Below are 54,568 nucleotides of genomic sequence, written 5' to 3'. Positions count from 1 at the left end.
TGCCGGCCGACGCCGCGCTCGCCGCCGGCCTGCCGCGCGACGTCGAGGAGGCGCTGCGGGCGCACGTCCGTGCGGGCCGGTCCCGGGCGGAGCAGCGCACGGCCGCGGCCGGGACCGCTCGGCGCCGGCTCGACGCGGCCACCCGGCTCGTCGAGGCCCTCGAGGCCGAGCGCGAGGCCGTGGCCGGTGCGGTCGAGCGGGCGACCGGCGACCTCGAGCGGGCCCGGGCCGAGACCAGCGGCGAGCAGCAGGAGCTCGACCGGCTCACCCGCACCCTCGCCGAGGCGCTCGCCGCCGACGACGGGGCCACCGACGACGGGGCGGGCGGCAGGCTCGACTCCCGCCTCGACCGGGCGGCCGCCGCCGCGCGCGAGGGGGAGCGCACCGCCACGGCGCTCCTGCGGTCGACCCGCGAGCTCGTGCAGGCGAGACAGGAGGCCGAGCAGCAGGCGGAGCGCACCCGGGCGGCGGCGCTCGAGGCGGGCTTCGCCGACCCGGCGGCCGCGCTCGCCGCCGCGCGCACCCCGGCCGCCCTCGCCGAGGCGCGTCGACGGGTCGCGGCCCACGACGAGGAGCGCTCCGCGGTGGCCGGCCGACTCGAGGCGGTCGAGGCGGGCCTCACCGGGCTGCCGCCGGACCTGCCCCGCGACGTCGACGGTGCCGAGGTGCACCTCGCGGACACCGAGCACCTGCTCGCGGACGCGGTCGAGGCGCACCGAGGGGCCGCCCGCGACCTCGTGCTGGCCGAGCGGTCGCTGGAGGGCCTCGCGCGGGCCGTGCCCCGGCTCGTCGCGCACGAGCGGGCGCTCGACCCGCTGCGGGAGGCGGCCCGTGACGCCCGCGCGCTCGCGGACCTGTGCGCGGGCGACAACGACCGCGGCATCCCGCTGTCGACGTACGTCCTCGCCGCACACCTCGAGCAGGTCGTCTCCGCCGCCAACGGCCGGCTGGAGCGCATGAGCGAGGGCCGCTACACGCTCGTGCACGTCGACGAGGGTGAGGACCGCCGTCGACGCGCCGGTCTCGGGCTCGCCGTGCTCGACGCGTGGACCGGTGCGCAGCGCCCGGCGGGCACGCTGTCCGGCGGCGAGACGTTCCTCGCGAGCCTCGCGCTCGCGCTCGGCCTCGCCGACGTCGTGACCGCGGAGGCCGGCGGCACCCGCATCGACGCCCTCTTCGTCGACGAGGGCTTCGGCACGCTGGACCCCGAGGCGCTCGACCGGGCGATGGACGTGCTCGACGGGCTGCAGGAGCACGGTCGGGTCGTCGGTCTCGTCAGCCACGTCGAGGAGCTGCGGCGTCGCGTCCCCCGCCAGCTGCACGTCCGGCGCGAGCGGCACGGCTCGACCGTCGTGGTCGACCTCGCCGGGGAGACCGCGCCCCCCGCCGTCGGGGCCGGGTGAGCCGAGACGGGCCGGACGGCGGGTACGTCTGACAGACGGTAGTGAGGTTTGCGACTATGCGTCACCATGCAGGCCGCCGTCGTCGATGCCTTCACCGACCACGCGTTCGCGGGCAACCCCGCGGCGGTCGTCTGGCTGCCGGAGGGCAGCCGCTCGCCGTCCCCGGAGTGGATGCAGGCCGTCGCCTCGGAGTTCGCCCTGTCGGAGACGGCCTTCGTCAGCCCGCTCGGCCCCGACCAGTACCGGCTGCGCTGGTTCACGCCGTCGGTCGAGGTGGAGCTGTGCGGGCACGCGACCCTCGCGACCGCGCACTGGCTCCTGGAGACGGGCCGCCAGCGCGGACCCATGACGTTCCGCACGATGTCCGGTCGGCTCGCCGCCGCCGGGAGACCGGGTCTCGTGAGCATCGACCTGCCGCTGCTGCCGGTCACCGACGTCCGCGCCCCCGACGGCTTCGACCAGGCGATCGGCTTCGTCAGCCACGAGCTCCTCGGCTTCACCGGGCAGTCCGAGGCGCTGCAGCGCAACGCCCTCGTGCTCGTCGACGCGGTCGACCTGCGCGACCTGCACCTCAACCTGCGCAGGCTCGAGCGGCTGCCGCTCGGCGGGGTCATCGTCACCGCCGCCGCCGACGAGGTGGCCGCGGCGAAGGGTGTCGACGTGCTCAGCCGCTACTTCGCCCCGGCGCTCGGCATCGACGAGGACCCCGTCACCGGATCCGCCCACAGCACCCTGGCCGCGTACTGGTGCGCCGAGCTCGGCCGGCGCACGTTCCGCGCCGCGCAGGTGTCGCCGCGCGGCGGCGTGCTCGACGTCGAGCTCGACGACAGCGGCGAGGAGCCGGTCACCCGGCTCACCGGGGGCGCCGTCACCACCATGGAGGTCACCCTCCGGGTCTGAGGCCCGAGGTCGCCCCCGGGTCCACCGCCACCTCGAACCACACCCGCTGCCCGCTCGTCGTCCGCTGGCTGCCCCACGCGTCGGCGAGGTCCGCGACGATGCTGAGCCCGCGCCCGCGGGTCGCGCCGAGCGGCAGCTCGTGCGGCTGGGCGACGCCGTGCGCCCCGCGGTCGCTCACCGTCACGAGGACCCGGCCGTCCCCGGCCCGCACCGTGACCTCCGCCGGCGAGCGCGCGTGCACGACGGCGTTCGTCACCAGCTCCGACAGGGCGACCTCGAGGTCCGCGACGCGGTAGGTCACGTCCCAGCCCCGAAGGACCTCCCCGAGCCAGCGGCGGCCCTCGCGCGCCGCGGAGGCCACGGGCGGCAGCACGCGGCGCGCCGTCCGGTAGCGCCCCGAGGTGCGCGCGGCGGCCAGCAGCGCGACGTCGTCGCTCGTGCCCGGGCCGTAGTGCTGCAGCAGCTGGCTGCACAGGGCGAGGGGGTCGGCGTCCGGGTGCGCCGCCACGACCCGCAGCAGCTCGTCCAGGGAGTCCCCGAGCGACTCGTCCCGGCGCTCCACGAGGCCGTCGGTGAGCAGGAGCAGGAGGTCGCCGACCTCGAGGCGGAAGTCGTGGTCCGGGCGCTCCCCGGCGATGCCGAGGGGCGGCCCGGCGGGCAGCTCGAGGAGGCGCGGCGCCTGGTGGACGCCGTCGACCGGGGCCGGGCGCAGCACCGGCGGCAGGTGGCCCGCGCTGGCCGCGCACGCCTCCCCGGTCAGGGGGTCCAGCAGCACGTAGCAGACCGTCACGAAGTGCCCGGCGCTCAGCGCGTCGCTGGAGTCGGCCATGCCCTCGAACAGGTCGCTGCTCGTGCGCAGCACGTGCCGCGGCGAGGGGTCGGTGAGCGCCACCGCCCGGATCGAGGAGCGGACCTGTCCCATGACGGAGCTCGCGAGCACGCCCTGCCCCATGGCGTCGCCGAGCACGAGGGCGAGACGGCCGTCGGACACCCGGAAGGCGTCGTAGAAGTCGCCGCCGACCGTGGCCCGGGCGGCGCCGGGCTCGTGCCGCGCGGCGACGAGCAGCTGCTCGTGCTGCGGCAGGTTGTCCGGCAGCAGGCTGCGCTGCAGCAGCTGGGCGGCCGAGCGCTCCTCCTCCAGCACCCGCGCGCGGCGCAGGGCCCGGCCCACGAGCTCCGCGCAGCCGTCCATGACGAGCAGCTGCGCGGCGTCCGGCTCGACGTCCTCGCACGCGTACGCGAGCACCCCGGTTCGGTCGCGGCCGGGCCGCGCTCCGGGCGCGAGGCGGAAGGGGAACAGCGCGACCGACCGCACCTGCCGGTCGATGGCGTCGGCGACGTCACCGAGCCACTGCCGCAGCACCTGGCCGTCGTGCACCCGGTCGCGCACGTCGGGGCGCGGGGCGAGCGCGTCCCACGCCCCGTCGCCCCCCCCGGCCGTGCCACGCGCGGAGGCGGACCGCCCGGGCAGCGGCTGCCACAGCGGCGGCAGCCGCTCGGCGGCCGGGTCGGCGAGGTCGGCCGAGGACGCGCGGACCGTCACCCAGCCGTCCCGCGAGCTGTCCTGCAGCGCGAGCCGGACGTACGTGGCACCGAGGTCGGTGACACCGTGGCGCAACGTGGCGCGGACGACGTCGTCGACCGTGACGGCGTCGGACAGGACGGCCGCGAGCGCGGCCACGCGGTCGACCGCGGTGACGGCGTGCGTCGTCTCGACCGCGACCAGCAGCGTGCCCGCGATCCGGCCGTCGCGGTCGCGCACCCGCGAGAAGCCGCGGGTGAGCGCGGGCGGTCGGGACCCGTCCACGACCGGCGGGGCGCCGTCCGGGGAGCCCTCCGGGGACGACCCCGCCAGGGGCACGAGGCTGTCCATGGTGAAGAAGGGCAGCCCGTGGGCGAAGGAGCGGCGCACCGCGTCGCCCATGCCCGGCACCGCCCACACCGGCCCGAACACGTCGGCGGCCGGCCGGCCGTACGCGCCGGGGTGCCGTTCGCCGAGCAGCGCCGCGAACGGCTCGTTGTACAGCAGCAGGTGGTCGTGGCCGTGGGCGTAGGCCATCGGCACGGGCGAGGCGAGGACGGTGTCGAGCACCGCCACGAGGGCCGGGTCGTCGCACGAGTCCCCGAGCGCGGCCGCCGTGCGGTCCCCGGGCACGCCGAGGGGCGTGGCGGGGAGCTCGGGACGCACCCGGTCACTGTGCCGCAGGCTCCGGCGGACCGCGCGTCCGCACGGACGCGCCCGCGGACGGACGGGCTGCCGACGGTCCCCGGCCCGTTGCCTAGGCTGCCGACGTGCCGACGCCCCCTGCCGGTCCGACCGCGGACGACGCGGACCTGTCCGTGCTCCGCGACGCCGTCGCCCGCCTGCGGGACGAGGTCGCCGGGCTGCAGGAGGCGCGCCACCGCCGGGCGGTCATCGAGCAGGCCAAGGGCGCCCTCATGGCGACACGTGGCGGGGACGCGGACGAGGCGTTCGACCACCTGCGCCGGGTCTCGCGCCAGAGCAACCGGCGCGTCGTCGACGTCGCCGCCGACGAGCTCGCGCGGCTGGGCGCGGGTGCCGTCCGCCCCGTCCAGGCCACGACGACCGCGGGCACCACCCTGGGCGCCCTCGCGGACGGGCGCGTCCACGGCACCGTCGAGGGTGCCCTCGACGGTGCCGCTGAGGCTCCCGCTGACGGAGCCGCCGACGACGGCGCGGCCGGCACCGCGGGCCCGCCGCGGAGGGCGACCATCCCGCCGCTCGGGCTCCGGCCCGGTCGGCGGGACACCCCGCGCGCTGCGCCCGCCGACCGGGCGGCCGGCGAGCCGCACCCGCGACCCACCACGACGGCGCCGACGCTGCCGTCGCGGGAGGAGCGCGACCGCAGGCTCGTGCTCCTGGAGGTGGCCGCCCGCGGGTCGGCCACCGTCGACGAGCTCGCGCGCTCCTTCGCCCGGCTGTGCTCGTGGCCCGCGCCGCCCGACGAGCTCGTCGTCCAGCGGATCGGGGCCGGCGGCACGCTCGACCTCGTGGCCGCCGTCGGCTTCCCCGCCGACTTCGAGGTCCGCTGGCACCAGGTCCCGCTCGGCATCGACATGCCCGTCGGGCACACCGGGCGGACGGGGGAGGCCGTCTTCGTCGAGGACGCCGCCGAGGTCGCCGACCGCTGGCCGGCGCTCGCCTACGAGGACGTCCACGCGTGCGCCGTCCTGCCCGTCGTCGTGCAGGACGTGCTGGTCGCCGTGGTCGGTCTCGGGTGGCGGCGGGCGACCCGCATGAGCGGGCACGACCGGCGCATGATGGGAGCCGCGGTCGCGACGGTCACGGAGTCGCTGGTCCGTCTGCTGCCCGGCGGCGGGGTCGAGCCGCTGCTGGCGGGCTGGACGGCACCCGAGGAGGAGCCCGCGGTCCGGACGGCGCTGGACGCCGTCATCGAGGAGGCGGTGCTGCTGCTCCCGGTGGTCGCGGAGCGCGACCTGCGGCTCGTGTGGTGGAACGACGCCGCGAGGTCGCGCGCGGGGGCGGTGACGGGCGGCCGCGTCAGCGAGGTGGCACCGCACGTCGTCGGCAGCGACCTGTGGGGCGCCTGCCAGCACGTGCTGCGGCACCGTTCCCGGGCGGACCTCCGCACGTCGTCGTGGTGGTGGCGGACGGCCGAGGACGGGCACCCGCACAGGGTGCGGGTCGCGTCGATGTGGAACGGCCTGCTCGTCGCCCGCTGCTGACCCGCCGCCCCTTGTCGGCGGCACCCGGGCGCCGCCCGGTCAGCGCGTGCGCGCGACCACGTCGGGCGCCGTCTCCGGCATCCGGAGCGCCGCCACGCCCGCGACGCCCACGACGACGGCGCTCACCGCGAAGGCGAGCGGGTACCCGCTCGCGTCCGCGAGCGCGCCGGCCGCGAGCGGGCCGACGACCGCGCCCAGGTCGCTCGCCATCTGCAGCGCCGCGACCCGGCCGCCGGTCCGGCCGACGTCGGCGACGAGCGCGCCGGGCGCACTGGCGAGGAACGCGGCGCCCACCCCGAAGCCGGCCATGCCGACCGCGGCGAGCACGAGCCCGACCGTCCCGGTCACCGGCACGGCGAGCAGCCCGACGAAGCCGGCCCCGAGCCACGAGCCGAGCAGCAGGGCCGGGCGACGCCCGCGGGTGTCGGCCAGCCCGCCCGCCAGACGCAGCGTGACGCCCTGCGCGACCGCGCCGAGCAGCAGCACGACACCCGCGAGCGTCGCGCTGCCGCCGAGGTCGACGACGTAGAGCGTGACGAGCGAGTTGCGCACCCCGAAGAGCATCCAGCCGACCCCGAGGTTCGCGACGAGGGCGACGGCCAGCACGGGGTGCAGCAGCAGCCGGCGCGCCGCGGCCAGGCGCTCGGGCAGCGGCACCGCGGCCGCCGCGGCGGCCTGCTCCTGCGGCGGCGGGGAGGGCAGGCCGAGGCGGGCGACGAGCGCGGCGACGACGAGCGTCGTGCCGTACGTGACGAACGGCAGCCAGACCGCGACGTCGGTCAGCAGGCCGCCGAAGGCCGGCCCCACCATGCCCCCGAGCAGGAAGCCGCCCTGGAACGTCGCGGTCGCCCGCGCCCGGGCCCGCTCGGGCGCGACCCGCAGCAGCAGGGTCACCGCCGCGATCGTGAACGCGGCGGAGCCGACCCCGCCCGCGGCGCGCAGGAGCACGAAGACCGGGAAGGAGGGCGCGAACCCCGCGACGCCGCTGGTGACGGCGACGGTGAGGCAGCCCGCGACGAGCACGGGCCGCTCGCCCCAGCGCGTGACCAGGCGGCCGCCCAGCGGGCCGGTGACGAGGCGGAAGAACGCGAAGGCGCTGACGGCGAGCCCAACGGCGGTGCGGCCCACCCCGAAGGAGTCCGCGAAGAGGGCGATGGCCGGCACCACGATGCCGAAGCCGAGGGCGACGACGAACGCGACGGCGGCCAGCACCCACACCGGTGCCGGCAGCCCGGGCGCGCCGCCGGGTGCGTCGGGCGGCTGCGAGGCGCCCGAGGCGCGCGTGCCCGACACGCCGCGAACCGTAGCCCGCGTCGGGCACGGGCGGCGGCGCGACGTCGGGACGCGACGTCGGGGCGGGCCGTCGACGCACGGTCGGGCTACGATCATGCCCGCCGCGAGACCGTCGGCGAGGACGCCGCGAGGCGACGTGCCCGGAGGACCCGGCGTGCCCGTTGACCCCCTCGCTCCGAACAGGGCACGACCCGTCGAGCCGGCCGCCCGGGCGACGCTGGACGGCGGCCCCCACGAGCCGTGGCCGGACTTCGCGTCGGTGGCCGTCGCGCGCGACGTGCTCGGCGAGGGCGCCGACGACCCGACGCTGCGGGCGGTGCTCGACCTCGTCATGGTCTCCCCGGTCCCCATGGCGTACGCGCACGGGGCCCGGCACCGCCTGCTGTTCAACGCCGCGTACGCCACCTTCCTCACGCAGGACCCGCGCGACGCCTACGGCCGCCCGGCCGCCGAGGTGTGGGCCGAGGCGTGGGACCTGCCGGGGGTCGGCGACCGGGTCCGCCACGTCTACGCGACCGGTGAGACCTTCTACGAGGCCGACACCCTCCTCCCGCTGCTGCCAGACCGCTCGGGAGGGCGGCGCGAGGGCCGCTTCACCCGCGGCTACCTGCCCGTGCGCGACGGCGACGGCGCCGTGAGCGGCATGCTGACGGTCGCCGTCGAGACGACGGGGACCGCGCACGCCGTCGACCTGCTCGGCCGCTTCTCGGCCGCGCTGGCGAGCGCCGCGACGCTGGACGACGTCGCTCGGCTCGTGCTCCGCTTCGGGACCGGCCTGCTCGGTGCGGACTACGTGCGCCTGTGCGTGATCGGCCCGGGGGAGGTGCCGGTCACGGTCCGCGGCCTCGTCGACGAGGCCCCGGACGAGTCGCCCGACCCGCTGCCGCCGCTGTGGCACGCGCTGCCGCCCGTGCCGGCGGCCGCGTGGCGGGCGGTGGTCGACGGCGCCACGCTCGCGGGCGACGAGGCCCGCGACTGGCTGCTCGCCGTCCTCGACCGCCGCGCCGACCGGGTCGACCGCGACCAGCGCGAGCTGCAGGTGCTCCCGCTCGTCACCGACCGGGACCCGGACGGCGAGGAGGGCGTCGGCGACGCGGCCGCGGCGGGGGAGCGGGGCGGCCACCGGCGCCCCCGGCACCGGCTCCTCGGCGCGCTCGTCGTCGGCCACGACGGCCCGGTCGCCCTGGCCGAGCAGCTGCTGCTCACCGGGTGCGTGCACGTGCTCGTCCGGGCGGTGCAGCGCGCCCGCCGCCTGGAGGAGGAGCGCTCCGTGGCCCAGGTGCTCCAGCGCAGCCTCCTGCCCGACACCCTGCCGCAGCCGGAGCGCATGCTGCTGACCGGTCGCTACGAGCCCGCGCCCGGCACCACCGACGTCGGCGGCGACTTCTACGACGCGTTCGAGGTGTCGGAGGACCGGGTCGCGCTCGTCATCGGCGACGCCATGGGCCACGGCGTCGTCGCGGCCTCCGTCATGGGCCAGGTCCGCACGGCGGTACGGGCCGCGGCCCTGACGGACCCCGCGCCGGCGAGCGTGCTCGCGGCGAGCAGCGCCCTGCTCCGCTCGCTGGAGGCCTCGAGCGACGCCTTCAGCGCCGGGTTCTTCGTCACCGTGACGTACGTGCTCGTCGACCCCCGGACCGGCACGGCGTGCACGGCGAGCGCCGGTCACGCCCCACCGCTGGTGCGCCGCGCGGGCGAGGCCACCGCGGAGTGGGTCGACGTGCGGCCGGGGCCGCCGCTCGGCGTGGCGGCCCCGGTCGGCCCCTCCGAGGACCAGCACCCGGCGACGGACTTCGAGCTGGGGGTGGGGGACCTGCTCCTGCTCGTCACCGACGGCCTCGTCGAGCGGCGGCACGAGTCGCTCACGACGAGCATGGCCCGCCTGGCCGAGGAGGTCGGTGCGGCCCCCGGCGACGACCCGTTCCGGCTGTGCAGCGACCTCATCGACCGCTACGCGCGCACGAGCGGGGACGACGTGGCCGTCCTGGCCGCGACCCGGACCGGCTCGGCCTACCGCTCGGCCCGCACGACCCTGCCGACGGAGCACACGGCCGTGCGCGCCGCGCGCGCCTGGGTCGACGCGTGCCTCGACTCCTGGGGCGTGCCGGCCCGCCGCGACGACGTGCTGCTCGCGGTGAGCGAGCTCGTGACGAACGCGGTCGTGCACGCGCGGACCTCGTCGGAGCTGTCGGTGCGTCTCGGTGAGGGTCGCCTGCTCGTGACGGTGGCCGACCACGGGACCAAGGGACGGGCGGTCGCCCGCGACGTGCCCGACGAGGCCACCCGCGGCCGCGGGCTGCGGCTGGTCGCCGAGCTCGCCGACGCGTGGGGCAGCCAGCGGACCAGCAGCGGCCAGCGCGTGTGGTTCGAGGTCACGGTCTGACGGGTGCGGACGGTCGGGCCGGCGCTCACGCGCCGGCGCGCCACGGCGTCGCGGGCAGGCCGGGGGTGTCGACGCGTGTGCTGAACAGCCGACCCGACAGGGGGTGCTCCTGCCGCTGCTCGTCGTCGAGCTCCGCGGCCGCGGTCGTGACGACGAGGGTCCGCAGGTCGTCCCCGGCCAGGGCCATGCTCGTGGTGTTGGGCGCCGGCACGCGGACGACGTCGGCGAGCGTGCCGTCCGGTGCGTAGCGGCGCACCTGCCCGGCTCCGAACAGCGCGACCCACAGGTGGTCGTCGGCGTCGACGGTGATGCCGTCGGGGAGGAGGTCGTCGAGGACCAGGTGCGCGCGGCGCGGGCCGGTCGCCCCGGTGGCCGGGTCGTGGTCGCGGACGAGGACCGTGTGGCGCGTGGTGTCGACGCTGAACAGCCGCCGCCCGTCCACCGACCACGCGATGCCGTTGGCCTGGCCGAGGTCGTCGTCGAGGGTCGTGAGGGAGCCGTCGGCCTCCAGGCGCACGAGCACCTCGCGCGTGCTGCCTCCCGCCAGCGACAGGGTGCCGACGAGCAGCCGGCCGGCGGGGTCGGTGGCCGCGTCGTTGCAGCGGCGCCCGCTGCCGGCGGGCACGACCCGGACGCCGCGGGTGACGGCGCCGTCCGCGTCGAGCAGCAGGACGTGCTCCTGCCCGGCCAGCACGAGCCCGCCGTCCTCCCGCGGCAGCGCCGCCCCGACCTGCTCCCCGAGCACCGTCCGCGACGTCACCTCGACGAGGCCGCGGTCGTCCAGCCGGCCCCTGTGCACCGCTCCGGCGTGGATGTCGACCCACAGCAGGCGCCCGGCGGCGGCGTCCCACCGGGGACCCTCACCCAGGCGGTACGTCTCCTCGCCGGCCACCGTCGCCTCGCTCGTCCTCACCACGGCGCCCACCGTGCCAGAGCGCCGCAGCGGGCGGCCCGCCACCGCACCGTCGCGGCCCCGCGGAGGTCCGGGGCACCGGCCCCCCGGGTTCGTCGGTGCACCCGGCGGAATAGGGGCGCCGGTGCCCTGGTTCGCCAGGCGTGACCGTGGACGCCCGCCCCTCCGGCCCTGCCCCCCGCCTCCCCGGCGACGCACCCCCCTCGATGGCCCGCACCGCGCTCGTGCTCGGCGTCTTCGTCGCGATCGGGCCGCTCACGATCGACATGTACCTGCCGGCCCTGCCGACGATCGCCACCGAGCTGCAGACCACCGAGGCGGCGGTGCAGCTCACCCTCACCGGCACCCTCGTCGGCCTCGCGCTCGGCCAGCTCGTCATCGGGCCCCTGTCGGACGCCTTCGGTCGGCGGCTGCCGCTGCTCGCGGGCACGGCGCTGCACGTCGTCGCATCCCTGCTCATCATGCTCGCCCCCGACATCGTCACCCTCGGTGTGCTGCGCGTGCTGCAGGGCGTCGGCACCGCGGCGGGCGCGGTCGTCGCGCTCGCGGTCGTGCGCGACCTGTACTCCGGCCGTGCCGCGGCGACCATGCTGTCGCGGCTGTTCCTCGTCATGGGGGCGGCCCCGGTCCTCGCGCCCACCATCGGCGGGGAGGTGCTGCGCGTCACCTCGTGGCGGGGCGTCTTCGCCCTGCTCGCGCTGTACGGCGTCGCGCTCGTCGTGCTCGGCAGCATCGCGCTGCGGGAGACGCTGCCCCCGGAGCGCCGCCGCTCCAGCCGGCCGCTGGCCACCGTGCGCACCTACGGCGGTCTGCTGCGCGACCGCGCCTACGTCGGCCTGGTCGTCGTCGCGGGTCTCACCATGGCCGGGCTGTTCAGCTACGTGGCGGGCTCGTCGTTCGTGTACCAGGGCGAGTTCGGGCTCGACGAGCAGCAGTTCGGCCTGCTGTTCGGCGCGGGGGCGTTCTGGCTCATCGCGGCGACCCAGCTCAACCCGGTGCTGCTGCGCCGCTGGTCGCCGGCGACGCTGCTGCTCGCCGGCACCGTCGGCGGCGCGCTCGCGGGGGCGAGCGGTCTCGCCCTCGCCGCGACCTCGACCGGCGGCCTGCTCGGGGTCGTCCTGCCGCTGTGGGCGGTGCTCTTCGCGGTCGGGCTCGCCCTGCCCAACGCCCCGGCCCTCGCGCTCACGCGCCACGGGGAGGCCGCGGGTGCCGCGGCCGCGGTGCTCGGCGCCGTGCAGTTCGGCGTCGGGGCCCTCGTGTCGCCGCTGGTCGGCGTGCTCGGCAACGACGCCCTCGCGATGGGCGCCGTCATCCTCGTCGCGCTCCTGCTCGCCCTCGTCGTCCTCGTGACGGTCGTGCGCCCGTGGCGCCTCGCCGACCCGGACGCCCCGGTGGCGCCCGGCGAGCGCGAGGCCGTCCCGGCCACCGCCCACTGACCACCGCCCGCTGAGCGCCGCCCGTTGAGCAGCGCCCCCTGACCAGCGCCCGCCGACCGGGGCGCCCGCACCCCACGGCGCGGGCGCTCAGGGTCGCGGCGGCAGGGGCGGCGGGACCCGGGACGGTCGGGTCGCGACGTCGGCCGGACGCAGCGGCTCGTGGTCGGCGAGCGCCGCGAGCACGAGGCGGAGCGCCTCGGCCAGCTGCGGGTCGCGGCCGGCGGCCCAGTCCCCGGGCGTGACGACGACCTCGACGTCGGGGTCGACCCCGTGGTTCTCCACGTCCCAGCCGGGGCCGGCGAACCACGTCGCGTACCGCGGCTGCGTGACGCCGGTGCCGTCGACGAGGGAGTAGCGGCCGTCGATGCCGACCACGCCGCCCCACGTGCGGGTGCCGACCACGGGACCGAGCCCGCGCAGTCGCACGACCTGCGTGACGATGTCGCCGTCGGAGCCGGCGTTCTCGTCGCTCAGGCACACGAGCGGCCCGCGCCGCGCGTGCGCGGGGTAGGAGAACGGCTGCCAGCCGCGGCCCACCTGCCAGCCGAGGACGGTCCGGGCGAGCCGCTCCACGACCAGCTGCGAGACGTGACCGCCGCCGTTGCCGCGCACGTCGAGCAGCACGGCGTCCCGTTCGACCTCGCGCCGCAGGTCGCGGTGCAGCTGCGCCCAGCCCTCGGCCATCATGTCGGGCACGTGCAGGTAGCCGACCCGGCCGTCCGTCGCCTCGTGCACGTGGCGGCGCGTGTCCGCGACCCACGCCTGGTAGCGCAGCGGCTCCTCGTCGTCCAGCGGCACGACGACGACCCGACGGGGCGCACCGTCGCCGCCCGGGACCACGTCGAGCTCGACGGGGGTGCCCGCCGCGCCGACGAGCAGCGGGCCGGGGCCGCGCCCGTTGACCGCGCGGCCGTCGACGCGGGCGAGGACGTCGCCGGCCCGCACCCCGCCGCCGGGCGCGGACAGCGGCGAGCGGGCCCGCCCGACCGACGTCTCGCCGGGCAGCACGCGCGCGACCCGCCACCGGCCGTCGGGGTCGCGGCGCAGGTCCGCCCCGAGGCGGCCGAGGCGGCGCGCGGCCTCGACCGGCCGCTCCGGCGGCACCTCGTAGGCGTGGGAGGTCCCGAGCTCGCCGAGGACCTCCCACAGCAGGTCCGACAGGTCGTCGCGGGAGCCGAGGCGCTCCAGCAGCGGCCGGTACCGCCCGAGCACCCCGTCCCAGTCGATCCCGGCCAGGTCCGGCGCCCAGAAGTGGTCGCGCACGAGGCGGCCGTTCTCCTCGAACATCTGCCGCCACTCGGTGAGCGGCACGACGCTCGCGCGCACGCGGTCCAGGTCGACGGCGACCCGGTGGGGCGGGGCGTCCTCGGCGCCCGTCGGCCGGCCGGCCGGCACCACGAGGAGCGTCTCGCCGTCGCGGACGGCGAGCCGGTGCCCGTCACCGCTCGCCGCGACGGCGTCGGCCGCCTCCGCGAGCACGACGTGCTCGCCCGTGCCGAGGTCGACGCGCTCGAGCGCGGCCCGCGGCCGCTCCGCCGCCGGTCGGGGCAGCTGCTCGCCGAGCTCCCCGAGCCCGGGCTCCCGCCGCCACACGAGGCCGCCGGCCACCGCGCGCAGGTCCCGCACCCGGCCGGTCGGGACCGGGACGGGGACCACGCGCTCCACGAGGCCGTCCAGGTCGACCGCGGTGACGGCCGACCCGCCGTCGGGCTCGCGAGCCGGCTGCCCCGTGGTGTGCCCGGGGTCCGGCGCGGGACGACCGCCGGGCCGCGGGTCGAAGGGGGAGGCCGCGTCGCGGGTCAGCGGCAGCAGGTACGGCCGGACCCCGGCGGTGAAGGCGAGGTCGAAGACGATGTCGTCGTACACGGGGTCGAAGGTCCGTCGCGACAGGAAGGCGAGGTGGCGGCCGTCGGTCGTGAAGACGGGCTCGGCGTCGGTGAAGCGCAGGGGGGTGGCCTCGACGACGAGGTCGCCGTCGTCCCCGCCGCCGTCGTCCCCGCCGCCGTCGGGCGCGGGGCCGCGCAGGCGCGCGAGCCGGATCTGGCTGAGCGGCTCCGGACCGGGGGCGCACCACGCGAGCCAGCCGGAGCACGGGCTGAAGGCGAGGTGCGTCGGACCGTCGTCGCTCGTGCGGTCGAGCACCCGCCACGGGTCGGCGTCGGCGCCGGACGTGAGGTCGACGACCACGAGCCGGCCGTCGTGGGTGCCGACCGCGGCGGTGCGCCCGTCAGGGCTCAGCGCGAGGTCGCGGGCCCGGCCGAGCCGCCCCGTGGCCAGGCGCCGGGGCTCCGCGTCGCCCGCGACGACGCAGACGGCGTCCTCGCCCTCGGCGTCGTCGACCCACGCGACGACGAGGTCGTCGTCCTCGCCGACGGCCCGCACGAGCCGGGCCCGCGCCCCGTCGGGGACCGGCAGGGCGCGCGCGGGGCCGTCCTGCGTCGCGGCGACGTGGACGCCTCCGCGCACGCCGAGCACGACCCGGCGGCCCCGGCGGTCGAGGGCGACGTCGTCGAGGTGCCGTGCGACGGGGACGGGCTGCGCGACGGTGACCGACCGCGGCCCTCCCGTCGACACCTCGAGCCGGCGCGGTCGCGAGGCCCGCCCGAGGTCCTCCAGCAGCCACAGCTCGCCGCCGCACGCGTAGACGACGCGCTCGCCGTCGGTGCTCGCCTGCCGGGCCCAGAAGCCGTCGTGGTCGGTGTGCCGGCGCAGGTCCGAGCCGTCGGGGCGGACGGAGTACACGTTGCCGTGGCCCTCGTGGTCGGACAGGAACGCGACGCGGCCACCGACGACCATGGGGTGCACGAGCTGCCCGTCGAGGTCCGGGCGCAGCGGCTCGAACGCGGCGCTGCCGTCGCCGGTGTCGTCGGTCGCGGCCCACAGCCGCGACGCCGTCCCGCCGCGGTACCGCTTCCACCACGCGTAGTCGCGGCGCCGGCCGCCGAAGCCCCGCGAGAGCACCGTGAGCCCCGTCGCGTCGCGCGCGAGGCCGGTGACCGGGCCGTACGGCAGCACCGGCGCCGGGCCCCCGTCGAGGGGGACCGCGCGGGCCCACGTGCGCGAGCGCTGCGGCTGGTCGACCGCCGTGGCCGCGACGACGGCGCCGTCGTGCCAGCCGAGGACGCGCAGGTGGGTGTCGCCCCACCACGTCAGCCGGTCCGCGCCACCGCCGTCGACCGCCGCGGCCACGACGTCGGGGGCGCCGTCCCGGCCGCTCACCCACGCGACGCGGGTGCCGTCGGGCGACAGCACGGGGTACGCCACCGGCGCCCGGTCCGCCGAGAGCCGCTCGGCGCGCCCGGGCCCGGCACCGGCGAGGTCCACGAGCCAGACGTCGTCCTCGGCCGCGAGCGCGAGGCGCTCACCGGCGAGCGACGGGAACCTCAGGTACCCCTGCATGCCCGCACCCTACGGACGGCGGGGACCTCGGTCCCACCTCGGCGACGCGCGTGCGGAAGCGACGGCGCTACGGCGGTGCGGTGCCGCCGTCGGTGCGTGTCGCGGCCCCGGAGCGCCACTCGACGATGACGGTGGTCGCGTCGTCCTGCAGCTGGCCGTGCTGGTGCCGCAGCAGCGCCCGGTTGAGCCGGCGGAGCGTCTCCGCGACCGGTCGTCCGTCGGCGTCCTCGCGCACGAGCAGGTCGACGAGGCGCTCGACGCCGAAGAACGTGCCGGCCTCGTCGCGCGCCTCGGTGACGCCGTCGGTGTGCAGGAGGAGGCGGTCGCCGGGCTGCAGCCGCTCGGAGACCACCTCCGGCGGGCCGTCGAACAGCCCGAGGCCGATCGGCACCCCGACCGCGGTGTCGAGCCGCTTGACGACACGGCCCTCGCGCAGCAGGAGCGCGGGCGGGTGCCCGCACGTCACCCACGACCACGTGCCGCTCGGCACGTGCAGCTCGCCGACGACGCCGGTGAGGAACTTGTCCGCCCCGAACTGCGTCGCGACGACGCGGTCGGCCGTGAGCACCCGCTGCGGCAGCGGCACCGAGGAGCGGCGCGTGTTGCGCAGCACCGACAGCGCCACCGAGGCCAGCAGGGTCGCCTCCAGGCCGTGGCCCATGGCGTCGAGCAGCGCCACGTGGGCGACGTCGCCGTCGAGGGAGTAGTCGAAGGAGTCGCCCGCCACCTCGGTGGCCGGCACGAGCACGCCGGAGATCGACACCTCCGGTGCGACGAAGGTGAGCGGCGGGAGCAGGCTCCACTGCAGCTCGGCGGCCACGCTGAGGCGCGCCCGGCGCCGGGTCCGCTCGACGGCGTCACCGTAGGCGCCGCGGGTGAGGACGAGCTCGGCGAGCAGGGTCGCGACGTCGCGCGCGTCGAGCAGGAAGCCGGGGTCCGCCTCCTCGCCGGGCGGCAGCCGCAGGCACAGCACCCCGAGCCGTTCGGTGCCGTTGAGGACGGGCGTCCACACGGTCGACACGTCGCCGACGGTGCTCACGTGGGGGCGCACGTCGCTGTACACGACACCCGGCACCGTGCCCTCGATCGCCACGGCGTCGGTCGGGGCACCGGTGCGGGTCGTGTCGTCGAGGAGGGGGACGAGCCACTCCTGCTCGTAGTCGGCGAGGAGCAGGGCACCGTCCTGCACCCCGAGGTGCGTCAGGCCGGCGCGAACCAGCTCGGGGAGGTCCCCGGGGGAGGCGAGGTGAGAGGAGCGGAGCAGCGTGCGGATCGCCGCGAGGGCGCGGTCGTCACGCTCGTGCACGCTGCCTCCCGGGCCTCGCCGCCGCGGCCGCGGGCCGGCCGCTGCCGCGACCGTACGCCACGGCGCCGGTGGGGGCGCGGGTCAGGTGCTGGTCAGGTGCGCGTCAGGCGCGGGCGAGGACCACGAGCAGGACGCCCGTGAAGTGCGCGGCGAAGGCGAGGACGGTCGCCGCGTGGAAGATCTCGTGGAAGCCGAACACCTTCGGGAAGGGGTCGGGGCGCTTGAGGGCGTAGACGACCGCGCCGCCGGAGTACAGCAGTCCGCCCGCGGCGAGCAGCGAGACGACGAGCAGGCCGCCGCCGGCGTACAGGCCGGGCATGAACCACACCGCGGTCCAGCCGAGCACGATGTAGATGGGGGTGTACAGCCACCGCGGCGCCCCGACCCACAGCACGCGGAACGCGATGCCGAGCGCCGCGCCGCCCCACACCAGGCACAGCAGGAGGGTGGCCTGGTCGCGCGGCAGCAGCAGGACCGAGAACGGCGTGTAGGAGCCCGCGATGAGCAGGAAGATGCTCGAGTGGTCCAGCCGCTTGAGCAGGACCCGCGTCCGCTCCGACCACCGGCCGCGGTGGTACGTCGCGCTGACCGCGAAGAGCGTCGTCGTGCAGACCGTGAAGACGACCGTCGCCGCCCGAGAGGCCGTGTCCGGCGACAGGGCGACGAGCAGCAGCCCGCCGAGCAGCGCGAGCGGGGCCGTGCCCAGGTGCAGCCAGCCGCGCAGCAGCGGCTTGACCATGGCGGCGACCTGCTGGTGCGTCGGCAGGGACACCGCGGGCGCGACGTGCGACGAGGGGCTCACGGGCACCACTCTAACCTACGTTTGCGTAACCTACGCGAGCGTAGGTTACGTGCGAGGTCTCCGGTGTCGGCCCTCGGGACCGCGCTCCATCCGCGGCGACGCCGTCCGGGCCCCCGGCTCGGCCGTCGGGGCTGCACTGCAGGACCGGGGGCACGGTCCGGGCGGTAGCGTGGGCGCGGCCACGGGGTGTGTCCGGAGGAGGTGCCGTGGGCGTTCGCGTGCTCGCCTACCGGGCGTACCAGCGGCTGCTCCGCTCGCGGCTGGCGCCGGCGGCGCTGCCGCGCCACGTCGGCGTCATCATCGACGGCAACCGCCGGTGGGCGAAGGCGTACGGCACGACCACCCGGCACGGTCACGCCGCGGGCGCCGACAAGGTCGTGGAGTTCCTCGGCTGGTGCGACGAGGTCGGCATCGACCACGTGACGGTGTGGTTGCTCAGCACCGACAACTTCACGCGCGCCTCCGACGAGGTCGACGCGCTGCTGGAGATCATCACCGACCTCGCCGACCGGCTCGCGGAGACCGGCCGCTGGCGCGTGCACCCCATGGGACGTCTCGACCTGCTGCCGGCGGCCACGGCCGCCCGGCTCAAGGAGGTCGGGGAGGCGACGGCCGCCGTCGACGGCACGACCGTCAACCTCGCGGTCGGCTACGGCGGCCGGCAGGAGATCACCGACGCCGTCCGCTCGCTGCTCGCCGAGCACGCCGCCCGGGGCACGCCGCTCGCCGAGCTCGCCGAGACCCTCGACGTCGACCACATCTCCGAGCACCTCTACACGCGCGGGCAGCCCGACCCGGACTTCGTCATCCGCACGTCCGGCGAGCAGCGGCTGTCCGGCTTCCTGCTGTGGCAGAGCGCCCACAGCGAGTACTGGTTCTGCGAGGCGTACTGGCCGGAGTTCCGCAAGGTCGACTTCTTCCGGGCGCTGCGCTCGTACTCCACGCGTCAGCGCCGTTTCGGGTCCTGAGCCGCACGTCTGCGTTCCTGTCGAGGTACGGCGTGGCGCCGACGCGCGGGTGGTGTGTGCGTGTCCTCGCCCACGCGTCCCGCGCGGCGGGTTAGCGTCGTGCCGTCGGCGCACCGCCGGCACCGGGAGGCCCGTCCATGGAGCGATCTCAGCTCCGGGGGAGGCCGGATCCGGCCTCGCGGCCGGACCGGGACCTCCACCGGACACGACCAGGGCGCGACGTGCGCCCGGGCGGGAGACGACCATGAGCGACACCCACGGCTCCGCCGCCGACGGCGGCCAGGTCACGACGTACGTGCTCGACACGTCGGTGCTCCTGTCCGACCCGGACGCCGTCCTCCGCTTCGCCGAGCACGAGGTCGTCCTCCCGGTGGTCGTCATCAGCGAGCTCGAGGCCAAGCGGCACCACCAGGACCTCGGCTACTTCGCCCGGCAGGCGTTGCGCCTGCTCGACGACCTCCGCATCGAGCACGGTCGCCTCGACGAGGCGCTGCCCGTCGGCACGGCGGGCGGGACGCTGCGCGTGGAGCTCAACCACACCGACGACTCCTGCCTGCCCGCCGGCTTCCGGCTCGGCGACAACGACACGCGGATCCTCGCCGTCGCCCGCAACCTCGCCGACGAGGGCGCCCACGTCGTGCTCGTGTCCAAGGACGTGCCGATGCGGGTCAAGGCGTCGGCCGTCGGGCTCGTCGCGGAGGAGTACCGCGCCGAGCTCGCGGTGTCGTCGGGCTGGACCGGGCTCGCCGAGCTCGACATGAGCGGCGACGACATGGCCGTGCTCTACGGCGAGGGGACCATCGAGCTCGACGAGGCGCGGGACCTGCCGTGCCACACCGGGCTCGTCCTGCACTCCGAGCGGGGCAGCGCCCTCGGCCGGGTCACCCCGGACAAGCAGGTCCGGCTCGTGCGCGGCGACACCGACGTGTTCGGCCTGCACGGCCGCAGCGCCGAGCAGCGCATCGCCATCGACCTGCTGCTCGACGACTCGATCGGCATCGTGTCCCTCGGTGGCCGCGCGGGCACCGGCAAGTCCGCTCTCGCGCTGTGCGCGGGGCTCGAGGCCGTCATGGAGCGCCGCGAGCACAAGAAGGTCATGGTGTTCCGGCCGCTGTACGCCGTCGGCGGGCAGGACCTCGGCTACCTGCCCGGCAGCGAGGCGGAGAAGATGAACCCGTGGGGCCAGGCGGTCTTCGACACCCTCGGCGCGCTCGTCTCCGACGAGGTGGTCGAGGAGGTCATGGACCGCGGCATGCTCGAGGTGCTGCCCCTCACGCACATCCGGGGCCGCTCGCTGCACGACGCGTTCGTCGTCGTCGACGAGGCGCAGTCGCTGGAGCGGAACGTGCTCCTCACCATGCTGAGCCGGATCGGGCAGAACTCGAAGGTCGTCCTGACCCACGACGTCGCCCAGCGCGACAACCTGCGCGTCGGCCGCTACGACGGCGTGGTCAGCGTCATCGAGAAGCTGAAGGGGCACCCGCTGTTCGCGCACGTCACCCTCACGCGCTCCGAGCGGAGCCCCATCGCCGCGCTCGTCACCGACGTGCTCGAGCGGCCGGAGTGACGGCCCGGCGGACGGCGTCCGCCAGCCCGTCCCACGCCAGGGCCGGGGCACGGTCCTCCACGGTCCGCAGCCCGATCGTCGCGCCGAGGTGGCGGACCTCCTCGCGCGCGAGCACGTGGAACTGCCACTGCCCGCGGTCGGCGAGGTCGACGGCCTCGCGGTGCGTGGCCGTCTGCAGGCACAGCACGTAGACGTCGGCCCGGGCGGCGGCGCCGAAGTCGCTGCGCTGCGGCTCCTCCGCGCGGCCTCCCCGGCCGCGGCCCCACGTGACCGTGCCCGCACGCGGCCGACCGCCCGCGTCGAGCCGCGCGGCGGAGACGACCTCGACCGTCGTGCCGTCCGGCGTCACGACGTCCCAGGAGTCGCTGTCACGGCGCGGGCGGCTGAGGTCCGCCCCGACGGCGCGCGCCACGAGGTACTCAGCGACGACGGCCCGCACCGTCGGGTCGAGGTTGTCGGAGAACGCCCACGCCCACACGTCGCGGACGCGGTCGCCCGCGGGCGTCAGCTGCTCGTCGGCGTCGAGCACGTCGGTGGAGCGGTCGAGGAGCGTCCGGGTGCTGCCCATACCCGCACGCTGCTCCCGCAGGCTGGGAGACCGCAGGGAGTCGGGTGCGGACGGGCCCGACGGACGGTGCCGGACATCCTCCGTTCGGCCCAGCGGCGGCCCCACCGGCCCGTCACGGACGCGTCCCGCTGCCGTCGGGCGGACAATCGACCGGTGGTCCCCGCCGCCGGTGACGACGCCGCGACCGCCGCGCCGGCACCGCCCGCCCCCTCGCGCTGGGTGCTGCACGTGGACCTCGACCAGTTCGTCGCGGCCGTCGAGGTGCGCCGCCGCCCGGAGCTCGCCGGCCGACCGGTCGTCGTGGGCGGCGACGGGGACCCCCGGCGACCGCGCCAGGTCGTGGCGACCGCCACGTACGAGGCGCGTGCGCTCGGCGTCCGCTCCGGCGTGCCGATGTCGCGCGCGCTGCGGCTGTGCCCCGAGGCGGTGTTCCTGCCGCACGACGCGCCGGCGTACGACGCGGCCTCGGCCGAGGTCATGGCGGCGCTCGGCACGCTGCCGGTGGCGGTCGAGGTGCTCGGCTGGGACGAGGCGTTCCTCGGCACCGACACCGACGACCCGCGGGGGCTGGCGGAGCAGGTCCGCCGTACGGTCCGCGAGGCCACCACGCTGTCGTGCGCCGTCGGCATCGGCGACAACCGGCTCCGGGCGAAGACCGCCACGGGCTTCGCCAAGCCCGGCGGCATCGCGACCCTGACCGAGCGCGACTGGGCCGCGGTGATGGGACCGCGCCCGGTGCGCGAGCTGTGGGGCGTCGGACCGCGGACCGCCTCGCGGCTCGCCGAGCTGGGAGTGTCGACCGTCGAGGAGCTCGCGGCCGCCGACCACGAGGTGCTCGCGCGTCGCTTCGGCCCGGCCACCGGGCCGTGGCTCGTGCTGACCGGCCGGGGCCGGTCGAGCGCCGTCGTCGACCCCGCGCCGTGGGTGCCGCGCTCGGCGAGCCGCGAGACGACGTTCGCCTCCGACCTCACCACCCCCCTGGAGGTGCGGGCGGCGCTCGGGCGGCTCGCCGACGACGTCGCCGCGGACGTCGCCGCCGACGGCCGTGCGGTCGTGCGGGTGGCGGTCAAGGTGCGGGTCCGGCCGTTCCTCACGCGCACCCGCAGCGTCGCCGTGCGGCCGGCGACCACCGACCCGACGGCCCTGCTCGCCGCGGCGCTCGAGGCGCTCTCGCGTCTCGACACCGGGTCGGACGCGGGGACCGACGCCGAGGGCGGGCTCCTGCGACCCGTCCGGCTGCTCGGCGTGCGGGCGGACTTCGCCGACGCTTCGTGACCGCCCCGTCACCCGGAGACTGACGGTTTCGGCCCGGCGGCCGATAGCCTGCGGCGGGTGGCCGCCGACCTGCTCGCGCCGGAGCACATCGAGCGACGGCTGCGCGAGGTCCTGGCGGACCCGGCGCTCGCGGCGCAGGTGCTCGACGTGCACCTGCAGCCGATCGTCGCGCTGCCGGCGAGCGTCGTCGCGGAGCTCGAGGCGCTGGTGCGGTGGCACGACGCGGAGCTCGGCCACGTCCCGGCCGAGCTGCTCGTGCGGGTCGCCGAGCGCACGCGGCTCGTCGTCGGCCTCGGCCGGTGGGTGCTGCGCCGGGCGTGCGCGGTGGCCGCGGGGCTGCCCGCCACAGGGGGCGTGCGGCCGGCCGTGGCGGTCAACGTCTCGCCCGTGCAGCTGGAGGAGGCCGGCTTCGTCGGCGAGGTCGCCGACGCGCTCGCGGCCGCGGGCCTGCCCGGTGACCGGCTCGTGCTGGAGGTCACCGAGTCGGCGGGGGTCGAGGACCTCGCGGTCGCCCACCGCGCGCTGAGCGCGGTCCGGCGCCTGGGCGTCCGCACCGCGCTCGACGACTTCGGCACCGGCCGCACGTCGCTGACCTTGCTGCGCGACCTGCCGCTCGACCTCGTCAAGATCGACCGGTCCTTCGTGTCCGGAGCGAGGCGGGGACCCGGCGACGGCGTCCTGCTGCGGCTGCTCGTCGACGCCTGCCACGCCCTCGGCCTGGAGGTGGTGGCCGAGGGGGTCGAGGACGCCACCCAGGCGCGCACCGTCACGGCGCTCGGGGTCGACCGCGGGCAGGGCTGGCACTTCGGCCGGCCGGTGCCGCCCGAGGAGGCCGCACGCGCCCTGACCGACGCCGTGGCGCCCGCGCCCGTGGAGGGCGCGGGCACCGCGCACCCCGACGAGTTCGTCCTCGTCTCGACCCGCGAGCACCGCATCGTCTTCGCCTCCTCGGGTGTCTTCGACGTGCTCGGCCGGCTGCCGACCGAGCTCGCGGGCCGCCTCGTCGAGGAGTTCGTCGACGCCGGCGACGCGCCGCTGCTGTCCGACCCCGCGGACGCGACCACGGTGCCGGGGGAGCGGCTGCTGCGCGTGCGGCACCGGGACGGCACGGTGCGCTACCTGCGCTCGCGCACCGACCTCGTCGAGGACGAGGCGCTCGGCGCCCGCGTGGTGTCCCTGTGCCGGGACGTCACCCCGGTCGAGCTCGCCCGCCGCCACGCGCGGGAGGCGGAGGACGTCATGACGCGGGCCTTCGACGAGGCGCCGTGCGGCATGAGCGTCACGGGCCTGGACGGGCGGATCCGGACGGTCAACCGCGCCCTCGCCGAGGTGTACGGTCGCCCGGCCGAGGACGTCGTCGGCCGTCACATCGACGACCTCACGCACCCCGACGACCGCGGGGCGGACGCGGTGAACCTCGCCGAGCAGCGTGAGGGCCACCTCGAGCAGGTCCGGGTCCGCAAGCGGGCGCTGCGCCCGGACGGGACCGCCGTGCCGACCGAGGTCGTCGCGAGCCTCGTGCGGGACGCCGACGGGGCGCCGTCAGTCATCGTGGCGCACGTGGTCGTCGTCGACGGCTGAGCGGCCCGGGCCCCGGGCCGCTCACCCGCCGGCGGCCGGCAGGACGACGACCTTGCCGCCGAGCCGGCCGGCGGCGGCGCGCGCGTGGACGTCCGCCAGCGCGCTGAGCGGGACGCGCTCCGCGACGTCGACGACGAGCCCGCCGCGGTCGACGCGGGAGGCGAGGTCGGCGAGCTGCGCGGCGTCGCTGCGCACGAACACGTCCACCGCGCGCACGCCGCGCGCCTCGTCGCCCGGGGTGGGCAGCCAGACGGTCGTGCTCACCACGACACCGCCGTCCCGGACCAGGGGCACGAGGTCGGCGAGCGCCTCGGGGCTGAGCGGAGCGAGGTTGAGGACGACGTCGACCCGGTCGGTGAGGGCGTCCGCGGGCGAGGTCGACGTACGGTCCACGACCTCGTCGGCGCCGCGGGCGAGGAGCCGCTCGCGGCTGCCGGGCCCGGCGACGGCGACGACGTGGGCCCCGAGCGCGTGCGCCAGCTGCACGGCGTAGCCGCCGACCGCTCCGCCGGCGCCGCTGATGAGCACCCGCTGCCCGGGCCGCAGCCCGCCGTGCTCGACGAGGGACTGCCACGCCGTCAGCGCGACGACGGGAACCGCCGCGGCGTCGGCCAGCGGGACCGTCGTGGGCGCCGGGGCCAGCACCTCGGCCGGGGCGAGCACCTGCTCGGCGGCCGCGCCGTCGGCGGTGAAGGGCAGGAAGCCCATGACGGCGTCGCCGACCGCGAGACCGGTGACGCCCTCGCCGAGCCCGGCCACCGTGCCGGCCACGTCCACCCCCGGCACGTGCGGCAGCGTGACCGGCATGGGGCCCTGCATTGCGCCGGCGCGGATGTTCGCGTCGACGCCGTTGAACGACGTCCCGGCGACCCGCACCAGCACCTGGCCGGGCCCGGGCACGAGGTCGGGCACCTCCTCCAGGCGCAGCACGTCGGGGTCGCCGTACTCGTGGAACCGGACTGCCTTCATGGTCGTCTCCTGTCGTCGCGTCACTTCGGATTCGAAGCAACACAGGGACGGTACCGTTGCTTCGCGTTCGAAGCAACTGCTGCGAAAGCGAAGCACCGCTACCCTCGGCGGGTGACCGCCTCCGACCCGCGCCCGCTCGACGACGAACAGCTGGGGGCGTACTTCGCGCTCATGGACGTCGCGAGCCTGCTGCGGCACGCCGTGGAGCAGCAGCTCCGGGAGGCCGGTGACCTCAGCTACGTGCAGTTCCAGCTGCTCGCGACCCTCGGCCTCGGCACGCCCACGGGCACCGCGCGCATGACCGACCTCGCCGACCGCGTCGTCTACAGCCGCAGCGGCCTCACGTACCAGGCGGGGCTGCTCGAGGCGGCCGGTCTCGTGACCCGGGCCCCCTCGGAGGAGGACGAGCGCAGCGTCGTCGTCAGCATCACCGACGCCGGCCGGGAGGTGCTGCGGACGGTGCTGCCCGGCCACACCGACGTGGTCCGTCAGCAGCTGCTCGAGCCCCTGTCGCGGCGGGGGACGTCGGCGCTCGCGGGCCTGCTCACGCCGGTCCGCGACCACATGCGGGCGCAGCCGCCGCGCTCGGCCGGCCGCCGACGTCGCCGCTGACTGCCGCACCCCCCGGGTGCTCGCTCAGCCGAAGCGGACGCCCTGCGCCAGGGGCAGCTCGTCGGAGTAGTTGACGGTGTTGGTGGCCCGGCGCATGTACGCCTTCCACGCGTCGGAGCCGGACTCCCGCCCGCCGCCGGTCGTCTTCTCCCCGCCGAAGGCGCCGCCGATCTCCGCGCCGGAGGTGCCGATGTTGACGTTGACGATGCCGCAGTCCGAGCCCGCCTCGGACAGGAAGCGCTCCGCCTCGCGCGCGTCGAGGGTGAAGACGGCGCTGGACAGGCCCTGCGGCACGTCGTTGTGGACGGCGACGGCCTCCTCGAACGTCTCGTACGGCATGACGTACAGCACCGGGGCGAAGGTCTCGCGCCGCACGACGTCGCTCTGCCGCGGCATGCGGACGAGCGCGGGGCGGACGTAGGCGGCGCCGGGCGCGGCGGCGACGTCGACGCGCTCGCCGCCCACGACCACCTCGCCGCCGTCGGCGACGGCCTCCGCCAGCGCCGCACGCATGGTGTCGGCCGCGGCGGCGGTCACGAGCGGTCCGACGAGGGTGCCCTCCTCGCGCGGGTCGCCGACCGGCAGGCCCCGGTAGGCGGCCCCGAGACGTTCCAGCACCTCCTCGAGCACGGAGGTGTGGACGAGCAGCCGCCGGAGCGACGTGCAGCGCTGCCCGGCGGTGCCCACCGCGGAGAAGACAACCGCGCGCACCGCGAGGTCGAGGTCCGCCGAGGGCGTGACGACGGCGCAGTTGTTGCCGCCCAGCTCCAGCAGCGTCCGTCCGTGCCGCGCGGCGACGACGGGCGCGACCTCGGTGCCCATGCGCTCCGAGCCGGTCGCGGACACGAGCGCGACCCGGGCGTCGCGCACGAGGGCGTCGCCCACCTCGCGCGCGCCGAGGACGAGGCGGTGCACCGCCACGGGTGCGTCGGTCTCGCGCAGCGCCCGGTCGAGCAGCGCCGCGCACGCGAGGGCGGTGAGCGGCGTCAGCTCCGACGGCTTCCACACGACGGTGTCGCCGCACACGAGCGCGACGGCGGTGTTCCACGACCACACCGCGACCGGGAAGTTGAACGCGCTCACGACGCCCACCACCCCCAGCGGGTGCCACGTCTCCATGAGCCGGTGCCCGGGGCGCTCCGACGGCATGGTGCGCCCGCCGACCTGCCGCGACAGCCCGACCGCGAGGTCGCAGATGTCGATCATCTCCTGCACCTCGCCGCGGGCCTCGGACGTGATCTTGCCGGCCTCGAGGGTGACGAGGGTGGCGAGGTCGGCCTCGTGCTCGGCGAGGAGCTCGCCGAGGCGCTTGACGGTGCGGCCGCGCACGGGCGCCGGGACCGAGCGCCACGTGCGGAAGGCCTCGGCGGCCTCCCCGACGGCCTCGGCCACCGCGGCGGCGTCGGCGGCCGCGACCTCGAACAGCGCCTCGCCGGTGAGCGGCGTGCGGGCGGTGACGGCGGGACCGTCGGGGCGTGGCGCCGGCACCGCGGCACCCAGCCGGTCGAGCGCGGCGAGGGCCTCGGTGCGCAGGTCGGCGGTGGGCTCGGCGCTGCTCGTCATGGACGGCAGTCTGCCGTGGTGGGATCGGCCCCGTGAGCACCCCCGGGCCGACCCGCACCCCGCTGCCGCCGCACGACGAGGCCGCCGCCGCCGCGATGTGGCGCGACTACGTGGCCGCGCACCCGGAGCACGCGTGGGACGAGCCCGCCGTCGAGCACTTCGGCGACTCCGTGGAGTCGTGCGACTCCCTGCTCGCCCTCGTCCTCGGCGGCGGCAAGCGAGCGACCGCGGCGCTGCTGCGCGACTTCCTCGCCCACGACGCCCTGCCGCCGCGCATCGGCTCGCACTGGGTGGCGTGCGACGGGCGGGGCGCCCCGCGGCTCGTGCTGCGCTCGACGGAGCTGCGCGTCGGTCCCGCCGACAGCGTCGACGCCGCGTTCGCGCTCGACGAGGGGGAGGGCGACCGCGACGCCGCCGAGTGGCTCGAGGGACACGCCCGCTACTGGCGACGGCAGGCGGCGACCGAGGGGTTCGAGTGGTCCCCAGACCTGCCCGTCGTCTTCGAGCGCTTCGACGTCGTCTGGCCGCCGGAGGACGCCGACGAGGCGTCCGGCCCCGTGGGCTGACTACCCGGACGACGCCGCCTGCTGCGCGGCGTACAGCTCGAAGGGGTCGAGCAGCTCGCGCTCCAGCGCCCCGGCGAGCCAGTCGGCGTCCCGCTCCAGCGCCTGCTTCGAGGTGTCACGACGGCCGTCGTCGTCGAGGTTGGACTGGAAGATGCCGGCCGCGCTCTGCGGCAGGAAGTCCTCGTACACGATGGGCCGCCGCTCCGTGCGCCCGTCGACTACGACCTGCTCCCAGTACGCCAGCCCGGCGTCGAACAGCTCCGCCTCGGTGCGCGGGAAGACCCGCTGCCACACCTCGACCTTCGCCGCGTGCCGCTCCGCGGCCGTCGCGAGCCCCCGGGCGGCGACCTCCGCGACCGCGTCGTCGTAGCGGGCGCGACCCTCGCGGGTGAGGGCGACGCCGCGGGCCTCCACCTCGCCGAAGCGCACGCGCAGCGCGTCGGTGGTGACGCTGCCGTCGGGCAGGCGGAAGGCGCGGGGCTCGTCGAGCGCCCGGAACGACGTCTGGCGCAGCAGCACGTCCGGGCCGTCCCAGCGCGGCGGTCCCTGGATGTCGTCGATCATGGTGATGCCGCGCGCGGCCATCCGCTCGTACAGCGCGTCGATGTCGAGCACGCGCGGCGTCAGGTGGTTGACGTGGGTCGAGCGCACCCCGCCGATGTCGGCGGCCACCGCGGACACGCGCTCGAGCTCGCGGTACCAGGCGTGGTCGACCGGCTCCCGCGACAGCGCGAAGACCGCCACCGCGAGGGTGAGGAACCTCTCGGCGTCGGCCTCGTCGAGGCCGCCCGCGGCCTCGGCCCGGCGCGCGAGGACGAGCAGCTCGGGCCCGAACACCTCGCGGGCGTCGAGGAAGGCCTCCAGCCGCGCCTGCAGGTCGGCGTCGAAGAAACGGCGGTCCGCCGGCGTCAGCATCGACGTGAAGACCCGGAACGGGTTGCGGGCCAGCTCGGCCGCCGCCACCGGACGGAACGCGGTGGAGATGACCGGGACGGCGCTCGTCGCCGCCTCCCGAAGGTCGTAGAAGCCGACCGGGTGCATGCCCATGGCGCCGAACACCGTCGCGACCGCCGCCATCTCCCGCGGCGTGCCGAGCCGGATCGCGCCGTGCCGCTCGGCGGTCACCCGCTCGACGCTGCCGAGGCGCTCCGCCTCGGCGCCGCGCCGGGCCACCACCTCGGAGTTCACCTCGTGGGCGACCTCGAGCAGGGTCGTGTAGGCGGGCACCTCGCGGCCGTACAGGTCGGACAGCCTGCGGGCGAAGGCCGCGCGCAGCTGCCACGGCAGGACGGCGGGGGTGTCGGCCATGCCGCAGCGTCCCAGCCGTCACCGCCGGCGGCCACTGCTCCCTTCCGGTGACCTCGGTGCCGGTCGCCGCCGCCGGGCTGCGCCCGGGGCCGGACCCTGCCGATGGCACGGAGGTCCCCCTGCGTCCCCTGTCCCTCCGAGGTCACGATGTCCCTGCCCCGCACCCGCCACGCCGCCCTGCTCGCCGTGCCGCTGCTCCTGCTCCCGCTCGCCGCGTGCGGCGAGGACGCCGCGGCTGCGGTGACGACCGTCTCGGCCGGGAGCGTCAGCACCGTCGACGACGTCCCCGCCCCCGACGAGGACGACGTCGTGCTCACCTTCACCGGCGGCGCGACGAACACCGACGGCGAGCTGCGGCTGAGCCTCGCCCAGCTCGAGTCGATGCCCACCGTCGAGGCGACGGTGCACGAGCCGTTCCTCGACGAGGACGTCGTCTTCCGCGGCGTGCCGCTGGAGGACGTGCTCGCCCTCGTCGACCTGCCCGACGACGTCGACACCGTCCACACGGTCGCCTACAACGAGTACGCGGTGGACCTGCCGCTGTCCGTCGCGGACACCCCGGGCGCGATCCTCGCCACGCGCGCCGACGGCGAGGAGATCGCGCTGGAGGACGGCGGCCCCACCCGCGTCGTCTTCACCGACGAGCACCCCGCCGCCGGCGACGAGGCGCTGTGGATCTGGAGCCTGGCCACGGTCGGACCGGCGTGAACCGGCAGGGGCTGGTCCCGAACGGGTCCCGCCTCGGCCGCGCCCAGCTCCTGCTGCTCCTCGTCCTCGTCGTCGTCGTCCTGAGCGGGGGTGCGGCGAGCATCCGGGCCTTCGCCGAGCTCGACCGCGCGATGGACGGCTTCAGCCTCGCGCAGAACGTCTCCGGCATCGCCGCGGACGCGCAGCGCGACTCCCTGCGCCTGCGTCTCGCGCTCGTCGACCTCGACGAGCGGCTGCGGGACCCGGACGCCACCCCGGCGGAGGTCGAGGGCTCCGCCCGCACCGCCCGCGACCAGGTCGCCTACCTCGAGCGCCAGCTGTCGCTGCTCGAGGGCCGCGACGACCTCACGACCACCCAGGCCCAGCAGGTCCGGCGGGGCAGGGACGCCGCGGCCCGGGTCTCGTCGTCGCTCGACGTGGCGCTCGAGGTGGGCCCCGGCGGTCGCGCCGAGGCCCTGCGGGCGGCCTCGCCGGCGCTGCGGGAGGACGCCGAGCAGGCCGAGCAGTCGGTCGCCAGGCTCTACACCCAGCTGGAGATCGTGTTCTACCGCGACGGCGTCCTCGCGCTGTCCGGCCGGCGCACCGACGAGGCGGTGCAGCTCGGCATGACGCTCGTCGGCGTCGCGCTCACGCTGTGGCTCGCCTGGTCGCTGCGCAAGGCCGCCCGGCGCGACCTGCACCGCGCGTACGCGCGCCTGCTCGCCGAGGCCGACCGCCGCGCCGACGCGCAGACGGCGGCGCTGCGGACCGAGCGGCGCCTCGCCGCGCTCGTGCGCGAGAGCGACGACGCCATCCTCGTCGTCGACCCCACGGGCGCGGTCACGTTCGCCACGCCGTCGGCCGCCGCGCTGTGGCCGGGCGGTCCGGCCGCGGAGGCCGTCGTGGGGCGGCCCATCGACCCGGTGCTCCCCGTCGCGGGCGTGCTGGCCGACCTGGCCCTGGTGGCCCGGAACGGGACGGCGGCGCGGCGGACGCTGCCCCGACCGGTGCCCCTCGAGGTCGACGGCGAGCGTCGTTGGGTGGCCCTGACCCTCACCGACCTGCGTCACGACCCCGCCGTCGCGGGGGTCGTCATCAACGCGCACGACGTGACGGACCGGGCCAGGCGCGAGGCGGACCTCGAGCACCTCGCCTTCCACGACCGCGTGACGGGGCTGCCGAACCGGCTCGCCGTGGAGCGCGCCATCGACGAGCGGGCCGCGCCCGGCCGGTGCCAGCTCGCGCTCGTCGACATCGACGAGTTCGCCCGCGTCAACGAGCGCCTCGGCCAGGCGGTCGCGGAGCAGGCGCTGCGCGCGCTCGCCGAGCGGCTCTCGTCCTCGGTCTCGGCCGCGTGCCACGTGGGCCACCTGGGCGACGACGACCTGACCGTCGTCTCCGACCGGCACGCGGACGGGACCGGGCTCGCGCGTGCCCTGCAGTCGCTCGTGTCACAGCCGCTCGTCGTGGGCGAGCACACCCTGCACCTGTCGTGCAGCGTCGGGGTCGTACCGGTGGACGGTCGCGGGCACGAGGTCGTCCGGGCCGCGCAGCGCGCGCTCACCGAGGCCAAGCGCGGCGGGGCGCCGAACGCGGTCGTCGTGCACGACGAGGCGTACGTGCAGCGTGCCGCGGAGCGCACGGACCTGCTGCACGCCCTCGCGCGCGCCGTCGGCGGCGGCGAGCTGCGCCTGCACCACCAGCCCCTCGTCGACGCGCTGTCGGGGGAGGTGGTCGGCACCGAGGCCCTGGTGCGCTGGGAGCGCGACGGCGAGCTCGTGCCGCCGGGACGTTTCGTGCCGCTCGCGGAGGAGTCCGGGCTCGTCGTCGAGCTGGGCGCGTGGGTCGTGGACCAGGCGTGCGCGGACCTGGCGGCGCTGCGGGCCGAGGGCCGACCGGGGCTGCGCGTGAACGTCAACGTGTCCGCCCGGCAGCTGTCGGGGCGTGCCGTCGTCGACACCTTCCTCGCCGCGACCACCCGGCACGGGGTCCCGCCGTCGGCGGTGGTCGTCGAGCTCACGGAGTCCGCGGTCGTCGAGGACCCGGAGCACGTGTGGGACCTGCTCACCGAGCTGCGCGGGCACGGCTTCCGCGTCGCGCTCGACGACTTCGGCACCGGGTTCTCCTCGCTGTACCACCTCATGACGCTGCCGGTCGACACCGTGAAGCTCGACCGCTCCTTCGTGCGCGACGTCGACACCTCGCCGCGGACGCGCAGGCTCGTCTCGGCGGTCGTCGACCTGTGCCGGGACCTCGGCATCTCCGTCACGGCGGAGGGCATCGAGACCAGCGACCAGCTCGCGGCCGTCGTGTCGGCCGGCTGCCACACGCTCCAGGGGTACCTGCTGCACCGTCCGGTCCCCCTGGACGACGTCCGCGCCGTGGTCGACGGCGACGGTGTCGCGCGCGTGGTGGCGACGGCGACCGAGGGCCTGCTCGGGGCGCCACGGCCGCGTCGGCCCGTGGACAGCGCCGCCGTCGTCTGAGGGCGCGCCTCACACGATGGCGACCTCGCGCACGTGCCGGTCGGTCGCGAGGCGCGCGACGTCGAGCGAGGAGACGTCGACGACGGGCTCGCGGCCGAGGACGAGGTCGCGCACGGCCTCGCCGACCGCGGGTCCCTGCAGGAAGCCGTGCCCGGAGAAGCCCGCCGCGTAGAGGAAGCGGCTCACGTCCGGCGCCTCGCCGACGAGCGCGTTGCGGTCCGGGGTCACCTCGTACAGACCCGCCCAGCCGTCGACGAGGGGGACGTCGGCGAGCGCGGGCACGCAGCGGCGGGCCCGCTCCCGCAGCCTCGGCAGCCAGGAGGGGTCGTAGCGCCGCTCGTCACCGACCGGCTGGTCGGGGTCGGCCCAGCCCAGGAGCACGCCGTCGTCGGCGCCGTGCACGTAGAAGGTCGAGGTCGCATCGATCGTGAAGGGCCGGTCGATCACGGACCGCTCGAGCGGGGCGGAGAAGGCGATCTGGCGGCGCAGCGGCTCGACCGGCAGGTCGACCCCGACCATCGCTCCCACGGTGCGCGACCACGCGCCCGCGCAGCACACGACCGTCGACGTGCGGACGGTCCCGGCCGCGGTCGCCACGGCCACGACCTCCCCGCCGCGCACCTCGACACCGGTGACGGTCGTGCCCGTCCGCACGGTGGCGCCGTGCCGTCGGGCCGCGGCCGCGTACCCGTGCACGACGGCGGCCGGACGGGCCCAGCCGTCCTCCGGCGACCACGCGGCGGCGAGGTACCGCGAGCCGTCGACGTACGGGTTGAGCCGGGTCGCCTCCGCGACGTCGACGAGGCGTGAGGTCACGCCGTGCGCGTGCTGCACCGCGAGGCTCGCCTCGAACACCGGCAGCTGGGCGGGGTCGTCGAGCAGGAACAGGTACCCGACGCGGCGCAGGCCGATGTCGTCGCCGGGGCGGCGCGCGAAGTCGGCGAAGGCCCGCAGGCTGCGGGCGCCGAGCGCGACGTTGACCGGGTCGGAGAACTGCGCCCGCACCCCGCCCACGGGCTTGCCGCTGGAGCCGGAGGCGAGCCCGTCGCGCTCGAGCAGGAGCACGTCGACGCCGGCCTCGGCCAGGTGGAAGGCGACGGAGGTGCCCATCACCCCGCCGCCGACCACGACGACGTCGGCGCGGGACGGCAGGGAGACGGTCACGGCAGCAGCGCCCGGACGCCGTCGAGCGTGTCGGCCTCGGCGGCGTCCTTGTCGGGGCGGTAGCGGAGCACCCTCGCGAAGCGCAGCGCCACCCCGCCGGGGTAGCGGCTGCTGCGCTGCGCGCCGTCGAGCGCGATCTCGACGACGAGCTCCGGTCGCAGCGCGATGACGTAGCCGTCGAGGTCCTCGCCGTCACGGGCGTGGCGGGGGAGGGTCTCCGTCTGCCACGCGAGCAGCTCGTCGGTCATCCCCTTGAAGGTCTTGCCGACCATGACGGGCTCGCCGCCCTCGGGGTCGCGCGCTCCGAGGTGGATGTTCGACCACGTGCCGCTGCGCCGGCCGGAGCCGCGCTCGACGCCGACGACGACGAGGTCGAGGGTGTGAACGGGCTTGACCTTCTGCCACGCCCTGCCCCGTCGGCCCGCGGCGTAGGGGGCCGCGAGGTCCTTGACGACCACGCCCTCGTGGCCGGAGGTGAGCGCGTCGTCGAGGACCTGCGCCGCCTGGTCCGCGGTGGCGCCCCGGACGCCCTGCATGCGCAGCGGTGCGTGCTCGTCGGCGGCGAGCAGCCCGGCGAGGGCGTTGAGGCGGACGGCGAGCGGCTCGTCGAGGAGGTCGCGGCCGTCGAGGTGGAGCAGGTCGAAGAAGAACGGGCTGAGGACGACGGCGGCGTCGGCGTGCCCGGCCGGCCCGGCGCCCGCGGGGCCGTCGCTGCCGAAGCGGCTCATGGTGTCCTGGAACGCGCGCGGTCGACCGTCGTCGTCGAGGCTGAGGGTCTCGCCGTCGAGCACCGCGGTCGTGCAGGGCAGGGCGCGCACGTGCTCGACGAGCTCGGGCACGCCGTCGGTGACCTCGCGGAGGGTCCGCGTCCACACGCGCACGTCGTCGCCGTCGCGGTGCACCTGGATGCGGGCGCCGTCGAGCTTGTGCTCGACGGTGACGCCGGCGGGGCTGCCGCTGAGGGCGGACATCGCCTCGTCGAGGGACGAGCCGGGGCTCGCGAGCATGGGACGGACGGGGCGCATGAGCGTGAGCGCGGTCGCCTCGAGCCCCGCCTGGCCGTCGCCCAAGGCGGTCCGTGCGGTGTCCGGCAGGCTGCCGCTCAGCATGAAGGAGCGACGGACGGCGGCCGCCGGCACGTCGGCGGCCCGGGCGACCGCGTCGAGGACGACCCCTTCGAGCGCTCCCTGCCGCAGCTCCCCGCGCACGAGGTCGACGAGGAAGCGCTGCTCGGTGGCGGTGGCCCGGGTGAGCAGGTCCCGCAGCAGCGAGGTGCGGTGGGCGGACGATCCCGCGCCGCTCGCGCTCGCGACCTCGCTCAGCGTCCCGTCGACGTCGGCGACCTCGAGCCCGGCCTCGGCCGCCGGCGGCACCCGCAGCCCGGCGAGGGTGCGGTGACCGACGCCCACCCGGCCCTGCAGCAGCTCACCGGACAGCCACGCCGTCGCGGGCGCGACCTCGTCGGCGGGAGCCCGCCGCAGCAGCGCGGCCACCGCCTCCGCCTTCGCGGTCCTGCTCCGGGTGGCGCCCACCGCCAGGCTCGTGTCGACGACCTCCGCGAGCAGCACGGGCCCAGCATGCCAACGAGATCGGACGTTGACCCGCGGGCGCCGTCGCCCCGCTGCCGGCTGCGCCCCTCGGGCCCGGCCCGCTCGCGGTAAGTCGTGCACGACCGCCTGGAGGCGGGCCCTTCCGCAGACGGCTCACGCGCGACTGTGTCGTGCACGACCGGCTGGAGGCGGGTCCTTCCGCAGACGGCGCATGCACGACTGTGTCGTGCACGACCGGAGCGCCGTCATCGAACCGCTGCGTCGTGTCGTCGACCGGGACCGCAAGAAGCCGCTCGAGGACTGTCGGCTCCGACCTAGTCCCGCGTGACGATGACCTGGGACTCCCCGATGCGCACCTGCTCGGTAGCCGTCTGCTGTCGTTCCATCGTTCCCGACAGTCCCGTGTTCGTCGTCCACTCGGCCACCCAATAGGACCTGGCGGTTACCGAGAAGGCGCCGCCAGCCTGGTCTGCACTCGTCGATGAGTAGACATGCCCGCAGTCGGGACTTGGAATGGCCCCGAAGCGGGCCTCATAGGGTGTTCCCGTTGTCGTACAGGTAACTGAGGTGCCATCCCCCATGTCCCAGACGATGCGTTCAACTCGGGCTGTGAGTGTCAGGTTCACGGGTCCAGCGCTGATCGAGAAGCCGGCGGGCCCTACGGTCTCAGGTGAGGGGGAGTCCGCCCACATCCACACAGGCAGACCGACCAGACCTAAGGAGTCCGATGCGGGCTCGGGGGCCATGCCTATGTTGATGGGCGATAGACCCAATTCGCCGAAAGCCATCTCGGCCAGAACGGCAGGATCGATGAAGGGTCCCGTGTCTGGTTCGCCGTCCGCCCTGACATAGTCCACAAAGGGCAACCCATCCGGGCCGCTCTGGCCAGCGAAGAAGCAGCGCATGAGCGTGTGAACCGCTGGGTCCCGACCGGCCCAAATCGGATCTTCAGCCGGGGGGTCGGGCAAGGCCTGGCGACGGGTGCAATAGTCATTGTAAGGGCGAGATGTGTCGGACTGCTCCGCCGCTCCATCCGTGTTACCGCCGGGGGTTCCTGAGTTCTGGTCAGGGTTCTGCGGCCCTGTGCCTGGGTTGATCACGACGCATCGGAACCCGCCATCGAACACCGCGCGTTGACCGGGAGGGCACCCTGTCTCTGTCGGTATTGCGGCACCGGTAGAGGCGACCAGAAGATGAGCGGCCAGCCACATCGCCGCTGCGACCGCAAGATGACTCAGCACTCCTCTTCCTCTACCACCCGAGTCGTTGCTACCCGCCAGCCATCGGCTTGTCCGGAGATCGGGCGTTCGAGGACAGCCTCAGACACGAGAGGCGTCGCCTCGAGCTCGGGAAACACGTCAGCACCGTCGGCGTTCAGTACCCGGACATCGACCGGCGTCAGACACGCACGCAGGGTGATGCTCTCGTCCGACGGGGACTCGGGGTCCAAGAGCACCTCTCTCACGTCTGTCCACGTGACCTCCGTGCGCCCGACTTGACGCCACCCGCCCTGGTTGTACTGGTCGACCGTGCTGATGAGGATGCCCTCGGCCTCGCCTTGTCCGACTTCTCGTATGGATGTCTCGAACGTCGAGAAGGCCTGCTCAGACGCCTCGCCGTCTCCCGAGATCGGAGGAGGTGCTTGGAGGGTGTCGTTCTGGAATGCGATCCACCTCGCGTACGCCGCCTCCGCCTCCGCGGCTGCCTGGTCGGCCGGGCTGAGGGACGGTTCCTCGCTCACTGCCTCGCTGGGGGACGGCTCAGACGGGGCGTCCGAGGTGACCGATGGCTGCGGAGCGGCGGCCGTCGGGCCGTCGTCGTCCGGGTCCGCGTCGGTGCAGCCGGCCAGCAAGGCCGCGGTCAGCACCAGCCCCGTCGGCGCGGCCCAGCCCTGTCGGAGGTGCACGGCGATCTCCCCTCGCGTCGTCCGGCGACATAGTGCCTCACCGCGTGACCGGCTCCGACCCTCCTGTCCACAGCCCCTCCTGCTGCTCGGCGCGTCGTGACGCAGGGCGAGGCCACACGTCGACACGTGACCGGAACAGGCTCTGCTCACACGTCTCCCTCCGCCGCGATGCCCGGAAAGACAGGTGCCCCGACCGGCCCGGACGTGACCGGCGCGGAGGGGCCCACGGACCGCGAGCAGGTCGTGCACGACACAGTCGTGCATCGACCATCACGGCGCAGGACCCTCCCTCCGCTGGTCGTGCACGACCGATCGCCCGCCGCAGCAGCAGTTCGGGAGCAGCCGCGGCTGGTCAGGTGGCCGCCGCGGCCGCTAGCAGCGTCCCGGTCGACACCACCCGGCAGAACTCGTTGGCGAGGTTGGTCGCCGTGACCTCGCGCAGCTGTGCCGCGCTGACCGTGCCGCCGGAGAAGCCGGGCAGGTCGTAGGTCCACGTGGCGTCGAGCACGTACAGCACGTCGAAACCGAGGTTGGCGCCGACCCGGGCCGTCGTCTCGCAGCAGAAGTTCGTCTGCACGCCGCACACGACGACCTGCCGGATCCCGCGGCCGGACAACCAGGCCGCCAGGTCCGGGCTGCCGTGGAAGGAGGAGTTCACCGTCTTGGACACCAGCAGGTCGGGCTCTCGGACGAGCAAGCGCACGACCTCGGGCTTCAGGGCGTTGCCGGTCCCGCCGGGTGCCAGCGGCGAGTCCGGGTGCACCGAGTCGTGGCGCACGATCACGACCGGCCGCGACGTCGCCTGCCACGCACGCAGCAGCGCGGCGACGTGGACCTCGGCGTCCGGGTTGTCGCGGGCGCCCCACGCCGGCTCGTCGAAGCCGCACTGCACGTCGACGACGACGAGCGCGGCGTCGGGCGCCAGGTCGACCGTCGTGGTCTCCAGCGGGGCGGGAGAGCGGGGCGTCAGCGACTGCTCGGTCACGGCGGCATCCTGCCGCGACCGGGCGAGCGGGCTGCGGCACCGCGCAGGAGCGCCCAGGCCCGGGCTGACACCGCGGCTACCGCGAGGCGTGGCGCAGCCGGTCCGTCGTCCGCGCCTGGGTGGGCGTCGAGGTCGTGACGGCCGAGCGGACGAGGCGTCTCGGTCCCGTCGACGTCGTGGCGGCGCGCACGTCGAGGCGTCGGGGACCGGTCGCGGCCCCCGAGCGGCCCGGTGCGCCCGCGGTCCCGGACACGACGGCCCGGTACTCCACCGACCGCGTCGGGTGCAGCGTCGCGGCGGCGCGACCGTCGGACGACGTCACCCGCGCGACGGTCGACCAGGCGACGGAGCCCGCGCTGCGTGCCTGGAACGTGACGGGCACGCCGGTCAGGGGCTTGCCGACGTGGTCGCCCACGGTCGCGCCCAGCACGACGGACTGCCCGGAGGTCGCGGTGGTGAGGGTCGCGCCCGAGCTGCTGCGCGCCGACACCGACAGCCGCACACCCTGCACCTGCACGAGCCGCGCGGTGCCGACGTTGCCCGCGCCGTCCCGGGCGAACACGGCGAAGGAGTAGGCGTTGCGAGGCGCCAGCCCCTCCAGACGCACGTCCGTCCGCGCGCCGGAGTACACGACCGTGCCGTCGGCGGGCGAGGCGACGGTCCGCAGCCCGGCAGCGCGCACCACGACGACGCCCGCGACGTCACCGTCGGCGGGAGGGGTCCAGCGCAGCCGCACCGCGCCGGTGCCGACCTCGGTCGCGCCGAGCGTGACGGGACCCGGCGGCGTGAGGTCCGTCGTGCTGTCGGCCAGGGCGGCGACGGGGTCGACGAGGCCGTAGCCGGAGGTGCTGTCCCAGCCCCGCGCGCCCAGGTCGCGGGCGGTGCCCTCCAGCCGCGCCCGCACCTGGGCCTCGTCGAGCGCGGGCTGCGCCGCCCGCAGCAGCGCGGCGCTCGCGGCCGCGTAGGGCGAGGCCATGGACGTCCCGCTCCAGGCCTCGTACCCGCCGCCCGGCACGGTGCTGAGCACGCCGACGCCCGGGGCGACGACGTCCAGGGCGGAGCCGCGGTTGGAGAAGGACGGCACCTGCCGCGACGACGACGTCGCGCCGACGGCCAGCACACCGGGGTAGGCCGCCGGGTACGACACGCTCGTCGCGTACTCGTTGCCCGACGCCGCGACGACCACGACCCCCTTCGAGCGCGCGTAGTCGACGGCCTGCGCGAGCACGGGGTCGGACTGCGGGCCACCGAGGGACAGGTTGATGACGTCGGCCCCGTGGTCCGCGGCCCACACGATGCCGGCGCTCACCCACGAGGACAGGCCGTTGCCGCTGTCGTCCAGGACCTGCACCGGCAGCACCCTGACGCCCGGGGCGAGTCCCGCGACGCCCGTCGCGTTGCCCGCGACCGCGGCGACGACGCCGCTGACGTGCGTGCCGTGGCCGTCGACGTCCCTCCGGCCGTCGCGGCCGCTGCCCGTGGTCGAGGTCCCGGCCAGCACGACGCCGCGCAGGTCGGGGTGCGACGCGTCGACGCCGGTGTCGAGCACGGCGACGACCTGCTCGCGGCCGGTCGTGGTCGTCCACGCGCGCTCGGCCTGCAGCTCCGTCAGCGGCCACTGCTGCGCCCGCAGCGGGTCGCCGTCGGTCGCCCGCACCGGGACGGCCACCGCGGCCGCGATCACGTCCGGCTCCTGCTGCGCGCTGGCCGCCAGCGCGGAGGCCGACTCGGGGCTGCCGGTCTCGACGACGTCGACGTCGAGCCCGCCGTCCCCGTCCTCGGTGAGCACCGTGACGGTCCTCGCCGCCTCGGCGACCAGCGCGGCGGGCACGGTCTCGTCCTGCGCGGGGGAGGTGGCCGGCAGGACGGGCGCGGCACCGTCAGCGGTTGCGCCGCCCGGGGTGCCGGCCGCGCCGGCGGAGGACGCGGTCACCGGGACCACGAGGACGGCGAGCAGTCCCGCGAGGAGGCCGGCCACGACCGGGCGGGGCGGGGCGGTGCGCGCGGCCCCGCGGGCCGGTCGAGGGGTCACGAGCGACATGATCGACGTCGCCGCCGTCGTCCTGCAGGCAATACGCGCAAACCCGCGCCCTGTCACACGGTCGGCCCCGCGCCCCCGCCCTCGGCCGGCTCAGCGGCGTTCGTCGCCGATGACCTCCCGCTGCGACGGCGCCAGCGTCGTCGGGGGCTGCAGGCGCCGGTTGAGGCTGAAGACGCGGCCGAGCACCGGCATGAGGACGAGGTTGAGCCCGTGGAGCACGCCCATGACGAGCAGGATGCCCGCGACCCGTCCCGCGGAGTACTGCACCTGCTCGGCCGAGACGACCGTGCGCCCCCACGTCGGCTCCAGCCGCAGCGTGAAGAGGATGTAGGAGCAGAAGATCAGGTAGTAGACGATGTCGGCGAGCACGAGGTAGCTCTTGCCCGTCAGCGGGTTGTCGTGGAACACGTCGGCGGCGTAGGCCCGGCCGAAGCGCTTGATGAACGGCCCCAGCCACAGCGCGAGTGCGACCAGCAGGACGTTGACGGCGAGCTCCAGCACCCACCAGCTCATGGCTCCTCCTCGGAGGGGTCGGACGGCGGACAGGTCGACGGCGCCGCTGAGCAGCAGCGCAGCGGTGAGGACGGCGGTGGTGAGGGCGGCCGAGACGACCGCCACGGCGCGGCGGCGGCGGCGCCGGCGGTCGGCGGCCACGACGTCCCTCACCCGTCCGAAGAGGTCGGGGGAGGGGTCGGGCCGGCTGACCGGGTCGCCCAGCGCCTCGCGGAGCCGGCGCTCGACGTCGCCCACGGCAGTCTCCTCGCTCACCTCGTCCTCCCCGTCCCGCTCGCGCCGCGGGCACCGGCGAGAGCGTCCTCCAGGGCCCGCAGGCCGCGTCTCAGGTGGGTCTTGACGGAGTTCGGCGAGAGCCCGAGCGTCGTCGCGATGTCGGGCGGCGACAGCTCGAGGTAGTACCGCAGGACGAGGCAGTCGCGCTGCCGCCGGGGGAGCGCGGCGAGCGCGGCGACCACCTCGCGCGACTGCTCCCGGCCCGTCACCACGTCCTCGGGCAGGTCCGGGCCGAGGTCGGCGGGCGGCTGGTGGCGCAACGACATGAGGCCGCGACGGTTGTGGTCGCGGCACAGGTTGAGCACGATCGCGCGCACGTAGGCGACGCGGGCAGCCCGTCCGTCGAGGCGGTGCAGGTGGCGGGACAGGCGGATGAAGGCCTCCTGCACGAGGTCCTCGGCGGCGGCCCGGTCCTGGACGAAGAAGCGCGCCATGCGCACGAGGCTGACCGCCTCCGTCCCGAAGAGGTCCGCGAGGACGCGGTCGGCCGTCTCGGCCGTCTCGGCCTCCGGTCCGTCCGCCGGCGTGGCGACGGCAGCCGTCCCCGCCACGGATCCCAGCACCACTGCGCCCTCCATCACCTGTGACGACGAACGAGTCTGCTCCCGGGGTGACACCGCGCGCAGGGTTCTGCGGCGGGCGGGTCTCCCGGCGACCGTCGCCCCCGTCGTGTCACCCGGCCGGCCCGACCGCTCGTTGGAGAGGTGGGCGGCACGGTGCCGCGGAGGAGGTGTCCGGATGACGGTCGTGGAGCAGCACCCGAGGGTGACGCAGCAGGCGGCGACCCCCGAGGCGGGTGGTCGGGCGTGGCGTGAGGCCGTGCTGTGGGTGGGCGGCGGGCTGGCCGGGGGTCTGCTGTGGGGCGTCGCCGTACGGCTGTGGATGCGGTACGTCGCGGACCAGCCGTCGTTCAGCTGGTCCGGGACGCTGTTCGTCCTGGGCGTCACCTCGCTGGCGGGACTCGCGCTCGGTGCCGTCGAGCTGCTGCGACGCCGGGGCCGCGGTCCCTGGCGGCTGGTCCTCGTCGTCCCGGCGCTCGTCGTCTTCGCCGGCCAGGGGCTGCCCTTCCTGCCCGCCGCCGTGTTCGGGGGCCTCGCCCTGAGCGGACGGGGACGGTGGTGGGTCCGAGGGCCGGCCGCGGCGCTCGCCGCGTCGTCGCTGTCGCTCTTCCTGCTCTTCGACGAGCCCTTCGCGAACTCCGCCGTCGTCACGGTCGCGTGGTACGCGGTGCTGTGTCTCGGCCTCGCCGTCGGCTGGGTCCCCGTGTGGCGCCGCCGGGCGCCGCGGCCCTGACGGCGTCCGCCGACGGACCGCGGAACCCGTCGGCGGACGCTCAGCGGGTCCGTCGGCGCCTCGGGCCGCGGCGCCGGCGCAGGGCCTCGCGGACGGGCGGGACGACGACCCCCGCCGCGGCCATGCGGGCGCGCACGCGGCGCCGGGTCACCACGACGCCGACGACCCCCACCGCCCACACGAGGTACTGCACGCCCATGCCGACGCGGAAGCTCGCGAGGTCGTCGGGGCCGGGCAGCAGGTCGAGCACGAGGCCGACGAGCAGGATCGTGACCAGGGACGCGGCGAAGCCCCCGACGTTCACGATGCCCGTCGCCGTCCCGAGCCGGTTCGGCGGGTTGAAGGTGCGCGCGAAGTCGAACCCGATCAACGAGGCGGGGCCGCCGGTCGCCATCGCGAGCACGAGCAGCACGAGCAGCGGCAGGGGCGCGGGTCCGGGCCACGCGAGGACGACGGTCCACGCGCCGGCGTTGACCCCGACGATGCCGAGCACGAGCCACGAGCGGCGGAAGGGGTGCCGCTGGACGAGCACCGCCACCAGGGGGCCGGTCGCCATGCCCGCGACGACGAAGAGCGTGAGCAGCGCGCTCGCCGTGCCCGTCGCGACACCCTGCGCCTGCACGAGGAACGGGAACCCCCACAGCAGGGAGAACACCGTCCCCGGGAACTGGGTGACGAAGTGCGTCCACAGCCCCAGGCGGGTGCCCGGGTGCCGCCACGCCTGCGCGAGGTCCGCGACGAGGTCCCGGGTGCCCCGCACGAGCGGGGCGGCGCCGGGGACGGGGCTGTCGCGCACGGCGACGAGCACGAGCACCGCGGCCAGGACCCCCGTCGCGGCCGCCGAGGCGAACGCCGCCGTCCACCCCGGCCCGTGCAGGAGCAGGACGAGCGGCACCGCGCTCAGCACTTGACCGGTCTGCCCGACGATCCCGCTCAGCTGCGTGAGCAGCGGCACCCGGCGGGCCGGGAACCACGCCGGCACGAGCCGCAGCAGGCTGATGAACGTCATGGCGTCGCCGACCCCGACCAGCAGCCGCCCCGCCACGGCGGGGGCCGTCGAGGTGGCGAGGGCCAGCACCAGCTGCCCCGCCGACATCACGAGCGCACCCGTCACCAGCAGCCGGCGCGACCCGAAGCGGTCGAGCAGCACCCCCACCGGCACCTGCAGCCCGGCGTAGACCAGCAGCTGCACGACCGCGAGCGAGGCGAGCGCGCTCGCCGAGGCACCGAAGCGCTCCTGGGCCTCGACCCCGGCGACCCCGAGGCTCGTGCGGTGCATGACCGCGACCACGTAGGCGAGCAGGCCGGTGCCCCACACCAGCCACGGCAGGTAGGGGCGCGGCGCGGTGCCGGGAGCAGCGGGAGTCGTCATGGGCCGAGGCGGACGGTAGCCCTCCCGACGCCCCCGGTTGTTCGCGCTCTCACCGGGCGAGCGTCAGGACCCAGTGATCTTGCGCAAAACCTTGCGTAAAGACGGCGTCACCTTTCCTTTGCTCTTGCGCGCATACGGGTTACCGTGACGCCGCAACGCCCATTTCGCCCGCCCCGCTGGCACCCCGTTCTGGAGCGACCGATGACGTCTCGCGCCCCCCGTCCACCCGTGCTCGTCGCCGTCCCGGCGGCCCTCGCCCTGACCGCGGGGCTGCTGGTCCCCGCGCCGGCCCTCGCCGACCACACCGACCCACCGGCGACGGTCACGCTCGCCGGCAGCTTCCAGTCCGAGCTCGGCTGCCCGGGCGACTGGCAGCCGGAGTGCGCGGCCACCCAGCTGTCCGACCCCGACGACGACGGGACGTGGACCGCGACCTTCGAGCTGCCCGCCGGCAGCTGGGAGTACAAGGTCGCGATCGACGGCAGCTGGGACGAGAACTACGGCCCGAACGGCACGCCCAACAGCCCCGACAACATCGCGTTCACGACCGACGCGGCGGGCGAGGTGTCCTTCTCCTACGACGAGGCGAGCCACGTCGCGACGCAGGAGACGGGCGCGGGCGGCGGGCTCGACCCCGCGCTGCTGGAGATGACGCAGCCGAGCCTGCGGCAGGACCTCACCGACGAGGTCTTCTACTTCGTGCTGCCGGACCGCTTCCACGACGCCGACCCCACGAACAACCGCGGCGACGTCGGTGGTGACGACCCGCTCGAGCACGGCTACGACCCGACCGACGAGGGCTTCTTCCACGGCGGCGACCTCGCGGGCCTGCTCGACAAGATGGACTACCTCGAGGGCATGGGCGTCACCGCCATCTGGATGGCGCCGGTCTTCAAGAACAAGCCCGTCCAGGGCATCGGCACGAACGACGTGTCGGCCGGCTACCACGGCTACTGGACGCTCGACTACTCCCAGATCGACCCGCACTTCGGGACGAACGAGGAGCTCGAGGCCCTCATCGACGAGGCGCACTCGCGGGACATGAAGGTCTTCTTCGACATCATCACGAACCACACCGCCGACGTCATCCAGTACCAGGAGGGCGTCTACGACTACATCGCGAAGGCGTCCGAGCCGTACCGCGACGCCGACGGCGAGCCGTTCGACGACCGCGAGTACGCCACGAGCGAGGACTTCCCCGCGCTCGACCCCGAGGTCTCCTTCCCGTACACGCCCGTCGTGCCGGAGGACGAGGCCGACGTCAAGGTCCCGGCCTGGCTCAACGACGTGCGGTACTACCACAACCGCGGCAACAGCTCCTTCGCCGGCGAGAACAGCGTGTACGGCGACTTCTTCGGCCTCGACGACCTCTTCACGGAGCACCCGGACGTCGTCGACGGCATGATCGAGATCTTCGAGCCGTGGGTCGACCGCGGGGTCGACGGCTTCCGCATCGACACCATGAAGCACGTCAACGTCGAGTTCTGGCAGCAGTGGTCGCCCGCGATCGAGACCTACGCGAAGGAGACCGTCGGCAACGAGGACTTCTTCATGTTCGGCGAGGTGTTCTCCGCCAACGAGGAGCTCCTGTCGATGTTCCCGACCAAGGGCGACGTGCCCGCGGTCCTCGACTTCGGCTTCCAGGACGCCGCGACGAACTACGCGGCCCGCAACGCGAGCGCGCAGACGCTGCGCGACTTCTTCGCCGCCGACGACTACTACATCGACGCCGACGGCAACGCGTACTCGCTGCCGACGTTCCTCGGCAACCACGACATGGGCCGGATCGGCACGTTCATCGCCCAGGGCAACCCCGGCGCGAGCGACGAGGAGATGCTCGCCCGCGACCGGCTCGCGCACGCACTCATGTACTTCTCGCGCGGCATGCCGGTCGTGTACTCCGGCGACGAGCAGGGCTTCACCGGCTCCGGCGGTGACAAGGCCGCCCGCCAGGACATGTTCCCGAGCGTCACGGACATCTACCTCGACGACGACCAGATCGGCACGGACGCCACCGCGGCCGACGACAACTTCGACACGACGCACCCGCTGTACGAGACCCTCGGCGACCTGGCGACGCTCACCGGGGAGCACGAGGCGCTCCGGTCCGGCGCGCAGCTGCCGCGCTTCGCCGCCGACGGCCCGGGTGTCTTCGCCTTCAGCCGCGTCGACCGGGACGAGCGCGTCGAGTACCTCGTCGCGGTCAACAACGCCGAGGCCGCGAGCGAGGCGACGTTCGCCACCGGCACCCCCGGTGCGACGTTCTCGCCGCTGTGGTCGGTCGACGGCTCCGCGGGCGACCTGACGGCGGGCGGCGACGGAGACGTCACCGTCTCGCTGCCGGCCTTCGGGGCGGCGGTCTACCGGGCCGACACCGCGCTGCCGGCCAGCGACAGCGCCCCCGGCATCACGGTCGCGCAGTCCGGCGAGATCGACTTCGACCTCGACGGGCAGACCCGCGAGGCGCTCGTCTACACCGCCTCCCTCGATCGTGACCTGTACGCCGAGGTGAGCTTCATGACCCGCGTCGGCGGCGGTGAGTGGACGTACGCCGGCACCGACGACAACTTCCCGTACCGCATCACCGTCGACACCGAGCAGCTCGACGCCGGCACGACCGTCGAGGTCGCGGCCGTCGTCGACGACCTCGCCGGGCACAAGGCCGGTGCCACCACGTCGTCGGTCGTCGTCGAGGAGCCGGCCGAGCCGGTCGGCGGCCTGCAGGACCACCTGATCGTCCACTTCCCGGAGACGGAGAACATCGAGGACCTCAGCATCTGGGCCTTCGGCGACATCGCCGACGGGCAGATGAACGGCCGCGAGTGGCCGAACGGCCTGGAGTGGAACGGCGAGGACGACTACGGCGTCTTCCGCTTCATCGAGGCCGACACGACCGACGGCGCGAACCAGGAGATCGGACTGATCGTCGTGGACTCCGCCGGCAACAAGGTGGGCACGCAGGACGACCGCTTCGTCGACCCGTCCCTCACGCCCGAGGTGTGGCTGAGCCCGGACTCCGGGGAGGTCTTCACCAGCGAGGCGGCGGCCCAGGGGTTCGCGACCGTCCACTACCGCCGGCCCGACGGGAACTACGACGGCTGGGGCCTGCACCTGTGGGGCGACGCGCTCGCCGAGGGCGTCGCGACCGAGTGGACCGCACCGCGCGAGCCGGACGGCATCAGCGAGCAGTTCGGCGCGTACTGGAACGTGCCCGTCGACGACGTCGGCGCCGCCCTCAACTTCATCATCCACAAGGGTGACGAGAAGGACCCGGGTCCGGACCAGTCGATCGTCCCCTCGCAGACGCCCGACGCCTACGTCGTGTCCGGTGACGAGACGATCCACGAGAGCCGCTCCGCGGCGCTCGGCCTCGCCACGATCCACTACCACCGGCCCGACGGCGACTACGGCGACTACTCCTCGTCGGACTTCGCCGACTACTGGAGCCTCTACACGTGGACCGGTGCGGCGAACCCGTCGCCGTCCTGGCAGGGGTCGGCCAAGCCGACCGGCTCCGACCGCTTCGGCCAGGTGTGGGAGGTGCCGCTCGCCGAGGGTGCGACGAGCCTCAACTACATCCTCCACCGCGGCGACACCAAGGACCTGCCCGAGGACCAGGTCCTCGACCTCGTCACGGTCGGGAACGAGGTGTGGGTCCTCGCCGGGCGCGAGGGGTACCTCCTGCCCGTGCAGGGTGGAGGCGGCGAGCCGGGTGACCTGACGACCGAGGAGGTCGTCTGGCTCACCGAGGACGTCATCGCGTGGGACGTCGACGACGAGTCGGCGACGTACTCCCTCCACACGTCGCCGGACGGCGGGCTCGAGCTGGTGACGGGCGGGGTCGACGGCCCCGACGGCACCGCGTCCGTCGAGCTCGAGTGGCTGTCGGCGGACCTGCCGGCCGACCTCGCCGAGCGGTTCCCGCACCTCGCCGGGTACGCCGCGCTCGGCGTCCCGGACGACCTCGACGTCGCCGAGGCGCTGAAGGGCGCCCTCGCCGTGTCGTCGTCGCGTGGTGACGCCCGGACGGGTGCGACCGGGGTCCAGGTCCCGGGCGTGCTCGACGACCTCTACGCCGACGCCGCACGCGACGCCGACCTGGGCGTCACGTGGGACGGCGACGTGCCGACCATCAGCCTGTGGGCGCCGACGGCCCGCTCCGTCACGCTCCACCGGTTCGACGACCCGTCCGCCGCGCCTCCCGGCGCGACGACGGAGATGACCCTCGACGAGGCCTCGGGCGTGTGGTCGGTGACCGGCGAGCCCGGCTGGGACCGCCAGTACTACCTGTTCGAGGTCGAGGTCTACGTCCCCTCGACCGACACGGTCGAGAGCAACGTCGTCACCGACCCGTACTCCGTCAGCCTCGCGACCAACTCGGTCAAGAGCCAGATCGTCTCCCTCGACGACGCCGACCTGGCGCCGGAGGGCTGGGCCGACGTCGCCACCCAGGCGCCGCCGACCCCGGAGCAGATCGACCTCTACGAGCTGCACGTGCGGGACTTCTCCATCTCCGACGAGACGGTGCCGGAGGAGCAGCGGGGCACGTACAAGGCGTTCACCCAGGCCGGCTCCGACGGCATGACGCACCTGCGGGAGCTCGCCGAGGCGGGCCTCACGACGGTGCACCTGCTCCCGACCTTCGACATCGCCACGATCGAGGAGGACGCCTCGGAGCGGGTCGAGCCTGACGTCCCGGACGCGGGCTCGGCCTCTCCCGAGCAGCAGGAGGCGGTGCTGGAGGTCGCGGACTCCGACGGCTTCAACTGGGGCTACGACCCCTTCCACTACAACGCGCCGGAGGGCTCGTACTCCACCGACCCCGAGGGCACGACGCGCATCGTCGAGTTCCGCGAGATGGTGCAGGCGCTCAACGCCACCGACCTCGGTGTCGTGCTCGACGTCGTCTACAACCACACCGCCGCGTCCGGCCAGGCGGAGAAGTCGGTGCTCGACAAGGTCGTGCCCGGCTACTACCACCGCCTGCTGGCGGACGGCACGATCGCGACGAGCACGTGCTGCGCGAACACGGCGACCGAGCACGCGATGATGGAGAAGCTCATGGTCGACTCCGTCGTCCTGTGGGCGAAGGAGTACAAGGTCGACGGGTTCCGCTTCGACCTCATGGGCCACCACTCGAAGGCGAACATGCTCGCCGTCCGCGAGGCGCTGGACTCCCTCACCCTGGAGGCCGACGGCGTCGACGGGAAGAGCATCTACGTCTACGGCGAGGGCTGGAACTTCGGCGAGGTCGCCGACGACGCCCGCTTCGTCCAGGCCACCCAGCTCAACATGGGCGGCACGGGCATCGGCACCTTCAACGACCGGCTCCGCGACGCCGTCCGCGGCGGCGGCCCGTTCGACGAGAACCCGCGCGTGCAGGGCTTCGGCTCGGGCCTGCTCACCGACCCCAACGGGGACGCGGTCAACGGCGACGAGGCGGCCCAGCGCGAGGCGCTGCTGCTCGACATGGACCAGATAAAGGTCGGCATGGCGGGCAACCTGGCGGACTTCACGTTCGTCGACCGCAACGGCGACACCGTGACCGGGGCGGAGGTCGACTACAACGGCAGCCCGACCGGGTACACGCAGGACCCGCAGGAGAACATCGTCTACGTCTCGGCGCACGACAACGAGACGCTGTACGACTCCCACGCCTTCAAGCTGCCGCAGGGCACCTCGATGGCCGACCGGGTGCGCATGCAGCAGCTCGCGCTGTCGACCGTCGCGCTCAGCCAGGGCGTGTCGTTCTTCCACGCCGGCACGGACATGCTCCGCTCGAAGTCGCTCGACCGGAACAGCTACAACTCCGGCGACCACTTCAACGTCCTCGACTTCTCGTACGCGACGAACAACTTCGGGGTCGGCCTCCCGCCGGCGCCGGACAACGAGGACAAGTGGCCGTTCATGGCGCCGCTGCTCGCCGACCCGGCGCTGCAGCCGAGCCAGGCCGACATCGAGGCCTCGGTCGCCCGCTTCCGCGACCTCCTCGCGGTGGCGGACTCCTCGCCGCTGTTCTCGCTGACCACCGAGGACCAGGTGCAGGAGAAGCTGTCCTACCTCGACGGCAGCGAGGTGCCCGGCCTCATCCTCATGCACCTCGACGACACCGTCGGTGAGGACGTGGACGCCGCGCACGAGCGGGTGGTCGTGGCGTTCAACGCCACCGACGAGGCGCAGACGTACTCCGTCGACGCCCTCGCCGAGGCCGGTCTCGTCCTGCACCCCATCCAGGCCGCGGGTGCGGACCCGGTGGTGAAGGAGGCGTCGTTCGACGGCGGCACGTTCACCGTGCCGGCCCGCACGACGGCGGTCTTCGTCGAGCCGACCCCGCCCGCGACCCTCACGGTCGAGGTGCAGGCGCGGCCCGGCGGCGGCCAGGCGGTCGTCAACCCGCGCAGCCGCGGCCACCTGCCGTTCGTCGTCCTCTCGCAGGACGGGTTCGACCCGGTGGCCGACACCGACGTCGACTCGCTCCGCGTCGGCGTGACCGGCGAGGAGGACTCGGTCGTGTCGTGCGAGGCGGGCGAGGACTGGAACGGCGACGGCGTCGTCGACCTGCTGTGCAAGGTGCAGGTCCGGGCGACGGGCGTCGAGCCCGGCTCCACCGAGCTGCTCCTGCGGGGCAGCACCGTGGACGGTGACCTCCTCGAGGGCACCGCGACCATCCGGACCGTCGGGCCGTCGGCGGACAAGGGCGGCAACGGCAAGGGCGGTGGCAACGCCAAGGGCAAGCCCGGCCGCGGTTGACCGCCTGAGCAGCACCACCCCCGGACGGGCCGGGCGCTTCGGCGCCCGGCCCGTCCGGCGTCCACGCGTGCAGCCCGGCGCGTACGTCTGCGTTCGTGTCGACGTGCGGCGCGTAGGTCTGCGTTCCTGTCGACGGACGGCGCGTAGGTCTGCGTTCGTGTCGACGGACGGCGCGTACGTCTGCGTTCGTGTCGACGTGCGGCGCGTAGGTCTGCGTTCGTGTCGACGGACGGCGCGTACGTCTGCGTTCGTGTCGACGTGCGGCGCGTAGGTCTGCGTTCGTGTCGACGGACGGCGCGTACGTCTGCGTTCGTGTCGACGTGCGGCGCGTAGGTCTGCGTTCGTGTCGACGGACGGCGCGTACGTCTGCGTTCGTGTCGACGTGCGGCGGGCGGTCACCCGCGTGTCACCTCGTACGTGCCAGCACGCTTCCCGCCACGCGGCGCGAGGCGGATCATCCGAGAGGTGTCCGGTCGCCCGGCGTGGCGCCGGGTGTCGTTCGGCGGTCTCGCGGTCCTCGTGCCCCCCGGCCTGACGACCCCCGACGAGCGCGCAGTCGACGGTGAGGTCCTCGTCCTCGCCGGTGACGGCCTGCGCCTCACCCTCGACGCGAGCCCGTTCCGCGACCGCTTCCTCGCGGCCCGTCCCCGACCGGGCCGGCGGCCCGTGCCCGGCACGGCCGCGGGCGACGAGGTCGTGGCCTTCGACGCCGCCGACGGCGGGACGGTCGTGGCGGCCCTGCTGCCCGAACCCGTCAGCGCCAGCGTGCACGTCGGTCCGGGCGCAGACCTCGACACCGCGCTCGACATCATCCGCAGCATCAGCCACGAGCGGGAGGAACCCGGCCGCTGACGGCCCCCGGACGGGCCCGACCCCGTGCCTGCCGGGGCGGGCCGGGGGCCGGGTGGCACACTGCCCGCGTGCGTCCGGGCCGGCTCCTGCAGCACGGCAACACGTCGCACCTGCACGAGTGGGGCACGGGGGCCGTGGCCAAGGTGCTCCGCGCCGACATCCCGGCGCACTGGGCCGAGCGCGAGGCCCTCACAACCGAGCTCGTCCGCGCGATCGGGCTGCCCGCCCCGACCGTCCTCGGGCTCGTCGACGTCGACGGCCGCCCGGGCATCGTCTTCGAGCGGGTCGACGGTCCGTCGATGCTCGAGGAGGCCGTCCGCCGTCCCGAGCAGGCGCTCGGGCTCGGTCAGCAGCTCGCCGCGCTGCAGCGGCTCGTCGCGGCGCGCACCGCACCGGCCGCCCTGCCCCGGCTGCGCGACCGCCTCGCGGCGAACCTCGCGCGGGCCGAGCTCGCGGGCCCGGTCAGGACGGCGGTGCAGGCCCGGCTGGCCTCACTGCCTTCGGGCACCGCGGTGTGCCACTTCGACCTGCACCCGGGCAACGTGCTGCTCGGGCCCGGCGGGCCCGTCCTCATCGACTGGTTCGACGCCGCGGCCGGCGACCCGCACGCCGACGTCGTCCGCACCGCGACGCTGCTGCACGCCGGCTTCGGCGACGGCCACCTCGCGAGCGCCCCAGCCCCCGTCCTCGCGGCGCTCCTCACGGGCTACCTCGGCGCGCTGGAGCCCGACGTGGCCGCCGACCCCGGCTGGGAACCGGTCGTGCGGGCGGCCCGGGTGGCCGAGCCCGTCGGCGCGGCGGCCCACGAGGCGCTGCGGGCGGCGGTGCACGCGGCCCTGCGCCGCGAGCCCGGCGCGACGCAGGGGAGGGCGACGGAGCGGGGGACGCCCGGCGTCAGGCCCGCGTCACCATCGGCCCGAGCGCGCTGACCGCGCGGGCCTCGGCCTCCGGCAGCTCCGTGCCGGTGATGACGCCGTCGACCTCCTCCACCCGCGCGATGCGGTGCAGGTGGTCGTTGCCGAACTTCGAGTGGTCGACGAGCACGACCGCGCGGCGCGCGGCGCGCAGCATGGCCCGCTTGATCTCGACCTCCTCGCGGTGGGGCGTGGTGAAGCCGTGCTCGGGGGACACGCCGTCGGAGCCGACGAACGCGAGGTCGACGACGATGCGCGACAGCTCGTCGGCGCCGGTCGGGTCGACGATCGCGAGCGTGCTCTTCTTGACGCGCCCGCCGAGGAGCACCACCTCGACGGCCTCGTTGTGCACGAGGGCCTGCATGACGGGGATCGAGTTCGTCACCACCGTGAGCGGGCGGTCGTGCGGCAGCATGCGCGCGACCTGCGCGGTGGTGGTGCCGGAGTCGATGAGCAGCGTGGCCTCGCCCTGCAGCTCCGCCACCGCGCGCTGCGCGATCCGCTGCTTCTCCTGCGGGTGCTCGGTGTCGCGCACCGCGACGCTCGGCTCGTACCGCCAGCGCTCCCACGGCACCGCGCCGCCGTGCGTGCGGCGCACGAGGCGCTGCTCCTGCAGGTGCGCGAGGTCGCGCCGGATCGTCTCCGTCGTCACCTGGAACCGGTCGGCGAGGTCGCCGACGTCGACCCGGCCGTCGGCCATCGCGAGCTCGGCGATCGAGTGCTGCCGCTCCAGGCGGGACAGCACGAGGGCACCCGAGGCCGTGGCCGTCGCGGCGGCCGGCTCGGCCTCGCGCGGCTCGGCGACGGGTCCCATCCCGACAGCGTAGGGCGGGACCCCGTCGCGGCGGGTGCCCGCGAGCACCGCGCGACCGGGCCCGGCGTGCGGTCCGGTCGCGCCCGGGCTCACTTGATGGCACCCATGGCGAGGCCGCGGATCATGCGCTTCTGGGCCACCCAGCCCGCGATGATGACGGGCAGCGTGGCGAGCGTCGAGGCGGCGGACAGCTTCGCGAGGAAGTTGCCGCGGGTGCTCACGTTGCCCGTGACCCACACCGGGACGGTCGAGGCGTCGGCCGGGTTGAGCTGCACGGCGAGGAAGAACTCGTTCCACGCGAAGATGAGGCAGAGCAGCGCGGTCGCCGTGAGGCCGGGGGTGACGATCGGCAGCAGCACGGAGCGGATCTGGCGCAGCAGGCCCGCACCGTCCAGCTGCGCGGCCTCGAGCAGCTCCACCGGCACCTCGCTGAAGAACGACCGGAGCATCCACACCGCCAGCGGCAGGTTCATCGCCGTGTAGAGGATGATGAGGATCGTCCAGGTGTTGAGGATGCCGAGCGTCTGCCCGATGATCCACAGCGGCAGGATGGCGCCGACGATGGGCAGGAACTTCGTCGAGATGAAGAAGAACAGCACGTCGCGCCACTTGGGGATGGGTCGGATCGCGAGGGCGTAGGCTGCCGGCACGGCGAGCACCATCGTGAGCGCGACGGAGACGCCGACGACGACGGCGGAGTTGAGGAACGCCTCCCCGGCCGTCAGCAGGCCGATCGCGTCGGCCGTGACCTCGCGGTAGCGCTCGAGCGTCGGGGTGAAGATCAGCGTGGGCCGGCTGTTGGCGACCGCCTCCTCCTTGAACCCGTTGACGAACATCCAGAAGACGGGGAAGAAGAACAGCGCGGCCGCGAGCCACGCGACGCCGGCGAGCACGGTGCCGCCCACCGAGGCGCGGCGGACGGGCCTCCGCGGGGCCGGTCGCGGGCTGCGCGCCGGCTCGCGGCGCTCGGAGGGGGCGGACGGGACGGGCGCGGTCGCGGTGCTCATGCGTTCGGGTCCTTCGAGATGAGGTTCGACAGCAGCCGCAGCGCGAGCGTCGCGATGATGATCGACGCGATGACGACGAGGATGCTGAAGGACGACGCGAGGCCGAAGTCCCAGCCGCCGCCGATCGAGCGCTGGTAGACGAAGTACGGGATGTTCGTCGAGCCCGGTCCGCCGCCGGTGATGACGACGATGTGGTCGAAGACCTGCACGAGGTAGATGGACCCGAGCAGGATCCCGAGCTCGAGGTAGGGCCGCAGCAGCGGCAGCGTGATCCAGCGGAAGATCCCGAACGGTCCGGCGCCGTCGACCCTCGCGGCCTCGAGCACCTCACCGGGCTGGCCCTGGAGCCCCGCCAGCACGATGAGCATCATGAACGGCGACCACTGCCACACGAGCACCGTGACGATGCTCCAGCCGGGCGCCACCTGCACGAACGACACCGCGTCGAAGCCGAGCGAGGTGATGACCCAGTTGAGGACCCCGAACTGGCTGGAGAACATCTGGTTGCTCCACACCAGGCCCGCGACGACGGGCATGACGAGGAACGGCGTGATCATGAGGGTGCGCGCGACGCCGCGGCCCGGGAACTTCCGGTCCAGCAGCAGCGCGAGCGCCGTGCCGATGACGAGCGACAGCAGCACCGCCGCGACGGTCATCCACACCGAGGTCCACGCCGCCCGCAGGAAGAACGGGTCGCCCCAGCCGCGCACGTAGTTCTCGAAGCCGACGAAGGTCCGTGGCGTGGGCGGCACGACCCGCCACTCGGTGAGGCTGTAGTAGATGCTGAACAGGAACGGCACCTGGGTGACGACGATGGTGAAGACCAGTGCCGGCAGGAGCGGCGCGCGGCGCAGCCAGGCGCTCTCGGGGCGTCGCCCGGCAGGTGCCGGACGGGGCGTCGCGGTCGGGGTGTCGGGCGGTGCGGGGGGCGCCTGCGCGGTCACGGGCTGCTCCTGTCTCCTAGGGCTCCGGGGTGGCTCCGGGTGGTGCCACCGGGCGCGGCGCGTGCCGCACCGCGCCCGGCGACGTGGGGCGAGGGTCAGCGGGTGCTGACCGAGCTCGCGATCTGCTGGCAGGACTCCAGCGCCGCGTCGACGCTCTGGCCGCCGGAGATGGCGGCGGAGAACTCCTGCGTGCAGCGGGTGCCGACGTCCTGGAACTCCGGCACGCCGACGAACTGCACGCCCGGCAGGCCGGGCCGCGGCTCGGTGCCCGGGTCGTCGATCGGCGCGGCCTCCATCGCCTCGAGCGTCTTGTCGGCGAAGGCGGCGGCCGCCTCCTGGTACGACGGGTTCTCGTACGTCGAGGTGCGGGTGCCGGGCGGCACGGCCGCCCAGCCGCCGGGCAGGTTCTCCCCGGCCGTCTCGATGTACTCCGCGCTCGTCGCCCAGCTGATGAACTCCCACGCCGTGTCGGGGTCGCTGGAGGTGGCGGGGAT

The 54,568-nt window shown here is 75.3% G+C and carries 39 protein-coding genes (1 of these 39 only partly in view); 17 read left to right on the top strand and 22 right to left on the bottom strand.

Going from position 1 to position 54,568, the window contains the following annotated elements; all coding sequences use genetic code 11:
• Both WAA21_RS02180 and WAA21_RS02175 read left to right on the top strand, forming a co-directional pair.
• Nucleotides 1-1,403 (top strand): SbcC/MukB-like Walker B domain-containing protein (locus WAA21_RS02180; protein WP_336921100.1); only part of this gene is annotated, 1,403 nt, incomplete at its 5' end.
• Nucleotides 1,404-1,469: 66 nt separating this feature from the next.
• A complete protein-coding gene (locus WAA21_RS02175) occupies nt 1,470-2,303 on the top strand; it encodes a PhzF family phenazine biosynthesis protein (RefSeq protein WP_336921099.1) in 834 nt (277 codons plus the stop codon).
• On the opposite strand, the gene WAA21_RS02170 is transcribed toward WAA21_RS02175, so the two are convergent.
• Complete coding sequence (locus WAA21_RS02170) at nt 2,287-4,491, bottom strand: ATP-binding SpoIIE family protein phosphatase (RefSeq protein ID WP_336921098.1); 2,205 nt, start codon at nt 4,489-4,491, stop codon at nt 2,287-2,289. The genes WAA21_RS02175 and WAA21_RS02170 overlap by 17 nt on opposite strands.
• Before the next feature lie 104 nt (nt 4,492-4,595).
• Here WAA21_RS02170 and WAA21_RS02165 point away from each other — a divergent pair, with 104 nt between their 5' ends.
• Nucleotides 4,596-6,011: an ANTAR domain-containing response regulator gene (locus WAA21_RS02165; RefSeq protein WP_336921097.1), complete on the top strand. Its 1,416-nt coding sequence runs from the start codon at nt 4,596-4,598 to the stop codon at nt 6,009-6,011.
• Nucleotides 6,012-6,050: 39 nt separating this feature from the next.
• Here WAA21_RS02165 and WAA21_RS02160 read toward each other — a convergent pair whose 3' ends face one another.
• A complete protein-coding gene (locus WAA21_RS02160; RefSeq protein WP_336921096.1) occupies nt 6,051-7,304 on the bottom strand; it encodes an MFS transporter in 1,254 nt (417 codons plus the stop codon).
• 154 nt (nt 7,305-7,458) lie between these two features.
• Between WAA21_RS02160 and WAA21_RS02155 the strand changes: the two genes are divergently transcribed.
• Nucleotides 7,459-9,687, top strand: coding sequence for a SpoIIE family protein phosphatase (locus WAA21_RS02155; protein WP_336921095.1), 2,229 nt, complete (start codon nt 7,459-7,461; stop codon nt 9,685-9,687).
• Between the two features lie 25 nt (nt 9,688-9,712).
• Here the strand turns inward: WAA21_RS02155 and WAA21_RS02150 are convergent, their stop codons facing one another.
• Nucleotides 9,713-10,603, bottom strand: coding sequence for an SMP-30/gluconolactonase/LRE family protein (locus tag WAA21_RS02150; protein ID WP_336921094.1), 891 nt, complete (start codon nt 10,601-10,603; stop codon nt 9,713-9,715).
• Nucleotides 10,604-10,806: 203 nt separating this feature from the next.
• On the opposite strand from WAA21_RS02150, the gene WAA21_RS02145 reads away from it, so the two are divergent.
• Nucleotides 10,807-12,036, top strand: coding sequence for a multidrug effflux MFS transporter (locus tag WAA21_RS02145; protein WP_336921093.1), 1,230 nt, complete (start codon nt 10,807-10,809; stop codon nt 12,034-12,036).
• A gap of 87 nt (nt 12,037-12,123) precedes the next feature.
• Here the strand turns inward: WAA21_RS02145 and WAA21_RS02140 are convergent, their stop codons facing one another.
• From WAA21_RS02140 to trhA, 3 genes are all read right to left on the bottom strand, one after another.
• Nucleotides 12,124-15,435, bottom strand: coding sequence for a S41 family peptidase (locus WAA21_RS02140; protein WP_336921092.1), 3,312 nt, complete (start codon nt 15,433-15,435; stop codon nt 12,124-12,126).
• Between the two features lie 67 nt (nt 15,436-15,502).
• A complete protein-coding gene (locus WAA21_RS02135) occupies nt 15,503-16,741 on the bottom strand; it encodes a PP2C family protein-serine/threonine phosphatase (protein WP_336921091.1) in 1,239 nt (412 codons plus the stop codon).
• Nucleotides 16,742-16,844: 103 nt separating this feature from the next.
• Nucleotides 16,845-17,543 (bottom strand): PAQR family membrane homeostasis protein TrhA, encoded by a 699-nt coding sequence (gene trhA / locus WAA21_RS02130; protein WP_336921090.1) that lies wholly within the window; start codon nt 17,541-17,543, stop codon nt 16,845-16,847.
• 206 nt (nt 17,544-17,749) lie between these two features.
• On the opposite strand from trhA, the gene WAA21_RS02125 reads away from it, so the two are divergent.
• Both WAA21_RS02125 and WAA21_RS02120 read left to right on the top strand, forming a co-directional pair.
• Nucleotides 17,750-18,511 carry an isoprenyl transferase gene (locus WAA21_RS02125; protein ID WP_336921089.1) on the top strand — a complete coding sequence of 254 codons (762 nt, stop codon included), beginning with the start codon at nt 17,750-17,752 and terminating at the stop codon, nt 18,509-18,511.
• A gap of 244 nt (nt 18,512-18,755) precedes the next feature.
• On the top strand, nt 18,756-20,078 hold the full coding sequence (locus tag WAA21_RS02120) for a PhoH family protein (protein WP_336921088.1): 1,323 nt from the start codon (nt 18,756-18,758) through the stop codon (nt 20,076-20,078).
• Here the strand turns inward: WAA21_RS02120 and WAA21_RS02115 are convergent.
• The gene (locus WAA21_RS02115; RefSeq protein WP_336921087.1) at nt 20,050-20,646 is read right to left on the bottom strand and encodes a hypothetical protein; all 597 of its coding nucleotides are present in this window, start codon (nt 20,644-20,646) and stop codon (nt 20,050-20,052) included. The two genes, WAA21_RS02120 and WAA21_RS02115, sit on opposite strands and share 29 nt — an antisense overlap.
• A 153-nt stretch (nt 20,647-20,799) precedes the next feature.
• Between WAA21_RS02115 and WAA21_RS02110 the strand changes: the two genes are divergently transcribed.
• Together WAA21_RS02110 and WAA21_RS02105 are read left to right on the top strand one after the other, a co-directional pair.
• Complete coding sequence (locus WAA21_RS02110) at nt 20,800-21,921, top strand: DNA polymerase IV (protein WP_336921086.1); 1,122 nt, start codon at nt 20,800-20,802, stop codon at nt 21,919-21,921.
• A gap of 57 nt (nt 21,922-21,978) precedes the next feature.
• Nucleotides 21,979-23,502 carry a sensor domain-containing phosphodiesterase gene (locus WAA21_RS02105; protein ID WP_336921085.1) on the top strand — a complete coding sequence of 508 codons (1,524 nt, stop codon included), beginning with the start codon at nt 21,979-21,981 and terminating at the stop codon, nt 23,500-23,502.
• A gap of 21 nt (nt 23,503-23,523) precedes the next feature.
• Here WAA21_RS02105 and WAA21_RS02100 read toward each other — a convergent pair whose 3' ends face one another.
• The gene (locus WAA21_RS02100; RefSeq protein ID WP_336921084.1) at nt 23,524-24,471 is read right to left on the bottom strand and encodes an NADP-dependent oxidoreductase; all 948 of its coding nucleotides are present in this window, start codon (nt 24,469-24,471) and stop codon (nt 23,524-23,526) included.
• 111 nt (nt 24,472-24,582) lie between these two features.
• Here WAA21_RS02100 and WAA21_RS02095 point away from each other — a divergent pair, with 111 nt between their 5' ends.
• Complete coding sequence (locus tag WAA21_RS02095) at nt 24,583-25,083, top strand: MarR family winged helix-turn-helix transcriptional regulator (RefSeq protein ID WP_336921083.1); 501 nt, start codon at nt 24,583-24,585, stop codon at nt 25,081-25,083.
• A gap of 24 nt (nt 25,084-25,107) precedes the next feature.
• Here the strand turns inward: WAA21_RS02095 and amaB are convergent, their stop codons facing one another.
• Nucleotides 25,108-26,646, bottom strand: coding sequence for an L-piperidine-6-carboxylate dehydrogenase (gene amaB, locus WAA21_RS02090; RefSeq protein ID WP_336921082.1), 1,539 nt, complete (start codon nt 26,644-26,646; stop codon nt 25,108-25,110).
• Between the two features lie 32 nt (nt 26,647-26,678).
• Between amaB and WAA21_RS02085 the strand changes: the two genes are divergently transcribed.
• Complete coding sequence (locus WAA21_RS02085) at nt 26,679-27,212, top strand: ASCH domain-containing protein (RefSeq protein ID WP_336921081.1); 534 nt, start codon at nt 26,679-26,681, stop codon at nt 27,210-27,212.
• Here WAA21_RS02085 and hglS read toward each other — a convergent pair whose 3' ends face one another.
• On the bottom strand, nt 27,213-28,520 hold the full coding sequence (gene hglS / locus WAA21_RS02080; RefSeq protein WP_336921080.1) for a 2-oxoadipate dioxygenase/decarboxylase: 1,308 nt from the start codon (nt 28,518-28,520) through the stop codon (nt 27,213-27,215).
• A 147-nt stretch (nt 28,521-28,667) separates the two neighbouring features.
• Here hglS and WAA21_RS02075 point away from each other — a divergent pair, with 147 nt between their 5' ends.
• Nucleotides 28,668-29,228, top strand: a complete 561-nt coding sequence (locus WAA21_RS02075) for a molybdopterin-dependent oxidoreductase (RefSeq protein WP_336921079.1) — start codon at nt 28,668-28,670, stop codon at nt 29,226-29,228.
• Nucleotides 29,225-31,693, top strand: coding sequence for a putative bifunctional diguanylate cyclase/phosphodiesterase (locus WAA21_RS02070; protein ID WP_336921077.1), 2,469 nt, complete (start codon nt 29,225-29,227; stop codon nt 31,691-31,693). Before WAA21_RS02075 ends, WAA21_RS02070 begins: the two co-directional genes overlap by 4 nt.
• Before the next feature lie 9 nt (nt 31,694-31,702).
• Here WAA21_RS02070 and WAA21_RS02065 read toward each other — a convergent pair whose 3' ends face one another.
• The 7 genes from WAA21_RS02065 to WAA21_RS02035 all read right to left on the bottom strand — a co-directional run bounded on the left by WAA21_RS02065 (nt 31,703) and on the right by WAA21_RS02035 (nt 40,691).
• Complete coding sequence (locus tag WAA21_RS02065) at nt 31,703-32,857, bottom strand: NAD(P)/FAD-dependent oxidoreductase (protein WP_336921076.1); 1,155 nt, start codon at nt 32,855-32,857, stop codon at nt 31,703-31,705.
• Nucleotides 32,854-34,425 (bottom strand): ATP-dependent DNA ligase, encoded by a 1,572-nt coding sequence (locus WAA21_RS02060; protein ID WP_336921075.1) that lies wholly within the window; start codon nt 34,423-34,425, stop codon nt 32,854-32,856. Before WAA21_RS02060 ends, WAA21_RS02065 begins: the two co-directional genes overlap by 4 nt.
• A gap of 1,216 nt (nt 34,426-35,641) precedes the next feature.
• A complete protein-coding gene (locus tag WAA21_RS02055) occupies nt 35,642-36,313 on the bottom strand; it encodes a hypothetical protein (RefSeq protein ID WP_336921074.1) in 672 nt (223 codons plus the stop codon).
• 352 nt (nt 36,314-36,665) lie between these two features.
• Nucleotides 36,666-37,298 carry a cysteine hydrolase family protein gene (locus WAA21_RS02050; protein WP_336921073.1) on the bottom strand — a complete coding sequence of 211 codons (633 nt, stop codon included), beginning with the start codon at nt 37,296-37,298 and terminating at the stop codon, nt 36,666-36,668.
• A gap of 76 nt (nt 37,299-37,374) precedes the next feature.
• A complete protein-coding gene (locus tag WAA21_RS02045) occupies nt 37,375-39,330 on the bottom strand; it encodes a S8 family serine peptidase (protein ID WP_336921072.1) in 1,956 nt (651 codons plus the stop codon).
• Nucleotides 39,331-39,429: 99 nt separating this feature from the next.
• Nucleotides 39,430-40,107 carry a hypothetical protein gene (locus WAA21_RS02040; RefSeq protein ID WP_336921071.1) on the bottom strand — a complete coding sequence of 226 codons (678 nt, stop codon included), beginning with the start codon at nt 40,105-40,107 and terminating at the stop codon, nt 39,430-39,432.
• Entirely contained in the window at nt 40,104-40,691 is a 588-nt protein-coding gene (locus WAA21_RS02035) for an RNA polymerase sigma factor (RefSeq protein ID WP_336921070.1), read from the bottom strand. Before WAA21_RS02035 ends, WAA21_RS02040 begins: the two co-directional genes overlap by 4 nt.
• Before the next feature lie 175 nt (nt 40,692-40,866).
• Between WAA21_RS02035 and WAA21_RS02030 the strand changes: the two genes are divergently transcribed.
• Nucleotides 40,867-41,421: a hypothetical protein gene (locus WAA21_RS02030; protein WP_336921069.1), complete on the top strand. Its 555-nt coding sequence runs from the start codon at nt 40,867-40,869 to the stop codon at nt 41,419-41,421.
• A 40-nt stretch (nt 41,422-41,461) separates the two neighbouring features.
• Here WAA21_RS02030 and WAA21_RS02025 read toward each other — a convergent pair whose 3' ends face one another.
• Nucleotides 41,462-42,793: an MFS transporter gene (locus tag WAA21_RS02025; RefSeq protein WP_336921068.1), complete on the bottom strand. Its 1,332-nt coding sequence runs from the start codon at nt 42,791-42,793 to the stop codon at nt 41,462-41,464.
• A gap of 201 nt (nt 42,794-42,994) precedes the next feature.
• On the opposite strand from WAA21_RS02025, the gene pulA reads away from it, so the two are divergent.
• From pulA to WAA21_RS02010, 3 genes are all read left to right on the top strand, one after another.
• Nucleotides 42,995-49,543, top strand: a complete 6,549-nt coding sequence (gene pulA, locus WAA21_RS02020; RefSeq protein ID WP_336921067.1) for a pullulanase-type alpha-1,6-glucosidase — start codon at nt 42,995-42,997, stop codon at nt 49,541-49,543.
• Between the two features lie 465 nt (nt 49,544-50,008).
• Entirely contained in the window at nt 50,009-50,395 is a 387-nt protein-coding gene (locus WAA21_RS02015; protein ID WP_336921066.1) for a hypothetical protein, read from the top strand.
• A gap of 68 nt (nt 50,396-50,463) precedes the next feature.
• Nucleotides 50,464-51,324, top strand: coding sequence for a phosphotransferase family protein (locus WAA21_RS02010; RefSeq protein ID WP_336921065.1), 861 nt, complete (start codon nt 50,464-50,466; stop codon nt 51,322-51,324).
• Here WAA21_RS02010 and WAA21_RS02005 read toward each other — a convergent pair.
• The 4 genes from WAA21_RS02005 to WAA21_RS01990 form a co-directional block, all read right to left on the bottom strand.
• Nucleotides 51,290-52,123, bottom strand: coding sequence for a DeoR/GlpR family DNA-binding transcription regulator (locus WAA21_RS02005; protein WP_336921064.1), 834 nt, complete (start codon nt 52,121-52,123; stop codon nt 51,290-51,292). The two genes, WAA21_RS02010 and WAA21_RS02005, sit on opposite strands and share 35 nt — an antisense overlap.
• Before the next feature lie 89 nt (nt 52,124-52,212).
• Nucleotides 52,213-53,130 (bottom strand): carbohydrate ABC transporter permease, encoded by a 918-nt coding sequence (locus WAA21_RS02000; RefSeq protein WP_336921063.1) that lies wholly within the window; start codon nt 53,128-53,130, stop codon nt 52,213-52,215.
• Nucleotides 53,127-54,074 (bottom strand): carbohydrate ABC transporter permease, encoded by a 948-nt coding sequence (locus WAA21_RS01995; protein WP_336921061.1) that lies wholly within the window; start codon nt 54,072-54,074, stop codon nt 53,127-53,129. The genes WAA21_RS02000 and WAA21_RS01995 overlap by 4 nt, the downstream gene beginning before the upstream one ends.
• Before the next feature lie 95 nt (nt 54,075-54,169).
• Nucleotides 54,170-54,568, bottom strand: partial view of an ABC transporter substrate-binding protein gene (locus WAA21_RS01990; RefSeq protein WP_336921060.1) — the end only. Its footprint extends 999 nt past the window's final position; only the last 399 of its 1,398 coding nucleotides appear in the window; its start codon lies beyond the right edge, outside the window; its stop codon occupies nt 54,170-54,172.

Source organism: Aquipuribacter sp. SD81 (assembly GCF_037153975.1).
Classification (GTDB): domain Bacteria; phylum Actinomycetota; class Actinomycetes; order Actinomycetales; family JBBAYJ01; genus Aquipuribacter.
This window is presented reverse-complemented; position numbering and strand designations above follow the sequence as displayed.

Coding starts and splice junctions, on each gene's coding strand:
- WAA21_RS02175 (WP_336921099.1), top strand. CDS start 1,470: ATGCAGGCCGCCGTCGTCGATGCCTTCACCGACCACGCGTTCGCGGGC.
- WAA21_RS02145 (WP_336921093.1), top strand. CDS start 10,807: ATGGCCCGCACCGCGCTCGTGCTCGGCGTCTTCGTCGCGATCGGGCCG.
- WAA21_RS02140 (WP_336921092.1), bottom strand. CDS start 15,435: ATGCAGGGGTACCTGAGGTTCCCGTCGCTCGCCGGTGAGCGCCTCGCG.
- WAA21_RS02120 (WP_336921088.1), top strand. CDS start 18,756: ATGAGCGACACCCACGGCTCCGCCGCCGACGGCGGCCAGGTCACGACG.
- WAA21_RS02115 (WP_336921087.1), bottom strand. CDS start 20,646: ATGGGCAGCACCCGGACGCTCCTCGACCGCTCCACCGACGTGCTCGAC.
- WAA21_RS02100 (WP_336921084.1), bottom strand. CDS start 24,471: ATGAAGGCAGTCCGGTTCCACGAGTACGGCGACCCCGACGTGCTGCGC.
- amaB (WP_336921082.1), bottom strand. CDS start 26,646: ATGACGAGCAGCGCCGAGCCCACCGCCGACCTGCGCACCGAGGCCCTC.
- hglS (WP_336921080.1), bottom strand. CDS start 28,520: ATGGCCGACACCCCCGCCGTCCTGCCGTGGCAGCTGCGCGCGGCCTTC.
- WAA21_RS02075 (WP_336921079.1), top strand. CDS start 28,668: ATGTCCCTGCCCCGCACCCGCCACGCCGCCCTGCTCGCCGTGCCGCTG.
- WAA21_RS02030 (WP_336921069.1), top strand. CDS start 40,867: ATGACGGTCGTGGAGCAGCACCCGAGGGTGACGCAGCAGGCGGCGACC.
- WAA21_RS02025 (WP_336921068.1), bottom strand. CDS start 42,793: ATGACGACTCCCGCTGCTCCCGGCACCGCGCCGCGCCCCTACCTGCCG.
- pulA (WP_336921067.1), top strand. CDS start 42,995: ATGACGTCTCGCGCCCCCCGTCCACCCGTGCTCGTCGCCGTCCCGGCG.
- WAA21_RS02005 (WP_336921064.1), bottom strand. CDS start 52,123: ATGGGACCCGTCGCCGAGCCGCGCGAGGCCGAGCCGGCCGCCGCGACG.
- WAA21_RS02000 (WP_336921063.1), bottom strand. CDS start 53,130: ATGAGCACCGCGACCGCGCCCGTCCCGTCCGCCCCCTCCGAGCGCCGC.